46 protein-coding genes (1 of these 46 running past the window's edge) are annotated in these 57,671 nt (G+C 42.2%); 20 read left to right on the top strand and 26 right to left on the bottom strand.

Translation table 11 applies throughout. The annotated features are described in order from the left end of the window. Positions 1-386, bottom strand: partial view of a sulfatase-like hydrolase/transferase gene (locus U5K72_13420; protein ID MDZ7719810.1) — the 5' portion only. The gene continues 52 nt to the left of window position 1, outside the view; the window shows 386 of its 438 coding nt (coding positions 1-386); its start codon is at positions 384-386; the stop codon falls past the left edge of the window. A 21-nt stretch (positions 387-407) separates the two neighbouring features. After that, entirely contained in the window at positions 408-1,934 is a 1,527-nt protein-coding gene (locus U5K72_13415; GenBank protein ID MDZ7719809.1) for a sulfatase, read from the bottom strand. 711 nt (positions 1,935-2,645) lie between these two features. On the opposite strand from U5K72_13415, the gene U5K72_13410 reads away from it, so the two are divergent. Continuing rightward, entirely contained in the window at positions 2,646-3,365 is a 720-nt protein-coding gene (locus U5K72_13410) for an SDR family NAD(P)-dependent oxidoreductase (GenBank protein MDZ7719808.1), read from the top strand. Between the two features lie 196 nt (positions 3,366-3,561). Here the strand turns inward: U5K72_13410 and U5K72_13405 are convergent, their stop codons facing one another. Together U5K72_13405 and U5K72_13400 are read right to left on the bottom strand one after the other, a co-directional pair. Further along, complete coding sequence (locus tag U5K72_13405; protein MDZ7719807.1) at positions 3,562-3,930, bottom strand: four helix bundle protein; 369 nt, start codon at positions 3,928-3,930, stop codon at positions 3,562-3,564. 85 nt (positions 3,931-4,015) lie between these two features. After that, positions 4,016-5,557, bottom strand: coding sequence for a YifB family Mg chelatase-like AAA ATPase (locus U5K72_13400; GenBank protein MDZ7719806.1), 1,542 nt, complete (start codon positions 5,555-5,557; stop codon positions 4,016-4,018). A gap of 93 nt (positions 5,558-5,650) precedes the next feature. Between U5K72_13400 and U5K72_13395 the strand changes: the two genes are divergently transcribed. After that, positions 5,651-6,052, top strand: coding sequence for a DUF4342 domain-containing protein (locus tag U5K72_13395; protein ID MDZ7719805.1), 402 nt, complete (start codon positions 5,651-5,653; stop codon positions 6,050-6,052). Positions 6,053-6,430: 378 nt separating this feature from the next. Here U5K72_13395 and trxB read toward each other — a convergent pair whose 3' ends face one another. Then, the gene (trxB, locus tag U5K72_13390; protein ID MDZ7719804.1) at positions 6,431-7,411 is read right to left on the bottom strand and encodes a thioredoxin-disulfide reductase; all 981 of its coding nucleotides are present in this window, start codon (positions 7,409-7,411) and stop codon (positions 6,431-6,433) included. A 197-nt stretch (positions 7,412-7,608) separates the two neighbouring features. Between trxB and U5K72_13385 the strand changes: the two genes are divergently transcribed. From U5K72_13385 to U5K72_13375, 3 genes are read left to right on the top strand one after another with little or no spacing between them, the layout of a single operon-like run. Beyond that, positions 7,609-8,736 (top strand): Re/Si-specific NAD(P)(+) transhydrogenase subunit alpha, encoded by a 1,128-nt coding sequence (locus tag U5K72_13385; GenBank protein MDZ7719803.1) that lies wholly within the window; start codon positions 7,609-7,611, stop codon positions 8,734-8,736. 57 nt (positions 8,737-8,793) lie between these two features. Beyond that, entirely contained in the window at positions 8,794-9,084 is a 291-nt protein-coding gene (locus tag U5K72_13380) for an NAD(P) transhydrogenase subunit alpha (GenBank protein ID MDZ7719802.1), read from the top strand. Next, positions 9,081-10,499, top strand: coding sequence for an NAD(P)(+) transhydrogenase (Re/Si-specific) subunit beta (locus U5K72_13375; GenBank protein ID MDZ7719801.1), 1,419 nt, complete (start codon positions 9,081-9,083; stop codon positions 10,497-10,499). Before U5K72_13380 ends, U5K72_13375 begins: the two co-directional genes overlap by 4 nt. A 167-nt stretch (positions 10,500-10,666) precedes the next feature. Here the strand turns inward: U5K72_13375 and U5K72_13370 are convergent, their stop codons facing one another. Then, a complete protein-coding gene (locus U5K72_13370) occupies positions 10,667-11,893 on the bottom strand; it encodes a PQQ-dependent sugar dehydrogenase (GenBank protein MDZ7719800.1) in 1,227 nt (408 codons plus the stop codon). A gap of 56 nt (positions 11,894-11,949) precedes the next feature. Here U5K72_13370 and U5K72_13365 point away from each other — a divergent pair, with 56 nt between their 5' ends. After that, positions 11,950-13,641: an FAD-dependent oxidoreductase gene (locus tag U5K72_13365; GenBank protein ID MDZ7719799.1), complete on the top strand. Its 1,692-nt coding sequence runs from the start codon at positions 11,950-11,952 to the stop codon at positions 13,639-13,641. A 7-nt stretch (positions 13,642-13,648) separates the two neighbouring features. Then, entirely contained in the window at positions 13,649-14,014 is a 366-nt protein-coding gene (locus U5K72_13360; GenBank protein ID MDZ7719798.1) for a hypothetical protein, read from the top strand. Positions 14,015-14,017: 3 nt separating this feature from the next. On the opposite strand, the gene U5K72_13355 is transcribed toward U5K72_13360, so the two are convergent. After that, on the bottom strand, positions 14,018-17,203 hold the full coding sequence (locus U5K72_13355; protein ID MDZ7719797.1) for a two-component regulator propeller domain-containing protein: 3,186 nt from the start codon (positions 17,201-17,203) through the stop codon (positions 14,018-14,020). A 275-nt stretch (positions 17,204-17,478) separates the two neighbouring features. Then, complete coding sequence (locus tag U5K72_13350) at positions 17,479-18,327, bottom strand: LEA type 2 family protein (protein MDZ7719796.1); 849 nt, start codon at positions 18,325-18,327, stop codon at positions 17,479-17,481. A gap of 157 nt (positions 18,328-18,484) precedes the next feature. On the opposite strand from U5K72_13350, the gene U5K72_13345 reads away from it, so the two are divergent. The 4 genes from U5K72_13345 to U5K72_13330 all read left to right on the top strand — a co-directional run bounded on the left by U5K72_13345 (position 18,485) and on the right by U5K72_13330 (position 26,400). After that, positions 18,485-19,066, top strand: a complete 582-nt coding sequence (locus U5K72_13345) for an RNA polymerase sigma-70 factor (GenBank protein MDZ7719795.1) — start codon at positions 18,485-18,487, stop codon at positions 19,064-19,066. A gap of 78 nt (positions 19,067-19,144) precedes the next feature. Then, positions 19,145-22,681: a DUF5666 domain-containing protein gene (locus U5K72_13340; protein MDZ7719794.1), complete on the top strand. Its 3,537-nt coding sequence runs from the start codon at positions 19,145-19,147 to the stop codon at positions 22,679-22,681. A gap of 69 nt (positions 22,682-22,750) precedes the next feature. After that, positions 22,751-23,740, top strand: a complete 990-nt coding sequence (locus U5K72_13335) for a FecR domain-containing protein (GenBank protein ID MDZ7719793.1) — start codon at positions 22,751-22,753, stop codon at positions 23,738-23,740. A gap of 74 nt (positions 23,741-23,814) precedes the next feature. Further along, on the top strand, positions 23,815-26,400 hold the full coding sequence (locus U5K72_13330) for a TonB-dependent receptor (protein MDZ7719792.1): 2,586 nt from the start codon (positions 23,815-23,817) through the stop codon (positions 26,398-26,400). Here the strand turns inward: U5K72_13330 and U5K72_13325 are convergent. From U5K72_13325 to recQ, 4 genes are all read right to left on the bottom strand, one after another. Next, positions 26,384-26,533 carry a hypothetical protein gene (locus U5K72_13325; protein MDZ7719791.1) on the bottom strand — a complete coding sequence of 50 codons (150 nt, stop codon included), beginning with the start codon at positions 26,531-26,533 and terminating at the stop codon, positions 26,384-26,386. The genes U5K72_13330 and U5K72_13325 overlap by 17 nt on opposite strands. Before the next feature lie 34 nt (positions 26,534-26,567). Beyond that, positions 26,568-27,053 carry a hypothetical protein gene (locus U5K72_13320; GenBank protein ID MDZ7719790.1) on the bottom strand — a complete coding sequence of 162 codons (486 nt, stop codon included), beginning with the start codon at positions 27,051-27,053 and terminating at the stop codon, positions 26,568-26,570. Between the two features lie 353 nt (positions 27,054-27,406). Next, positions 27,407-27,781, bottom strand: a complete 375-nt coding sequence (locus U5K72_13315; GenBank protein ID MDZ7719789.1) for a GxxExxY protein — start codon at positions 27,779-27,781, stop codon at positions 27,407-27,409. Positions 27,782-27,962: 181 nt separating this feature from the next. Then, positions 27,963-30,140, bottom strand: a complete 2,178-nt coding sequence (recQ, locus tag U5K72_13310) for a DNA helicase RecQ (protein ID MDZ7719788.1) — start codon at positions 30,138-30,140, stop codon at positions 27,963-27,965. A gap of 298 nt (positions 30,141-30,438) precedes the next feature. On the opposite strand from recQ, the gene U5K72_13305 reads away from it, so the two are divergent. Beyond that, positions 30,439-30,855, top strand: a complete 417-nt coding sequence (locus U5K72_13305) for a DUF1801 domain-containing protein (protein ID MDZ7719787.1) — start codon at positions 30,439-30,441, stop codon at positions 30,853-30,855. A gap of 11 nt (positions 30,856-30,866) precedes the next feature. On the opposite strand, the gene U5K72_13300 is transcribed toward U5K72_13305, so the two are convergent. Then, positions 30,867-31,028 carry a HepT-like ribonuclease domain-containing protein gene (locus tag U5K72_13300; protein MDZ7719786.1) on the bottom strand — a complete coding sequence of 54 codons (162 nt, stop codon included), beginning with the start codon at positions 31,026-31,028 and terminating at the stop codon, positions 30,867-30,869. A 457-nt stretch (positions 31,029-31,485) separates the two neighbouring features. Further along, on the bottom strand, positions 31,486-31,794 hold the full coding sequence (locus U5K72_13295; protein MDZ7719785.1) for a nucleotidyltransferase domain-containing protein: 309 nt from the start codon (positions 31,792-31,794) through the stop codon (positions 31,486-31,488). 76 nt (positions 31,795-31,870) lie between these two features. On the opposite strand from U5K72_13295, the gene U5K72_13290 reads away from it, so the two are divergent. The 5 genes from U5K72_13290 to U5K72_13270 all read left to right on the top strand — a co-directional run bounded on the left by U5K72_13290 (position 31,871) and on the right by U5K72_13270 (position 35,394). Next, positions 31,871-32,341 (top strand): hypothetical protein, encoded by a 471-nt coding sequence (locus U5K72_13290; protein MDZ7719784.1) that lies wholly within the window; start codon positions 31,871-31,873, stop codon positions 32,339-32,341. Positions 32,342-32,755: 414 nt separating this feature from the next. After that, a complete protein-coding gene (locus U5K72_13285) occupies positions 32,756-33,841 on the top strand; it encodes a branched-chain amino acid aminotransferase (protein ID MDZ7719783.1) in 1,086 nt (361 codons plus the stop codon). Between the two features lie 202 nt (positions 33,842-34,043). Next, positions 34,044-34,460 (top strand): TonB-dependent receptor plug domain-containing protein, encoded by a 417-nt coding sequence (locus tag U5K72_13280; protein ID MDZ7719782.1) that lies wholly within the window; start codon positions 34,044-34,046, stop codon positions 34,458-34,460. Positions 34,461-34,517: 57 nt separating this feature from the next. Next, a complete protein-coding gene (locus U5K72_13275; protein ID MDZ7719781.1) occupies positions 34,518-34,928 on the top strand; it encodes a TonB-dependent receptor plug domain-containing protein in 411 nt (136 codons plus the stop codon). Positions 34,929-34,980: 52 nt separating this feature from the next. After that, on the top strand, positions 34,981-35,394 hold the full coding sequence (locus U5K72_13270; GenBank protein MDZ7719780.1) for a TonB-dependent receptor plug domain-containing protein: 414 nt from the start codon (positions 34,981-34,983) through the stop codon (positions 35,392-35,394). A 54-nt stretch (positions 35,395-35,448) separates the two neighbouring features. Here U5K72_13270 and U5K72_13265 read toward each other — a convergent pair whose 3' ends face one another. The 9 genes from U5K72_13265 to U5K72_13225 form a co-directional block, all read right to left on the bottom strand. Continuing rightward, positions 35,449-36,378 carry a metallophosphatase gene (locus U5K72_13265; protein ID MDZ7719779.1) on the bottom strand — a complete coding sequence of 310 codons (930 nt, stop codon included), beginning with the start codon at positions 36,376-36,378 and terminating at the stop codon, positions 35,449-35,451. Beyond that, on the bottom strand, positions 36,375-37,097 hold the full coding sequence (locus U5K72_13260; protein MDZ7719778.1) for a 5'-nucleotidase: 723 nt from the start codon (positions 37,095-37,097) through the stop codon (positions 36,375-36,377). Before U5K72_13260 ends, U5K72_13265 begins: the two co-directional genes overlap by 4 nt. A 6-nt stretch (positions 37,098-37,103) precedes the next feature. Continuing rightward, complete coding sequence (locus U5K72_13255; GenBank protein ID MDZ7719777.1) at positions 37,104-37,856, bottom strand: hypothetical protein; 753 nt, start codon at positions 37,854-37,856, stop codon at positions 37,104-37,106. A 43-nt stretch (positions 37,857-37,899) separates the two neighbouring features. Beyond that, on the bottom strand, positions 37,900-39,036 hold the full coding sequence (gene mnmA / locus U5K72_13250) for a tRNA 2-thiouridine(34) synthase MnmA (protein ID MDZ7719776.1): 1,137 nt from the start codon (positions 39,034-39,036) through the stop codon (positions 37,900-37,902). A gap of 140 nt (positions 39,037-39,176) precedes the next feature. Beyond that, positions 39,177-40,544 (bottom strand): hypothetical protein, encoded by a 1,368-nt coding sequence (locus tag U5K72_13245; protein ID MDZ7719775.1) that lies wholly within the window; start codon positions 40,542-40,544, stop codon positions 39,177-39,179. Between the two features lie 105 nt (positions 40,545-40,649). Beyond that, entirely contained in the window at positions 40,650-41,141 is a 492-nt protein-coding gene (locus U5K72_13240) for a hypothetical protein (GenBank protein MDZ7719774.1), read from the bottom strand. Positions 41,142-41,154: 13 nt separating this feature from the next. Further along, complete coding sequence (locus U5K72_13235; protein ID MDZ7719773.1) at positions 41,155-42,744, bottom strand: hypothetical protein; 1,590 nt, start codon at positions 42,742-42,744, stop codon at positions 41,155-41,157. Between the two features lie 22 nt (positions 42,745-42,766). Then, complete coding sequence (locus U5K72_13230) at positions 42,767-48,691, bottom strand: carboxypeptidase regulatory-like domain-containing protein (protein MDZ7719772.1); 5,925 nt, start codon at positions 48,689-48,691, stop codon at positions 42,767-42,769. A gap of 51 nt (positions 48,692-48,742) precedes the next feature. After that, a complete protein-coding gene (locus U5K72_13225; GenBank protein MDZ7719771.1) occupies positions 48,743-50,446 on the bottom strand; it encodes a hypothetical protein in 1,704 nt (567 codons plus the stop codon). Positions 50,447-50,693: 247 nt separating this feature from the next. Here U5K72_13225 and U5K72_13220 point away from each other — a divergent pair, with 247 nt between their 5' ends. Both U5K72_13220 and U5K72_13215 read left to right on the top strand, forming a co-directional pair. Continuing rightward, complete coding sequence (locus tag U5K72_13220) at positions 50,694-51,266, top strand: sigma-70 family RNA polymerase sigma factor (protein ID MDZ7719770.1); 573 nt, start codon at positions 50,694-50,696, stop codon at positions 51,264-51,266. 240 nt (positions 51,267-51,506) lie between these two features. Beyond that, positions 51,507-54,134, top strand: coding sequence for a serine/threonine-protein kinase (locus U5K72_13215; GenBank protein MDZ7719769.1), 2,628 nt, complete (start codon positions 51,507-51,509; stop codon positions 54,132-54,134). Positions 54,135-54,167: 33 nt separating this feature from the next. Here the strand turns inward: U5K72_13215 and U5K72_13210 are convergent, their stop codons facing one another. Beyond that, positions 54,168-54,665 (bottom strand): HNH endonuclease, encoded by a 498-nt coding sequence (locus U5K72_13210; GenBank protein MDZ7719768.1) that lies wholly within the window; start codon positions 54,663-54,665, stop codon positions 54,168-54,170. A 1,025-nt stretch (positions 54,666-55,690) separates the two neighbouring features. On the opposite strand from U5K72_13210, the gene U5K72_13205 reads away from it, so the two are divergent. Then, positions 55,691-56,095, top strand: a complete 405-nt coding sequence (locus tag U5K72_13205) for an ATP-binding protein (protein MDZ7719767.1) — start codon at positions 55,691-55,693, stop codon at positions 56,093-56,095. An 18-nt stretch (positions 56,096-56,113) separates the two neighbouring features. Here the strand turns inward: U5K72_13205 and U5K72_13200 are convergent, their stop codons facing one another. After that, positions 56,114-57,445, bottom strand: a complete 1,332-nt coding sequence (locus U5K72_13200) for a TolC family protein (GenBank protein MDZ7719766.1) — start codon at positions 57,443-57,445, stop codon at positions 56,114-56,116. Beyond that, positions 57,442-57,671: efflux RND transporter permease subunit (locus U5K72_13195; GenBank protein ID MDZ7719765.1), on the bottom strand; the 230-nt coding region annotated here is incomplete at its 5' end. The genes U5K72_13195 and U5K72_13200, both read right to left, overlap by 4 nt.

Genomic DNA, 57,671 nt, shown 5'->3' with positions numbered 1-57,671 from the left:
GGCAGGTGCGACTTGCCAATCCAAGCAGTCTCATATCCTGAATTTTTCATCAATTCACCCAGAGTAGGAGCAGTCATTACAGTGTCAATAGCTCCATTGTAATTCATACCTACCTCACTGGGCATACGTCCGGTCATCATACTAACCCGGCCGGGCATACATACAGGATGTGTAGTATAGGCGTTGGTAAATAGAACGCCATCATTAGCAAGTCGATCAAGATGAGGTGTTTCAAAGTAATCAGCTTCGGCACAGCTCATGGCCCAGCCGGAATGCTGACACCCAAGTATGACCAGTATGTTGGGCGGTTGTGAATTCCCTGCTGTTTGCGCATGCGCTAAACTGTTTGTAATCAATATTAAAATAAATACAGTAATTTTGCTCATTGACACAGCAGGCAACTAAAATTAATTCTTATTCCGAATATGAATTGGGCCAGAATGATTGATATTCCAGGCTTCGGTTGACTGCCCGGGAACTTCACCACCTTCCGGTCTTCCACTGCCAATCCCTTCCTCCCAATTCTGACGATTTGCTCTATCAGGTGTCATATCATCGAACTCTGGTACTGTATCACCAGTTTGCTCGGTCCACATATCTAAAGCTTTGCGTAAGAATTCAAGTTGGTCAGCGTATTTCATATTCTCCGCCAAATTGTTTAGTTGATGCGGGTCTTTTGATACATCAAAAAGCATCTCCTCGGGTCTGGGCTTCATTACAACATCCTTTTGTGCATCGGTAGCCTTACCAGCCCGCCAATGATCTACCAATTCGGAATATGCAGCTATCTGTCCGTCTCTATACCTACCTGCTCTATCAAATGCATAATGCACGAGATTCATCCCCACAAGCTCTGGCAAATTATTGCGGATATATACAAAATTGCCGTAACGTACCATACGTTCATGATGGCGCTGCGCGTGCCAGTTACGTTCAGCGAAAACGAAGTCGCGAACATTTGAATCAGGATCTTCTATGAACGGCGTTAAACTGACACCCTGAAAGGAGGACGGTACCGAAACACCAGCAAGTTCCAGAATTGTTGGAGGTAAGTCGATCACACTGACTAACGACTTAGGTACGGCGGGTTCAACAATCTTATCTGGCCAGTACATCACCAACGGCGTCTTAATCCCACTATCGTACAGCCACCACTTGCTTCGCGGGAATGGGCGGCCGTTATCAGAAACCACAATAATGAGCGTATTTTCATAGACACCTTGTCTCTTGAGTTCATCCAAAACCAACCCAATGTTTTTATCAAACCGGTGGATTTCATTATAATAGTGAGCAAGATCTTTGCGTGTCATGGGGCCATCAACCATATATGGCGGAACACGAACATCTTCCACTCCGTGAGGGCCATCCGACAATGGTTGATCCCAATTTCTATGAGCATCATAAGAGGAAAACCACATAAAAAACGGTTTATCTTTGGGGCGCTCTTGTAATCTCGATACCCAATTTTCTGATCCACTATTACCACCACCTCCCATTACCTCAAAACTTTTACTTGCATCACCATTGAAGTGTTCTTTTCCCGCTTGAGCAGAATAGTACCCCGCTTTACGCAAAAGATGGGGAAACTGTGGCAGATTCTCTAAGTAAGGAGAATTGACCATATGCAACTCCGGTGCCCCCGTGTTATGCGGGTAGCGGCCAGTGATCAGACTCGTTCGGGAGGGACTACATGAACTGGTTGTTAGATATGCGTTTTCAAATCGCAGTCCATTAGCAGCAAGATTGTCAATATTGGGTGTCTGAATAGTTGGATGACCATATGAACCGAAATCCCCGGCAGACACATCATCACTCATAAACAATATGATATTAGGTCGATTATCTTGTGCTTGTGCCCCAATTACAAACAGTGTAAAAAAACAAAACACAGCAACGCATTTTATTCCAAAAAGAGCGTTTGATAATTTTTTCATAAATATATGAGCCTATAACTGAATTTATTTTTTGGCAAAAAATTAAATTTTAGAGCCATTATAAAGCTTACATGTCTTGAAGGACCTGCCAGATTTCAGACCAAAATGGTGTATATTGAAATATGAATGGTTTGTAATAGCTCATCAAATCTGTCAGGTCTGCAATTAGTCAAGACTGAAAGTACAGCATATTAGTTGTAGCCTGGATTTTGTTCAAGAGTAGTCTCTTTATTTGCCTCAATTGCAGAGAGAGAAATTGGCCACAAGTCTTGAATATCCTGAATTTGATCGGCATTTAAATTATTGAATTTCTTATTAATAGCCTCATTTTATTTCAATTGCTACCATTGCGTAATCGAACACCTAACCTATTTCCATCACATATTTATCCTCATGCATAAGAGAGCCATCAGAGTAAAATTATGAATAGGATTTCCTTTGCTGTTCATATAAATTTGAATATTTAACCAGTATATTCAAAAGACTGCTGATTCACGAATGAGTTGTGAAGTGGGACAAAAAAGATGTTCACCTATTCAAATGTATTTCAAATTAACTCGCTACAATGGATCAAAAATGATTTCAGGATAACTTTAGTTTTAACGGTTGAACAAAGTGTTTCAAAGTAAACTACATGATCCTGAACTCTCCTGAGTTTCAAATGATAAGAGATACAGGAATATTGAATTCAATCAGAAAGTTGATTCAAATATGAAGAAGATGATCATCATCGGCGCCACCTCCGGGATTGGAGAATCCCTCGTCCGGCATGCTATTGATAAAGGCTACAAAGTGGGTGGCACAGGGCGAAGAGTGGAAAGGCTTGAACAGATGAAGAACGAACTGGGTGAAAAATTCCATCATCGCGAGATGGATGTTGTTGAAAAAATGAAAGCCAGTTCTCAACTTCTCTCCCTGATTGAGGAGATGGGCGGAATGGATATCATTGTACTGAATGCGGGAATTTCCAACTATCCGGCTTCATCCATTATCTCTATGGAGCAGGAAATTATTGATGTGAATGTAAGCGGATTTGTACAGCTATTTGGCGAGGCTTTCCAGTATTTCAAAAAACAGGGACACGGACAGATTGTTGGGGTTTCTTCCATTGCCGGATTATTTGGATCGTCCAGAGCTGCTCCTTACAGTGCCTCAAAAGCGTTTATTTCTACTTATATGCAGGCGTATCGCCAACGAAGTAATAATGCTGAATATGATATTACCATTACAGATGTTAAACCCGGTTTTGTGAAAAGCGAGATGACGGAAGGCAAGAGGGGGATGTTCTGGGTGGCTGAAACGGACAAGGCGGTAAGGCAGATGCTGACCGATATCGAAAAGAAGAAATCGTATTCCTACATCACCCGGCGATGGCGGTTTGTTGCGTGGCTGATCAAACTCACACCCAACTGGGTCATTGACAGGCTTTAGTCTCTCTACATAAACAGGTAAAGCAAAAGCAGAATAAACGGCAGGGTAAAAACCCAGTTGCCTCTCCAATATGTTTGATATTCTCGTTCCATCGTTATGGGGTGTTGTTTATTGATTTCCATCATTGTTTCTTCGTACGAAATTAGGTCCAGTTTGTTCCCAGCAAGAATGTTGTTCAAGGTCTAAAGTCTAATGTCTAAGGTTGTTTATACTTTGAACCATCCAACTTACTATTCTTTAAATAAGCCATGAGTGATGATATCTTTCTACTTAATATTGTGCAACGATTTACTAAATCATCTAATTCTCCGTGGGTGATGTATTCATAGTCAAATGCTCTATAAGATTGAGATCTTGTTTCACCACAAGATCCTTTGGCTATGCTTAAGAATTGAATGAATTCCCCTTTTCCATTTCTTTCAAATCCCTCTGCAATATTATCCATTGTTGATCCAGAAGATCCCTTTATTTGATTTTTTAGTTTATAATCTTTTCTAAAAGCTTCTTCTTCAGTCAATTGAAATATAATTTTCGAAAGAATCCTTGCCTCCTGCCAGATTTCCAAATCTTCAAATTCTTATTGTCATATCAGATCATTAACTCTTAAATTTTTTCATAAACCTTGGACTTTAGACTTTATAACTTTAGACCTATCCAAGCCACCCTTCCCGATCCAAACTCCGATACTGAATCGCCTCGGCAATATGATGCGTTCGAATCTCTTCGGATCGTTCGAGGTCGGCGATGGTTCGGGAGACTTTTAGAATTCGGTCGTATGCGCGGGCGGAGAGCCCCAGTGTGTTCATCGCTTTTTTTAGCATATTTTCACCGGCTTTGTCAATCGGACAGATTTTTCGGGCCAGCTTGGTATTCATCTGAGCGTTGGAATGAACGTTTTCAATTCCCATAAACCGTCGGTTTTGAATTTCTCTTGCAGCCACAACACGTTGGCGAATCTGTTTGGAGCTCTCCCCTTTGGCTTTGGCTGAGAGTTCATCAAAACTCACTTTTTCCACATCGATGTGCAGATCAATTCGGTCCAACAGCGGGCCGCTGATTTTCCCCAAATATCGCTGCATCTGCATATTTGTGGCACCGTTTGTATCGGTTGGATCGTACCAATCACCTGTGGGAGATGGATTCATCGACGCTACCAACATAATTCGGCTGGGGTAACTGACACTCATTCGCGCTCTCGAAATATTCACGATTCCGTCTTCCAATGGCTGACGCATCACTTCCAGTGCACTCCGTTTGAACTCTGGTAGCTCATCCAAAAATAGGACGCCATTATGCGCCATCGAAATCTCACCCGGCATGGGGATGCTTCCTCCGCCAACAAGAGCCACATCCGAAACGGTGTGATGCGGACTTCTGAACGGACGGCGGGTCACCAGTGATTTTCCCGGCTGAACCAATCCGGCAACAGAATGAATTTTGGTGGTTTCAAGAGCTTCATCCAGGGAAAGCGGCGGTAAAATAGTGGGCAGCCGGCGGGCCATCATCGTTTTTCCCGAACCGGGCGGACCGACCATAATTACATTGTGAAGTCCGGCCGCTGCCACTTCCAATGCACGTTTCACATTTTCCTGACCACGGACATCTTCAAAATCGAGTATCTCGTGTTCTCCGTTTGTCTGAAACAGGGATTCAAGATCAATATCAATAATACTGTGTGAATTCTCATCCTCCAGCCATTCCATCACCTCGGTGATGTCGTTAAAGGCCACAACGTTGATTCCCTCCACTACGCCTGCTTCCGCCCCATTATCTTTTGGAACCAGAACATATTCCAGGCCCCGATCTCTCGCTTCCACCACCATCGGCAAAATTCCTTTGATCGGACGTAGCTGTCCGTCCAGTGCCAGTTCACCTGCAATCAGAGATTTTTCCAGTTTATCGGTTTCTATCTGCCCCGACACGGCAAGCAAGCTCACAGCTATCGGCAGATCAAACGCACTTCCCTCTTTGGGAAGATCGGCCGGAGCCAGGTTCACCGTAATCTTCCCTCTTGGAAAATTAGCACCTGCATTTTTAAGCGCGGCATCTATCCGGTCTTTGGATTCGCTCACAGCGCGGTCGGGCAATCCTACCAAAAAGTATTTCGGCACTCCGCCGCTCATATTTACTTCAACTTCGATTAAACGGGCATCCACGCCGATTGTAGATGCGCAATAGACTCTTGAAAGCATATCTGATTTTGTATCTTTATTAATGGTCTTCTCGTAGTATGAACTATGAAAAGCCAATCCCTTACAAAAAAATCTAAAAGAAACGGTAAAATCATGGAAACAACACAAAAAACCATTCTCGAAGAGATTCGCGGAACCGTTGACGAAATTGTTACTCAAATCAAGAAAATCATAAAGGAAGGTAATGCCCGGCGTGTTCTGATTAAGAACAGAAAGGGAAAAATCCTTTTCCAGAGCCAACTTACAATTGGAGCTGCCGGTTTAACACTCTTAGCAGTTTATGCCCCCCTGATTACTGCTGTTTCCACTATCCTCCTCTATGCAAATGATGCTAAAGTATTCATCGAACGAGAAGTGGATGAAGAGGAGGAGGAGAAAGATGAATATGAAGTGGAAGCGGAGGTGATTGAGATTAAGGATGATGAAGAGGAAGAAGAGGAAAGGAAGTCTGAAGCTAAGCGAAATGGTGAAGATTCAGAATCTGAGAAGAAATAGGAGATTTCAAAACGCGTAAACGCTTAACATTCAAATTTATAGATCGAGCGACTTTCTTTTCATCCCCCATTGCCCCCTTCAAAGGGGGACTCTCCTATCAAAGTTTGAATTAGATATTCAACGGATAAGTGAAACAAACAGAACCATTATTCTAAATAAATATACTCATCCGATGAATTGCTACTGTAGCAACTGGTAAATTAATATAGTATTAGGATCAATAAATCAATTTAATAGTCAACTTGAAAAGAGGGTACAAAAACACTAAAAATTTTGTGATTTCGTGTTTTTGTGGCTACCTGATTGACTATACTTTTTTAAAGATTGTAACACTACAAATCTAAGATTTTATCCCCGGCTCGGCGAGCCGGGTTACGTTTATTTCCAGTGTTCTTGGGCGAGCGCTTCCTCGTCAATTTCGTTTTCAGCCAAATATCGCTCAGCATCTAACGCAGCACGGCATCCGGTTCCGGCAGCAGTTACAGCCTGACGATAGATTGGGTCCATCGCATCGCCGCTGGCAAAAATTCCGGGCAGATCTGTTTCGGTAGATTGGCCTTTCGTTTGGATATATCCAACATCATCCATGGTAAGTACGCCTTTAAAGAGATCGGTATTCGGTTTGTGGCCAATTGCAATAAATACGCCGGTTACATCATCAAGAGTGGTAACCTCTTCCGTTTTATTATTGTAGATCTTTACACCTTCAACCACTTTTTCACCCAAAACTTCCTGGAGTTCGGAATCCCACATAAATTCAATTTTCTCGTTATTGAATGCGCGTGTTTGCATCGCTTTGGAAGCCCGGAGTTCATCTCTTCGGTGAATAACTGTTACTTTTGAGGCGAACTTTGTCAGGAATGTAGCTTCTTCCATTGCGGTATCTCCGCCCCCCACAATAATCACATGTTGATCCCGGAAAAAAGCCCCATCACAGGTTGCACAAGCACTCACTCCCTTCCCTCTCAGTCTCTGTTCACTTGGCAAATTTAACCACTTTGCGGAAGCACCTGTCGAGATAATAATTGATTTTGCATACAGTGTTGTTTCTTCATCAACTGTAAGTTTGTACGGCCGCTTCTCAAAGTTAATATCTGTTACATATCCGTATCGGCAATCGGCACCGAAGCGTGTGGCCTGTTCGCGAAAATCTTCCATCATTTTGGGACCCATCACTCCTTCCGGGTAGCCGGGATAGTTTTCAACATCAGTGGTTTGCATCAATTGACCACCGGGTTCAGGTCCTTCAAAAATCACAGGATTCAGATCGGCGCGGGCAGCATAGAGCGCGGCTGTTAGCCCTGCAGGTCCGCTTCCGATTATTACTACATCTAAAGTTTTATCTTGTATATCTTCCATTTTAGTACACTTTTTTATTTTTCTTTTTAAAGGTAAGAAAAATCATGCGTTGTTATAGTCAATAATATCTATCAATATGATAACTTTTAAACAAGATTTCTTACTTTAAAAAAGAATTATTTCTAATAACGACCACGTGTTGCAAATAGAATAAAAATCGCTAAGTTACCTGAAATCATGACAACGGAGGACTAACATTGATAGTTGGAGTTTGTAAGGAGACTCAGAAGAACGAAAAACGTGTAGCGTTAACACCGGAAGGTGCAGAGAAATTAATTTCACTCGGCCTGGATGTTTGGCTCGAAAAGGATGCAGGTGTTGCCTCAAGCTACACAGATGAACAGTATAAAGAGGCCGGTGCTACCATTGAATCAAAAAGAGAGGCTATTCTCGAAAAATGTGATCTCTATTTAGCTGTACAGGCACCGGAAGAGGAAACGGTAAAAAAACTTAAGGAAGGAACCGTTCTGATCTCGTTTATCTGGCCGCTTCAAAATGGAGATTATGTTGATCTGTTGAAAAAACAGGGAATAAGAGCCATGGCAATGGATACTATTCCAAGAATCAGCCGGGCTCAGTCGATGGATGCTCTCTCTTCGATGAGTAACATTGCAGGATATAAAGCTGCCCTGATTGGTGCCGATCATCTTGACAAATATATGCCGATGATGATGACCGCAGCTGGTACAATTCGTCCGGCGAAAGTTCTGGTATTAGGAGCTGGTGTTGCGGGATTACAGGCCATAGCCACCGCTAAACGATTAGGATCTGTGGTTGAATCGTTTGATATCCGCCCCGAGGTTAAAGAGCAAGTGGAAAGTTTAGGGGCAACATTTGTAGAAGTTCCTCTTGAGAAGGAGGAAACCGAATCCGATGGTGGATATGCCAAAGAGCTTTCAAAAAGCAACCAGGAGAGACAACGTGAAGTGATACACGAGCATGTTAAAAAATCGGATATCGTTATTACTACGGCGCTTATCCCGGGAAAACCTGCGCCGCTGCTGGTAACTAAAGCAATGGTTGAGGATATGAAACCCGGTTCTGTAGTTGTAGATATCGCTGCTGAGCAAGGTGGAAATTGCGAAGTCACTGAACCTGGAGAAACGATTAATCACAATGGAGTACTCATTGGAGGCCCACTGAATCTGCCAAGTTCCCTTGCTTTCCACGCCAGTAAACTCTACTCAAAAAATTTACTTTCACTGCTCGATCTGTTGATAGAAGACGGTAAACCAAATTTTAATTTTGAAGATGAGATTATACTGAATGCTACCATCACGAACGAAGGTGAAATTGTTTCACCATTTGTAAAAGAGAATAGTTAGCCTAACTACTTACAACACATTCTCACTACTCAATACTCATGACTCAATACTTTTAACATGGAAGATCTGATTTTTAATCTATTTATTTTTGTTCTGGCTTCTTTTGTAGGCTTTGAACTAATCTCAAAGGTACCTCCAACACTACATACACCCCTCATGTCGGGTGCAAATGCTATTTCGGGAATCACACTTATCGGTGCTTTAATTATTTCCGGAGCTTCCGGAAGTGCATTCTCGCACTGGATCGGTTTTGCCGCCATCATCTTTGCCACCATTAATGTGGTTGGGGGATTTATGGTTACCGACCGTATGCTCGAAATGTTTAAAAAAAAGGAGGATGATCAATGAGCCAGTTTTTACCTGAAGCCATTCAATCCTTTTTACCAAATGTTATTCAGTTAATCTACCTGGTCGCCACTGGATTTTTTATCATTGGGATCAAACGGCTGGGATCTCCTGCAACTGCGAGATCCGGAAATCAGCTTGCATCCTTAGGAATGTTTATTGGTGTTGCCGTCACACTTTTCGATCAGGAAATTGTAAGCTTTGAATTGATTATTGCCGGAGTTGTTATCGGATCCGTGATTGGTGCATTTGCAGCCAAAAAAGTGGAAATGACCGCGATGCCGGAGATGGTGGCTATCTTCAACGGTTTTGGCGGTGGTGCCTCAGCACTCGTAGCCTGGGGAGAACTGGCCCGGCTGGATGCCACACTTTTTGATATTCAGTCTCTTGTAACCACAGGTTTAAGTATCCTCATTGGTTCCATTACCTTCACTGGAAGTTATATCGCCTTCGGAAAATTGAAAGGATTTATCGGAGGAGGCCGAATTGCCCTTCCCGGTCAGAATATCATCAATCTACTTCTAACTGCCATTGCCCTGGTTCTTGTTGGATGGTTTACTGTTGATCCGACAAATCAGGTTATTTTTTGGTGCCTTTTTGGTTTGGCATTGTTGATTGGTGTGTTAACAGTACTCCCGATTGGCGGCGCCGATATGCCGGTAGTCATATCCCTGTTGAACTCCTACTCTGGAATTGCTGCCTCGATGGCCGGGTTTGTACTTGGAAACAATCTTCTGATTATCAGTGGTGCACTGGTAGGAGCAGCCGGTTTGATTCTTACCAACATCATGTGTAAAGCGATGAACCGTACTTTACCTAATGTTCTCTTTGGTGCTTTTGGCGGCAGCGATGAAGGCCCGGCTGCAACAGGTGATTCTGACAAAACCGTTCAACAGACCTTTGCCGATGATGTGGCTATTCAGTGTTCATATGCCAAAAAAGTAGTGATTGCTCCCGGTTATGGATTGGCTGTAGCACAGGCACAGCATGTATTGAAGGAAGTTGCCAACCTGCTCGAAGAAAAAGGAGTTGAAGTAAAATATGCTATTCACCCTGTTGCGGGACGAATGCCGGGCCATATGAATGTGTTATTGGCTGAAGCAGATGTACCGTACGATGAACTTTACGATTTGGAAGAGATTAATCCTGAATTCTCATCCACGGATGTAGTTCTGATTATCGGGGCTAATGATGTGGTAAATCCGGCTGCAAAAACATCCCCCGGAAGTCCTATTTATGGAATGCCGATTCTGAATGTTGATGAAGCCAAACGAACCATCATCTTTAAGCGAAGTTTAAGTCCTGGTTATGCCGGAATTGATAATGCACTTTTCTACGATGACAAAAATCAGATGTTCTTTGGCGATGCCAAGAAGTCGTTGCAGGAATTGGCTACTGCGATTAAAGAGTTGGATTAAAAACCCACCCCTTAGTCCCCTCCCTACGATGAAAAAAACATCGCAAGGAGGGGAATTCCTTGAAGCGTTGAAAACCTCCAAGGTTTTTCATACATAACGTTTAGGAATTTCTTCCTGCTTATCACTTTTTTAATAGTAAACCTTGGAGGTTTTTTACGTTCTAATTCTCACTCAACCGGTAAAATCCTGTTAATCGTCCCATTCGATTCGTTGGTGAAATAGATATATCCATCCGGAGCTTCTTCCACGTCTCTTATTCGTCCGATTCCTTCCAATATTCGTTCTTCTTTAACAAACTCTTCTCCATCAACAACAATCCTGGAGATTAACTGAAAAGCTAAGGCCCCATTCAGGATGTCGCCTTGCCAGCCTGGATAGTGATTACTTGTTACAAATGTCATCCCGGAAGGCGCTATCGAGGGATCCCAGTACCAAACCGGCTGTTCCATTCCTGCTCGTACAGTATCATCCGTAAATGATGTACCGTTGTAATTAATACCGTAGGAGATTTCCGGCCAGCCAAAATTTAAGCCGCCCTCATCGTGCACGTTAATTTCATCTCCTCCTCTTGGTCCATGTTCATTCGTCCAGATAATTCCCGTTTCAGGATGAACGTCCATTCCCTGAGGATTCCGAACTCCATACGTATATACAGCATCTATTCCATCTTCTCCTACAAATGGATTGTCTTGTGGAATACTCCCGTCATCATGCAGGCGATAGATCTTTCCACCGTCTCGGTTAATATCCTGTGGATTTTCATCTCTGTTGCCTCTGTCGCCAATTGAAAAGTAAAGATATCCATTTGAATCAAATGAGATTCGGCTGCCAAAATGCTGACCCCTGTCGGTAAAAGGAGTAGCCGAGTACAGTTCTTCATTATCCACTAAAGAATGGGATTCATCATCATAGCGTGCTCTCATTATCGCTGTGTTTGCACCTCCGGAACCTGGCTTCGAATAACTGAAGTAGAGCCAACCGTTTTCATCATATTGAGGGTGTGGCTGGATATCTAACAAACCACCCTGGCCTTCAGCCCATACTTCCGGTACTCCTGCAATCGGTTCTTCAACCAACACTCCATCTCGAATAAGATGCATATCTCCATCTCGTTTAGTAATAATCATATCTCCATTTGGTAAGAAAGCCATTCCCCAAACAATATCAACATTCTCAACCACTGTTTGAACGTGAAAATCAAACTCTTCGGATTCATATACCTCATTGATAGAAGAAGGTAACTGGAAGTACAAATCGGTTTCATAGACAACATTTACTTCACCGTCATCAACCTGTTTTGCAGTACCGCTGTTATTTTCGGAACAACCAATCAATTGAAAAACTGTTATAGTAAGTGCCAACAGAAGCATTAAAACTTTTTGAATATTTTTCATAGCCAATAATATTTCATTAATCTATTTATCTATTTATTTGTGAAAATATTAATTATTTGATCAATCAACACAATGAAAGCCAATATATCATCTATATGGGAATGAAAAGTCATTTTTTTACACTTTTTGTACTATTAACACTACCGATCAATTTTTTATTTACTGATTTTACCACTGCTCAGAATCGTTCTTACCATAAACAAGTTGAAACAGATCTGCTAATAGTTGGAGGAGGCGCCAGCGGGGTGAGTGCTGCTATCCAGGCTGCCCGATTGGGAATAAAAGTTATTGTTGTAGAACCGACACCCTGGCTTGGCGGAATGCTAACGGCCGCCGGAGTAAGTGCAACCGATGGCAACCACAATTTGCCCTCCGGAATATGGGGTGAGTTCCGCGAGAGGCTTCGCAATCATTACGGGGGAGCAGAAGCACTTGCCACCGGATGGGTCAGCCACACTCAGTTTGAGCCTCACGTTGGAAATGCCATTTTTAACAAAATGCTGGATGAATATCCCTCCATACAGCGGTTTCACGGATATTCCATTAAAGATGCTATTGTGAAAAATAAACGGGTTTTGGGAGCGACTTTTATTCATAAAGAGGGGCAAACATTAAACGTAGAAGCTACCATTAGCATTGATGCGTCTGAGTATGGAGATTTGATGGCAAAGTCGGGTGCTAACTATTTTATCGGGCTGGATCCGCAGGAACTTACTGGTGAAAAGATTGCACCAACGTATGGAAATTCAATGATCCAGGATCTTACATACACAGCTATTCTGAAAGATTATGGACCTGACGCAGATATGACAATCCCTCGTCCGCCTAACTATCAACCCTCCATTTTTGAAAATGCCTGCAAAGAGGTGAGTGAACATCCAGAGGAGTTTGAAGGCGTGGATTGCGAAACAATGCTCGACTATGCTAAACTCCCGAATGATAAATATCTCATCAACTGGCCGAATAATGGCAATGACTATTATCTGAATGTGATTGAAAACACTCCAGCCGAACGAAAAATTTTATTGGAGGAGGCAAAAAATCGTACACGGCAGTTCATCTATTTCATTCAAACGGAGCTTGGATTTAATAACCTGGGGATCGCTGATGATGAGTTTAAAACAGATGATGGATTTCCATACATCGCTTATCATCGGGAAACGCGTCGGTTGGACGGGATGACAATGCTGACGATGAACGAACTCATTGATCCCTATGAAGCCGGCTCAAATCTTTACAAAACAGCCATCGGTGTTGGAGATTATCCACTGGATCATCACCGAAGGCTAAATCCGTCTCCTCCTGACAGCCTGCTTGAGGATGGAGATCGCGAACCTTATGAATTTGAAACCCATTATGATGCGTTTCCACCCATTCCCTCATTTTCTGTGCCTTTAGGAAGTTTGATCCCAAAAGAGATTGATGGATTAATTGTAGCAGAAAAAAGTATCTCCGTAAGCAGTATCGCAAATGGCTCGAGCCGCTTACAACCGGTGGTAATGACCATCGGGCAGGCGGCCGGAACTGCGGCTGCACTCAGTATTCAACATAATATTCAACCGAGAGACCTTTCCGTCAGAGAGGTGCAGCAAAAACTTTTAGATGCCAATGCCTGGCTTTTGCCCTTTATGGACACCACGCCTAAAGATTGGTTTTTTGAACCACTTACAACGTCTTGGTGTCAGCGGTGTCTTGAAAGGCGAAGGAATTCCTTATGCCTGGGCCAATCAAACGAAAATTTATCCTGATAGTGTAATGACCCAATCTCAGGTTACAGAGGCGCTGGAGATTGCAACCGGTAATCAGGCTCTGTCACTTACCCGCCATAATAAAAAAATGGCAACACGAAATGATGTTATCTTCACAGTTTGGAAACTTGCCGGTTCCCCGCGTGTAGATCAGCAAATTGACCTGACGAATATCCAGCTAAATGATGACTCCTATCCGGCCTGGCAATATGCCGTTCAGCATGGCTGGACAGATGGGTGGATCACTGAAAATCGTCTCAACCCTAATAAACCAATTCTAAGAAAAGAGTTTGCAACACTGGTTGACAAGGCGCTTAATCCATTTGAAAACCTTCCGGTATCGATTGTGCCAGATGGGTACTCAAAAAATTGATAATTACTCTTCAGACTTATCAACCTGTTTTTCTTCGTGCTCGGTTGCTGTTTTCAAAGAAAATGAAAAAGTACTCCCTTTTTTAGGTGCGCTGGTTACCCAGATCTCTTCATTGTGCTTCTCGATAAACTCTTTGCATAGCATCAACCCCATACCGATTCCTTTTTCTCCCTGGGTTCCTACTTTCTGTTGCATTTTTTCTGCTGTAAATAATTTGTCTTGTTCTTCCTGCGGAATTCCCACACCGGAATCTTCAACAGAAACAATTACTTTATCATCTTTTTCTTCCAGCGAAATTTCCACAATAGAATCTCTCCCCGAAAATTTTATAGCGTTAGAAATCAAGTTCCGAATCACAGACAATATCATATTCCGGTCTGCCCGCACATAATGGGGTTTCTCAATTAAATTTCTAACAAAAATATTCTTGAATGTAGATTGGGCATCCGTCATTGAAATCGCTTGATCCACTAACTCCGTTATGTCAATCGATTCAAACTTTGGTTCCAGTCCACCCTCTTTTGAGTTGGACCATTGCAACAAATTCTCCAGCAGAGCCAATGTATTTCGCCCGGAGTCCAGAAGCATTTTCATCATGTCCACCTGCTCATGCTCCCCCTTCTGCTCGAACTCATTTTTAATCAACTCTATATATCCCAGAATAGCAGAAAACGGATTTTTGAGATCGTGTGCAAGAATGGATTGCAGCTTATTTTTCTCTTCAATATGCTTTTTGAGTTCCTCGTTCGACACTTTCAACTCCTCGGTCCTCTCATCAACCTTCCGCTCAAGCTGCCGATTATATATTTGAATGCTTCTCAACCGATACCGAAATGCCACAACAATAAGAATACCCGATAAAGCTACAATACCAAGGTAAAACCAAATGGTTTGCCAAAATGGCGGATCTACACTAAATGAAATGGTTGCTGCCTGAGTGCTCCAAACCCTGTCGTTATTTGATGCTCTGACTTTAAACGAATAGTCTCCCGCTGGAATCATGGAATAGATCGCTTCACCACTGTTTCTTGCACTTAACCAATCCTGATCGAAATCCTCCAACATATACTCGTAGCGGTTATATTCCGGATTTTTATAACTCAAGCCGCTAAATCGGAAAATAATTCGATGAGCACTGTGGGGTATCGATTCTAACTGCGTTTGGCTGTAGATTTGACCATCAATTTCTATTTCCTCAATAAACGTATTTGGCGGCTCCTCATTAAGTTCCATCCGCCGTGTATTGATCACATTAACACCCTGAACTGTTGGAATGAGCAGTTCGCCATTTTCTGTCAACTGGCTGGATGGCATAAATCCACCATTTGTTTCACGAATTGTCATGCCCTCGCTTACCCCAATCCGGGAAACACGCAACCGGTCGATCTCTCCATTCAGGAAACTTTTAACCTGGTCTTGTGGGATATAGAAAACTCCAAGATTTCCACCCAACCACAAATCTTGATCCTCATCAAAGGCAAGTTGGGAAATGGTGTTATCAAACAAACCATCTTGTGTAGAAAGTACTCTTGGTTCTTCCCCCGGCTCATAAACAACCAGTCCCCCGCCATAACTGCCAAACCAAAATCGCCCGGAAGCATCTTGTGTTATGGTTCGAAAATTGGATAGGCCAAGTTCAGATACAGCTTGAATATCATGAATTTCGTTTCCCTGTAATATTCCTACCCCCTCATCAGTAGCCACGAAAATGTCGCCGTTTTTACTCTCAAAGATCATCCGCACTGCTGCAAGCGTTTCACCTTCGCTGTCTTTTACAGGAACTATCTCAGAATTGGATTGCCTGTATAAACCATTAGAATAGGTACCAAACCAAATCGACCCATTACTATCTTCAAAAATGGATAGGAAAACACTTACATCCTGAAATTCACCTGGAGTGAATCTTTCAAATTGTTGTCCGGTGGTCCTGCGATAGTAAACTCCATCCCCCCATGTACCTACCCAAAGGGTGCCATTGCTTTGTTCCATTAGTGACCACACACATTCGTTTTGGATGCCGTCTTCCTCGCCAAATCGCTGAATATTTTCATCTGTAAAACGGTACACACCATCACAATTTGCTCCCACATATGTAGCCCCGTCACGGCCCGCCAATACCCCGGTAATTCCCTGTTGATCTAATGTAGCGAAATCATCTCCCTGGTAAACCGGTGTAGATATAAACTGCACGATTCCATTGGATAGTGATGCAGCCCATAAAGACTCTTCATGATCGATCATAAGATCTATTACGCTGAGCCGGCTGTAGTAAACTATTTCACGGCTGCCTGATAAACTCATGCTAAAAATACCATCTCTCCCATATACAAAAATGGTGTCTTCTTGAGGCAAGAATCCTTGCAGAGAAGATTGATTTACATCCTCACTGGTTAGTACAATTTCCGCTTCCTCATCATATCGCAATAAACCGGCCTCAGTCATCAGGTATAAATCGTTATTTACATAATGAAAGTCCATAAACTGAACAACATTCGACAATCGGTTCACCACAGAGTTTTCTATACGAACCGAATCATTATTGAGCCGGGCAATGGTATGCACGGCGGTGCCATCTGGATGTAACTGGATAAGGTGATTTGTAAATAATACATAGACGTGTCCGTTTCGAAATGCCAGGTGGTTTACATACTCATTGGGTAAATGATCCAGGTAGGTCATCTCTCCATCCTGCATAACAAAAACTCCTATACTTGTACCAATCCATGTTCTATTGTCGGACCCAAATTCAATGACCGTGGTTTTAACATTAGAACCATATTTCTCCGGATCAATCGAGTATGTTGTGGCAGAATCTGTTTTTGCATCAATTACTAAAAACCCTCCCAGTTCTAAACCTGCCCATATATTTCCATCTTGATCCTCGTTAACGGAGGTAAACCGATTGGACTCCAAATTTTCAAGATTGTTCATATTATACACCTTGAAATCCAGGCCGTTATATCGTACCAATCCATTGTATGTGGCCGCCCATATATAGCCCTTTTGATCCTGGTACATTCCATTTATGCCATTCGCGGGAAGGCCGTTTTCCGTGGTAAAATCTCTTGCAACTACAAAGTTATGGTCTCTGATGTTGTAGCTTTCCTGTGCATATCCAACATCGGCGATACACAGCGATGAGATGAAAACCGTAAATAAAAGAAATGCGTTAAACGTACGTGATGCCATATGCCCGGTTTTAATAGTCTTTATCAACTTTACAAAAAAATCTGACCAAATTATAGATTTTTATAATCCGTTCTCCGGCAACACTTTTCCTAAAAAATAACTCTTTTACATGCAATACAAGCAGTACTTTTCAATTACTTTCTGAAGGCTTTGCAAAACTATGACCGTCATCCTGAACTTGATTCAGGATCTCCTGATACTGGCTATAAAGACGAATGGAGAATCTGAATCGAGTTCAGATTGACGCATACCCACGGTTTTGCAAAGCCTTCTTTCTAATCCAATCTGTATATGCCGGATATGTTAAAAGGCAAGACTTCAAACCCATCGAAACCCGGAATATCTGCTGACACCCGGGCTGATCCCGTCAGAGTATAAGGGAACTCCTTTTCGCCCCTGAGCATATCAAATAAAACCGACCCCATTTGGGAAGAGTTTAACCGGATTGGGATTGTGATTAATTCACTTTCTGATTCACCCAACTCAATATCTCTTTCCAGAGTGGTATTTAGCCATTCATTCTCATTCACTGTAAGATTGTAGGAAGCATCAGCAAATGAAATTCCAAACGAATTGGGATTCTGAACCCGAAAAGAGGCTGCCATCTCCGCACCGGAAAATGAAAGTTCATTGATATTGAAATTGCTGAGCTCAATTTTAGGCAGTTTAGGGATGGGTAGTTGACCTTCTGCACTAACAGGAACCCGTTGTTTACTTACACCTGCAAGATCAAACTGCACCTCGCTGGATATCCGGTAGGCAATAGAATCTTGCCTCACAGCTGAATCAATTGTGTCGAAAACCTCGGAAAACGTAAGCGACACCGGAACCTGGATAATACTCTTTGATGCGCCGGCAATTCTCAAATTTTCAGTTTGAATACCCGTTACAAACTCCTTTCCATTGATAAAAAACTCATAGCGGTATTGATCGGCCGAAACTCCAAAATTGTTTGGGTTATTCACTTCAAAGTCAAAAAGAAGAGTTACATCACTGAAGGAGATATCATCAATAGACATGCTGCTATACCTTACAGATGGTTTTTGAACATTTGACAAGTCTCTGAGAGTATTGCAACCGGAAAGCAAAAAGAGGATAAAAACAGATAAAATTATTTTTTTCATAGGTACTCTAACTCAAAGAATTATAAAATGTTCGGATTTTTCTGTGTAAAGGTAACGTTTATTCCGGATATAGAATTTTGATTTTTCTGATATTGTTATCATTCGGCCAATGATTATCTTTCAGTATTAAAAATTATTAATATTTCGGCTTTTTGTTTTGGTTTTTATAGATCTTGTACTGTTCATTGCCTTTGCCGCAGACTATTCTGAAGACGAATCAGAATTGTATCGCGCTATTAAAATGGGCGATGAAAAAGCCTTTAAGAAATTTTTTGATGCACATTACGATGCTCTCTACGTCTTCCTGCGAAATAGAAATATGTCTCGGGAAGTTGCCGAAGATCTGATTCAGAAAGCGTTTCTGTATATTTGGGAACATCGAAAAAGAATCAAACCAGACCTTTCGTTAAAATCTTACCTCTACCGTATTGCTTATACAAGAATGCTGAATTATGTCAAGCAGAATCCCAATCACGCTGATCTGGAAAACCACGAAATTGATACAACAAAAACACCTCACGATACAGCAGAATATAATGATTTACATTCTGCTTTTATGAAAGCCGTTTCTAATATGCCTGAACGGCGACGGGCAGTGTTTGAAAGTTGTTTTATTGAAGACCTGACATATAAAGAGACGGCCAAATTACTTTCTATAAGTGTAAAAACCGTTGAAAACCATATGGCATTGGCTTTTAAAGATCTGCGGAAAGAATTAAAAATATTTAAGAAAATTTGAGAAATCCTTAGGGGTACCCCTAACCCAAAACTGTAGTAAGGGTAAATCAATCATAGAAATCATGGAATAATGGATCAAATGAATTTACTTAAGAATCTTTGCTTAACTACTGTAATGTTTATTGCAGTTCTCTTTTATGGCTGCGATATCAGTGATTCTAATAAATCAACTGTAAATGAAGAATTAACGGATGAAGAACTTGAGGTTGCGGGACAGATTATTGCCGAATCTCTATCCGATCAAAAAGATGGAATTTTTGCCAGTTTAAATGATGCCTTTTCACTCCCGTCCAGCAGCAATTTCACGGAGAATTCAACAGAAAAAGGGAAGTATGCATCTGCTGTGTTTGGTGCTGCAATGGCAAAAAATAGTGAGACCAATGCCAATAATTACTCCTATAGCTATGATCCGGACACCGGTATTCATCAAGTTAATTTCAGCCGCAGTATCAACGAGCAAAATTTCATCAAAGAGTCCACCGCCGAACTTGAATATATCTACTACGATGCAGAGGGCAACTATATCTACTCCCCGCGTTTAGATAGTGATTTAATTGAAATTATTGAGTACAACGGGTTTCGGTCGGGATCTATCACCACTCCGAATAAGAACTCTTCATACGAAAGAAATGATGAATTTTTGATTGAGGGCCTCTCAACCGGTGGTCCGCTAACCATTGAAGGATTACACGAAGGGAGCGGCCAATTTGAAGTAACGAGAGAGAATGGAAATGTTATTAAGCGGGATTATACACTAACCGTTGAGTTCCTGGATGTACAAATAAATTCACAGACACTATCAGACGGTTCCCTGCAAAAAAGTGTTGAAGGTGCTCTTGCCTACGAAATGATGATCAGCAAGAACCTGAACGGAGATGAGAGCATGAAAACCGTGAACGGTACCATTGAGTTTAATGGAGATGGCACAGCACTTCTTCGGTTCCAGAATATTTTGGATGATTTTAAAGTAACTCTTGAGAAAGGGAATCTTATTGCCGACAACGAATTTGAAGGCTATGTTGAATCTGTTGATACCGAATCAGATCCTCAACAATTCACATTATCGGATGGACATACTTTTCTGTTTGGAACCGACACAGAAATTGATTCAGAAGGAGATCTTTTAACACTAACCGATGTTAAAAGCATTTTAGATGCAGGAATTCGTGTTCGGGCAGAAGGTTCATTTGCTGAAAATGCAGATGGCGCAAAAATCTTACAGAATCTGAAATTTGAGTTTGAGGATGATGATCTTGAATTTGAAAGCACTGTTGAATCGGCCGATACAGAGGGAGGCACTTTTACCCTTAAAAACGGTGATACATATCATATAACGGATGAAACAAATTTTGATGAAGAAGGAGACCTTTTCTCACTGGAAGATCTGATGTGGGCAATCGATAATGATTACACCGTAAAAGCCGAAGGTGAATTCATTCCGGGCGAAGAGGGAGTAAAAAATGTTACCGAAGTAAAACTTGAGTATGATGAAGCAGATTTTGAGTTTGACGATGATGTTTTATCTGCAGATAGCGAAGGCGGTACTTTTGATCTTGAAGACGGAAACACCTACACCATTGTTGAAGGATCAACAGTATTTGATGAAGACAGCGATTACTCAACCCTGGAAGAAGTTGCTACTGCACTCTCGGAGGGAGTAGATATAGAAGCAGAAGGTGATTATGCTCCCCAATCTGATGGTTCACTTCTTGTAACCAATGTGAAGTTTGAATCCGATGAAGCGGACGATGACGGAGATGGCGACGATGAAGATCGCGAAGAAAAACCTTTTAATGGCATTGTTGAATCTGCCGATGCTTCAGAAAAAACCTTTTCACTGACGAACGGCTTACTGCTGCATGTAAATAACGACACCGAATTTGACGATGATATTCAATCGCTCGGCAATCTTGTAGGTGCCCTGCAAAGAGGGGATAAAGTAACTGTTGAAGGTGAATATTTTAAAGATTCGGAGGATAATAATATTGCGATTGAAGCAGAATTTGATGTTGAACGTCGAAATGGAGATGACGATGACGAAGATGAGGAAGATGAAGAAGAGCGGGATGAATTTGAATTTGACGGTGTTGTGCAGTCTGCAAACGCCGCAGCCAAAACATTCCGGATAGATGATCTGACGTTTCTTGTAACGAATGACACTGAATTTGACGGCGACCTCAACTCCATCGGAGACCTGGTTGGTGCCCTTCAAAGAGGTGACGAAGTAGAAGCAGAGGGTGAGTATTACACGGATAGTGACGGACGTAACATCGTAACCGAAGTGGAATTCGATGTTGAACGCCGGGACGAAGACGGCGACGATGACGATGACGGAGATGATGATGGAGATACCGGCTCGGCAGAATTCGAAGACCAGGTTACCTCGGTTAATATCTCCAACCGAACATTTCAACTGGAAGACGGACGTACATTTACCCTTAACGATGATACCAGCATCGAAAATGACGGGGACCTGTTCAGCCTCCAGGATGTAGCCGATGAAATATCCGACGGATTTACCGTTACTGCCGAAGGAGATTATCAGCCAGATGGCGATACCAACGTAGTGATCTCTGTAAAATTCGAAAGTAATCGTGAGGATGATGATGACAGTGATGACGAAAATGAATTCGGCGGGCGCGTAAAGTCTGTTGATACATCATCAAACTCTTTTACACTGATGAATGATCGAGTGTATGTTCTCAGTGATGATGTTGACTTTGATAATGACGGCGATCTGTTCAGTCTCCAGGAAGTTTCTAATGACCTGGCAGATGGATTTGTCGTAACAACCGAAGGAACCTATGATCCACAGGAAGATGGTACAAGACTTGTTGCATCCGTTAAATTCGAAAGCAACAGAGATGATGACGATGATGGAAACGACGACGGGGATGATGACTCCGATGACGATGGAGATGATGAAGACGACCGCGAAGAGTTCGACTTTGATGGATCCGTCACATCAGCCACTTCAAACTCATTCACTCTGAATAGTCAAACTTATTTCATTAATGATGATTCGGAGATTGAGGGCGAAGACGGCATCACTACACTTCAGGATGTGATAGACGCACTGGACAATGGCGACGAAGTGGAAGCTGAAGGTGAGTACTACATCGAAGAAGGCGATAGAATAGTCGTTGAAGTTGAATTTGAAGTCGAACGCAATGAAGACGGCGACAATGATTCTGACGGAGATGATGATTCCGATGATAACGGAGATGACAACGGTAATGATGATGCTGATGGAGATGACGGTAATGACGATGATGGAGATGATGATGATGGAAATACCGGCTCGGCAGAATTCGAAGACCAGGTTACCTCGGTTAATATCTCCAACCGAACATTTCAACTGGAAGACGGACGTACATTTACCCTCAACGATGATACCAGCATCGAAAATGACGGGGACCTGTTCAGCCTCCAGGATGTAGCCGATGAATTATCCGACGGATTTACCGTTACCGCCGAAGGAGATTATCAGCCAGATGGCGATACCAACGTAGTGATCTCTGTAAAATTCGAAAGTAATCGTGAGGATGACGATAACGGGGATGACAACGGTAATGATGATGGCGATGAGGATGATAAAGATGAAGATGACGATTAATAATATTTAGTCACCTAACCGTAGCAGGTATTACTTAAAAATAGGTAATGCCTGCTATTTCTAATGCATATGGCAGACAACAATCAAATACCGGAAACTGACAAAAAGCTTGCTGAACAGGTTGGGACTGCTCTCAAACAGGAGCGTTCCGTAAAGTCAATTGAAGATCCGCTCATTGATCTCATTGCCGATCACAAGAGAAACCTTTTCCTGAGATATGAGAATGAGCTGTCGAAAAGCAAATCACAATCCTGGAATAATATTTCCGAAGGCATCCAGAAGGGTAAAACAGATACCCCTGTTGAAAGTAGCGACAAAATTAATTTAAGACATTTACACAGCTACAAACCCTCGCTTTTGAAAGTTGCAGCTGCTCTTTTAATTGCTATCCTGCTGTCTGTTGCCTACCTGCAGCTTGATTCCGATCAGCCGGAGTTACTGGCCCGGGCGGAATCAAATCAAGTTACATACACCCTGGGCGATCAAACCAGAATACAACTGCGGCCACATTCCAGGCTATTTGTTGTTTCTCAAACTGATGAGGCAGAACGATACAGACTGGAAGGTGAAGCATTTTTTGATGTTACAAAACAGGAAAACCGACGATTTTTAGTTGATGCCGGCCCGGGGGTTATTGAGGTAACCGGAACATCATTTAATATTCGCGAGTGGACGGGAGAAACTGTTGTCTATCTCAAGGATGGTTCATTAACTCTCAACTCATCAGAAAAACCAGGAAAAGTAGTTTTAAAACCGGGAGAAGCTGCTACTGTAAACCCTGATTTTGAAATCTCCAGGCCTGTTCAAACCAATGGAAACGAATTTACATCCTGGCAACAAGATGAAATTGTATTTAACAATCGAACGGTTCAATCCATTATAAAAGAACTTGAATATCACTATTCTATTGATATACAAGTACCGGACCGGTTAAAAAACGAGATTTTAGGAGGAACACTATCATTAGAGAACAAAGAGGTCAGTCTTGAAAATTTAGGAATTGTATTAGGCGGTAATTTTTCTTCAATTGAAGGGGAAACGTATCAATTCGTTGAATAAAGCCAGGCATGACCCATTTTAAGAAGCTCCTTCAGAATATTTCATTTCTGATTTTATTTCTAATCTTTTTCAGTTTGCCCTTTACATCTTATGCCCAGGAGTTTCAATTTGAAAACATCTCTGCAATTGAAGTATTCAACCGAATTGAACAACAAACTGAATTTTCATTTCTATACAGGGAATCACTTGTATCGGACCTCGAGATCAGCCTGAATACTGATCAAAGCTTCCTGGTCCGTGATTTACAGAACTCTCTTCGGCCGCACGATCTTACAGTTCGGGTTGATTCAGTTGGGAGACAACTGATTGTTCTTCCAATGGATGAAGAATTCCACACGAACCAGAGCATTAGAATTTCAGGGCAGATTGTAGATTCTGAGTCCGGTGAGAGACTTCCTTTCAGTACCCTGTCCTGGAGAATAGATGATTCACTCCGGGGTTTGGTAACGGATCAATCAGCTCGATTTCAGATCAGGCTTCAGCCCGACCAACCAACAGTAACCCTTGAAGCATCATACGTTGGATACAAAAAATCGACCCTTTCGCTGGATCTCTCATCCAATGAGCAAATCCGGGATTTAACTATCCGGATGCACCCTGAGCCGATATCCGGATCGGAAATAATTGTTTTGGGAAATAATTACTATTCACCTCAGGATTCCTCTCTGAATGGATTAATTAAAACGGATCGCTTTAGCCCGCTTGGTGAAGATAATGCGGTTCGGGCCCTTCAAATTTTACCTTCAGTTGGAACCACTACAGCTATGAATGACGGCCTGAATGTTCGCGGAAGCACCCCTGATGGGTTTCATCTTGAACTGGATGGAATTACAATATTCAACCAAAGTCATCTTTTTGGCCTGTTAGACAGTTTCAACGAAGATGCCGTTTTAAACAGCGGCTTTTTCTATGATGTAGCACCGGCACATATCCATTCCCCTATTGGCGGAAAGCTCTCCTTAACAACCCGAAATGGTTCCCTTCAAAGCACCGATGTGGAAGCCGGAGTTAGTAATACAAGTATAAAAGTTACAGCAGATGGCCCTTTAAAAAAGGGAAAAAGCAGTTGGCTGGTCTCCGCACGATCATCATACATGAACCAGTTAGAATGGTTCAACAATAATCATCTCGTGCGCTGGGGACTGGATATTAACCGGCCGGGATCGGAGATCTCTTCTGCTCAAAATATCAACTCAGAACTGGTTACTCCCCGCAGTTCCGATGTTTATTATTTTGATATCCATGGCAAATTTAACTTTGAGCAGAAAGACGGGAGCCGAACAATGGCCAGTTTGTATTTTGGTGGAGACAGAACAAGTCAGTTAGCCGATCGGCTTAGCAGGAACAGGCCCTCTGAAGAGCAATTCCGGGCTACAGAGGTTGAAACTGAGAATCGCTGGAACAATTTTGCTCTCTCCACGCAACATCAAAGATCACTATCAACCTCTGTCTACAGTAATACAACAGTTGCCCTGAGTGCCTACGAAACATACTTCAGTAAAGATGATTTTTTGTACACAAATTTCACTCGAATTGGGGAGTCTTTACAAACAACTGTTTTTACCTACCCTTTATTGAATCGAAGCACAATGAACCGGGCTAAACTGGATCAAACCTTCGATCTTTCTTCAGAATTTATCACTCTTAAAACCGGGTTTACCGGCATCTATCATCGCGGGGAATACCAGGAAAATTCGTTTGACCGACAGCAATTTTACACTCAAACTTCAAGTTTTCAGGGAGATCTTTTTGCTCAAACAGAGGTGAACCCCTACAATTTTTTAGAACTGAAATCGGGCCTGAGAACTCATTTTTACACAGCCGGAAATTATTTCAGATTCTCTCCGAGGCTTAAAGCAAATCTGTTTGAAGATCAAAACGTCTCGCTGAGTGTTGGATACAGTAAAAATCACCAGTTCATCAATCGGGTTGGATTTAGCAATGCCGTAACCGCAGATGTTTGGATTCTTGCCAACGAAAACCAGCCGCCCTCCTCGGTTAATCAGCTTACAGCCGGTTTGTATCTAAAACCGTTTCGGCGTCTTTATTTCCAGGCAGAAGGATATCTGAAACATTACGAAAACCTCCGGTCTCATGAATTGAATGCCCAAACTCTTACAAATACATTTACCGATTCTCCATGGTTTTTTGACAATGAGGGCGAGGGAAAAGGAGTTGAGTTTCTCAGTCGTTTTCGATCTGATTTTTTCACTCTAACACAAACTTACACTCTCTCATCCATGAAGCTCAGAAATGAGTCAATTAATGATGGAGAAGAGTTTTTAGCACCTTGGGATCGTACGCATGCGGCTACAACAAATCTTGCAATCGAAATAACGCCAAACATCCAGCTATACGCTGCTTTTATAATCGCCAGCGGATCCGTAACCGGAACGTATGATCTTGCCCGAAACCAAAGTGAGAGACTTGGCCCTTATCAGCGATTGGATCTGTCAGCACTTTTCAGGAAAGAATTAGGCGGAAGTTCAGTCACCGCAAAATTCTCTGTCTTTAATGTTTTGGATGAGCAGAATCCCTGGTATAGAGAGTATCAGCCTGTGATTGTTACGAGAAATACTGTACCAGCAATCCGATCTGAAATTGTGAGTGTGTATGATCTTGGAATCCAACCCTCGTTTGAGATTAAAATAGATTTTTAACCTGTCTCCTGAATTTCGGTGCTCCACCATTTGCAGGATGCCGAACCGGGATATGATCCACCCCAAGTTGAGAAAGGCTGAATTCGCATTTTCGGCCCACTGCCACCATTTTTACATCTTTGAAGAGATTCATAAATGATGTAAGATGCTTCAGCCCTGCTTCCAATTCATCTGCCGCAGGCGTTCGATTGCTCAGTAAACCCTGATCCGGTTTGTACGGATGCCACGGTACCGCATTCCATAAGAACAACTTCATAGGGATTGATACCCAAATCGATCAACGCTCCCCACATGATGGTTGCGGTCGGCTCGCTCATCCCTTTTTCAATGACAGTTGGGCAACTTGTCCGTTGTGGTTCGATCGTTTGAAATACATGATCCGGACGAACACCATATTTCGGTTCCTGGTGACCCAGGAGAATTCGCTCGGAGGTCATGGCTATTCCCGTAAAATGCCCGCCCTGGTACCCAAGCGCTTCCGCAATGAACAGATATTTCGCACTTTCAACCCGCTCACTCAGATAGGTTTTGAGTTGATGACGGCGAATTTCAGGGGCATCTTCCGTTTCATCGTGTTCCTCATCCCGATGATACCAGGGATTGAAAAGGCCTTCGGGGTTGTGTTTTAGCGAAGAGATAAATTCGTCGATCATATTTTAGGGTCCATGTTTCAATCAGTTCGAGACAAAAATAGAAGATTGTTTATACGAAATCAGATGAAAATTTGATCCCCTTTGTGACCACCGTGAATTTATCGTGGCATTGTTGTTCTTAATCATTAATTATGACTATAGCCAACAATTAAATTTATCTTACTTTTAACCACAACGGCTCAAAGAAGTCACAGAGATCACGGCGAAAAGTCAACAATTATTCCACTTTCAGCGAAAAATTGAATTCTTAATACCTAACTCACTGTGTTCTTCGTGAATTCGCTGTGTCTTTGTGGTTTTCTACCTTCATTTACGATTCAAAGGTGGCACAAAGATCGCAACGGGTTAAGGAATTAAAGAATCACTCTTCTAATACCTTTTTTCATCAATGCAACATTGAAATTCAGCAAGAGACCCAATCGAACATTAGTCAATTTCAGATAGGTCAAAACTTGAGCTAAGTGTACATCATGCAGTGCTTCAACAGCTTTTAGTTCAATGATGAGGCGTTCATCCACTAAAAAATCTAATCGGTAAGCTGTAGAAATGGATCGTCCTTTGTATTCAAGGGGAACCTCTACTTGAGAAATGTAAGGAATCGAATTCTCAAATAATTCTGCCTCCATTGCCATTTGATAAGCTGATTCCAATAATCCAGGGCCAAGGTTTCTATGAACCGTAAACGCACAATCCAATACCCTTGATGCTAATTTATTTTCTCTCTCCATTCTCTTATGGTTTAGTTTATATTGAATTCATTTCCTCAATCACCGTAATTTTTTTACCACGGCGACACAGAGAATTCACGGCGAACACAAAGATATCCTCATTCTTTAAAAAGACTCGTTGTGTTCTTTATGCATTCTTTGAGTCTTTGTGGTTTATTCAAGCCCCATCATCAGCTACAAACTAATCTCCATTCCGCGCAAAATACGCCAGCTGTAAAATGCGAAGCTCAGTATAATCCACTGATTTATCGAGTGCATCATAGATTGGCCTGAGGAGTTTTGGCCCCACTTTTTCCATCACTTCGTTTACTTCATCGATTTTTCGTTCAGATAGGCTTGATGCAGCCAGCACTCCATCGGGATCGATCTGGTGACCATCATCTACAAACTTTTTAAGATTGCTGAGAATAGTTACCTCTTTCACGCCGAACTGCTCTGCCAGGTGCTCTATCGATTTGCCTTTATTGTACTCCTCTCCCACACGTTCATATTTTTTCTTTGACTTCGTTTTCTTCACTTTTTTTCGGAGTACTTTTGCTCGCTCCTCAACATCATTCTCTTCACAATATTCTTTGATAATCTCCAGAAAATCATCTCCGTATTTTTTCAATTTCAAGGAACCCACACCGTAAATTCCCATCAGACTCTCCTCATCCTGCGGATAGTAGTAGGACATCTCCATGAGCGTAGTATCGGGGAAAATGATGTAGGGAGGAATCTCCTGCTCGTCGGCCATCTCTTTTCTGTGTTTCCGAAGTTTTTCGAACAGAAATTCATCGTATTTATTTTCCACTTCGTTCTCTGTCCGGGGCATTGCATCTTCAGACGACGTTGTTTTTGTTCTGTCGAGAATACCCCGAACCTGCTCATCACCTTTCAGTACGGCTTTGGCTTCATCGGTCAATAGTAAACTTCCATGCTGGGGATCTTTTTTCAGATACCCTTTCCGAATCAGCATTCGGGAAAGCTGAATCCACTGGTTCTTGCTCCATTCCATCCCAATTCCATAAGTGGAGAGTTTATCGTGACCCTTGCTCAGAACTTTCTTCGCTTCTGATCCGCGTAAGATATCAGCAATATGATATGCACCATACATCTGTTCCGTTCGGGCCACACAACTCAAAAACTTCTGGGCCTGCTCGGTAAAATCCTGCTTCTCTCCTTTTTGCTGCAGGCAGTAATCACACATTCCGCAGTTATCTTTTTCATACTCCTCACCGAAATATTCCATCAGCGGTACTCTGCGGCAGCCGTCATACTCCATAAAATCGAGCAGAGCATCCAGGTGTTTTTTGGCAACCTCTTTCTCCTGCCCCTCTTTTTGATTGATGAAATACTGGATCTTCTGCTTATCCGAATAGCTGTACAGGAGCAGACAATCGGCCTGTATTCCATCACGACCCGCGCGGCCGATCTGCTGGTAGTACGACTCAATATTCTGCGGCATGTCATGATGAATCACAAACCGTACATCCGGCTTGTTGATGCCCATCCCAAACGCAATCGTCGCCACGATGATATCCACATCATCGCGAATAAACGCTTCCTGGTTTCGGGTTCGAGCCATCTCCGAAAGTCCGGCGTGATATGGACGGACGGAATGATCGTTTGCTTTAAGATCAGCGGTTAACTCATCCACCTGCCGCCGGGAAAAACAGTAGATAATCCCGGATTGATCGGGACGTGTGTAGAGAAAATCAAGAATCTGATCCAGCGGATTATCTTTATCCACTACTTTCAAAAGGAGGTTCTTCCGGTCGAAACTGGCCACAAATCGGGCAGAATCCTTCATCTCCAAAATTTGCTGAATATCATCCCGAACTCTTGGAGTGGCGGTAGCTGTTAATGCGAGGCAAACCGCATCAGGAAAATCTTTTCGAACGGTGGCAAGCTGACGATAATCAGGCCGAAAATCGTGTCCCCATTCAGAGATACAGTGCGCCTCATCAATCGTAAAACAGTCGATCTCGAATTCGGTGAGGAGTTTGCGCGTGGAATCCATCATCAATGTTTCCGGGGCCAGGTATAAAAGCTTGGTTTCTCCCCTTCTCAACCGCTCAATATTTTGTTGATACTCCTCCGGTGTGAGTGAACTGTTCAGGTATAAGGCGGGAACTCCAAACTCCTCAAGTTGTTCCACCTGGTCTTTCATTAACGAGATAAGTGGAGAAATGACGACTGTTAATCCGTCAAATATCATAGAGGGAATCTGGTAGCAGATCGACTTTCCGCCCCCTGTTGGCATTATGACCAGTGAATCTTTCTTCTGCAAAACGTTCTGAATAATATCTGCCTGCAGTGGCCTGAATTCATTGTATCCAAAAGTTTGCTGCAGAATTTCTCTTGCTTTTTCTATCATCTAAAAAAATTTGTTGTGATTAATTTCATGGTTTCCTGTATATAGTATGAGACAAAATCTCTGAATCCCTTACAGAATTCGCCCCCAAACATAAAAAAATCTTTAACGAACCTCAGTTATGGATGAAAATAAAGTAAGAACCTTCAAGCGTGCGTAGCTCCTTGAAGCGTTCGGAAATCAATTAATCCCGGGACGCTTGAAGGATCCCGACAAATTATCAAAAGTATATTAACATTCTCCTATCAGTAATATATCGGGAACGCTTCAAGGTCCATAACAACATTGCAATCCAAACATTATGGCTGAAAATAAAACTCAACCTACGGATCAACCTGTAAAATCATTTATCGATTCATTGGATGATCAACAAAAAATAGCCGATTCCTATTCCCTGCTTGAACTGATGAAGGAAGTGACCGGCTGCGAACCCAAAATGTGGGGCGCGAGTATCATTGGCTTTGATCAATATCACTACAAATATGAGAGTGGCCGCGAGGGCGATTTCCTGAAAGTTGGATTTTCACCGCGCAAACGTGAGATGTCTATATACCTGATGTGCAGTTTGGATAAGAATAAAGAACTGTTGAGTAAACTCGGCAAACATCGAACCGGAAAATCGTGTCTTTATGTGAAGAAACTGGATGATATTGATATGGATGTGTTGAGAAACTTGATCGAGGAATCTGTGAAGTTTGTGGATGAGAAGTATGGATAGCAGTTCGTTTCCTACCCTTTCATCTCCTTCAGAATTTCATTTAAATCTTTTCTGAGTTGAGGAAGTCTATCAATTGTCTTCCAAACCACATCTATATCTACTCCCATATAATTGTGAATAAGGATATCTCGCATTCCTAACATACTTTTCACTGATTCCTTAAAATTTTTCACTTCTAATTTTACCAAAAAAATCTGCCCTCCTTTCCTAAAGCTACGGAAGACAAACTCTACGTAGTATTAATGCAATTGGTAACAAAATTTCAGAGTTGACAGCTAATTAATTCGTTCTTCTAACCTATGACCATTGAATAAGCTTTTATATCCTTCGGCCTTGATGGATGGAGGGATTGCATAGTTTGCATCGCAGCACGGGAAAAATCGCTCTGCGCGCTCACTCTGTGAGCATTCGCAGAGTGTACGCGTGCGGGCAAACCATGCCCGGAAGCCATCACAGCCGAGAGGTTTTGGATACTTTTGACGGTTCAAAAGTATCAAGACAGAACTGAAAAAGGTCGTTTATACTGTTATAAGGCAGATTGTAGGAAATTTTCACTGGTAGAAGGACCCGACAATACTTTTTTTTATCAGGTTGAAGTCAAAAAAACTCATAGTAACAGGCAATGTTCGATCATTTTTCATTCTGAAGCTCCTCACTCTTATTCAAAATATAGTAAACCTCATTCTCCACCTCAGAACGAATATGTTTATTTAGTGATGCTTCAGTCACTAAATCCACTTTCATATCTAAGTGCATGCTTAAAGTAGACTCCAATTCTACTAAATCAAATAGATTTACATCTTCGAGTTGTACCAAAAGATCCAAATCACTCTCTGCTGAATGCTCATTGCGAACCCTCGAACCGAATACACCAATTTTTTGAGGGTTGTAAGGCTCAAGCACCTGAAGGATTATATTTTTTTCTTTTTTTGTAAGCATGACATAAATATAGAAAAATCATTTATCTCAAGATACCGACATAAACTGAAAGACTATCCTGCCGAAACTTTTTTGGATGACACTGCTATTAAAGGTAAAAAAGATACAATTTGCAGCCAGGAAAATATTCAGAGAACGAGTGGCAATGGCTTGTTTTATTGCTTTGCGATTGATTAACAATCAAAAGAGAACGTATAGATTTCCAATACGGCAAACTCTCAGGAATACCTATGCTTTTTACGGTGCTTATTCTGCGTTCTCAAATTGGGAGGAACAATTGGGGCAGATTGAACAGAGTATAGGCCAGGCGGATTATTCTATAGAAGGGGCACTGGTCTTTCTCGCTGCGGGCGGACCGGAATGGGATGAGAATTTTACATCTATTGACGACCTCGAATATTTCCTGGATGGAACCGCCTCAAATGTAGAAAATGGTCTGGGTTATGTCGTAGGGATCGATGGCAGATGGTTTCGGCAATCCACATGCGTAACTGCCGATAGCTCTGCATATGCTCCGTGTACTCCTCAAGACGGGCCTTATTGGTGAAATCTCTAAAATTCATTGGATGAGTGATTAAACTTCAACAAAAATTACCTGCAAATCTACTCATCCGTTGATTGGTCGGCTTCTTCGGCGTTTTCTATACAATAAATCACGCACAATAACTGTCCGCATGTTGGTTTCCTCAAATCTCATCAGTTCGGGATTGAGACTGCCAAGCCGGTAGTCGGTTCACTGGTCTGTCATCGCTGCACGGTTCGAACCGGGTAAATATCAGCCTGAATATCGTTGCTGGTTTAGCTGATTGCGGAATATTGGTGAAGTAACTGGATCTAACAAACCAGAATAAAAGTTTTCCTGTTTTTTTATTAAAATTTTTATGACAATAGAATTTCTTGCTAAGCAGTTTACAAAAAACCCATTATCTTAAAGGTGTTGAATTTCAAAAATCCGGCAGTCATGAATATTAAGATAACCCAAACAGATCAAAGCAGAATTTCTAACATCGATTTTGATAATCTCCAGTTCGGCAGTGTGTTTTCCGACCATATGTTCGAGATGGTCTACCGCGACGGAGAGTGGGTGGATGCGGAAATAAAACCGTACGGCCCCATCACATTCGATCCATCCATGATGGCACTTCACTATGGCCAGGCTATCTTTGAAGGAATGAAAGCGTACTATGCCGATGAGCAAACGATCAACCTGTTTCGTCCAACGGATCACCACAAACGCCTGAACAATTCTGCAAAAAGACTCTGTATGCCCGAAATTGAAGAGTCTGTTTTTATAGAAGCCCTCGAAAAACTGTTAGCACTTGATCATAAATGGGTTCCCAAAACTCATGGTCATGCCCTGTATGTACGGCCGCTGATGTTTGCTTCTGAAGAATATATAGCTGCCACGGTTTCCAAAGAGTATCGTTTTTTTATCATCACAAGTCCGGTAGCGGCTTACTACAAAGAAGGCTTCAATCCCGTTTCTTTAACTACTACTGACGATTATGTTCGTGCAGCCAAAGGCGGAACCGGAGAATCCAAAGCAGCCGGCAATTATGGCGGAAGTTTTCTGCCTGCCAAAAAAGCTCAGCAAGAGGGCTACACGCAAGTATTATGGCTGGATGCAAAAGAGCATAAATATGTGGAAGAAGTAGGAACGATGAACATTTTCTTCCTGATTGGAGATACACTTGTAACACCACAACTTGGCGGAACTGTTTTACCCGGAATTACAAGAAGATCTGTAATTGCCCTGGCTAAAGACTGGAATCTGGATGTTGATGAACGTAAAATTTCTATCGATGAAGTGTTTGAAGCTCACAAAAATGGAGAATTGAAGGAGATTTTTGGAGCAGGTACCGCAGCTGTCATCTCACCCGTCGGATTGATTCATCACAATGGGGAAACCATTACCCTGGATCAAGAAAAAATTGGGCCGTTTGCCAAGAAGATGTTCGATTCTATTACCGGCATTCAATACGGCAACCAGGCAGATCCTCATGGATGGACACACCCGGTAAAGATAAGCTCAGCGATATTGCAATAAAATTTTCAAAAATTGCAAGATTGGTATCTCTTAGTTAGTATATACCTAAGATCTGAAGGAGAAGGAGTAACCACACTTTGACTTTTAAACTATTGTTACTCGAAAATAGATTTTCATGAGAAGGCAGGGAGCTTCTTACCCAACTTTTATACAATAATGAGCTTTCGCACGTTCATCCTATATATATCGAATCGGAGGAACCATGAGAATTATTTTACTTGTCTTAACACTATCATTTTCACTGTTGTCTATGGGGTGTTCTTCAGTAAGCTCAACTGTAGCAGGCGATAATAAATCAAGACCTGAAGGCAGCATTTTTGATGACAAAGATTACTACACGAATCTTGCAGATTATCTACTCCAGGTGCCCGGTGTAAATATCTCGGGTTCCGGAGTTGTAACCATTCGGGGCGTAAACTCTTTCGATACTACGTATTCACCCATTACACCATTATTTGTTATCGACGGGAATGCCGTTGGATATTCATATAATGAAGCAAACAGAATGGTACACCCACAATATATTGACTATGTTCAGGTTCTGAAGGGGCCTGATGCAGCTATTTATGGATCACGGGGTGGCAATGGAGTGATTGAGATTGTTACTAAGAAAATGTAATTCTATAAATACAATGAAATATTTTTCTACTATATATAACTATTAATTTTCGATGCCATGAAATCAAAAATACTATTCTCAATTCTTACTCTATCACTATTATTTGCAGGTTGTTCTTCAACCGGAAATACCGCTACTAACAGTGGAGACGATGATGGAAGAATTTCAAATGAGAAAGATTATTACAGAAGTTTAGCCGATTATTTAACCAAAGTGCCCGGTGTAAATGTAAGAGGATCCGGTGATAACGCCTATGTTACTATTCGGGGGATTAGCTCTTTTCAGTCGGGCAATACCCCACTATATGTTGTAGATGGACAGGCTGTTGGAAATAGCTATTCCCAGGCGAATAACATGGTGAACCCTCAGGATATAGATTATGTTCGTGTTTTAAAGGGAACGGATGCAGCCATATATGGTGTGCGTGGTGCAAACGGTGTTATTGAAATTGTAACTAAAAAAACGTAATAACTATTAGATCAAGAAATAGTTAAATACTAAAATAAAAGCTCCTAAAATAATGAAAAATCTCGCAATTTTATCTCTTATCGCGATCTCCTTACTGTTTGCAGGATGTTCGTCAGTAGGATCTTCCGTTTCAAGTGAGTCCGGCAGACCCGCAGACAGTATTTCTGATGATATGAACTACTACAGAAGTCTTGCTGATTTTCTGGAAAATGTACCTGGTGTAAATGTGCAAGGCTCTGGAAATAACGCTTACATCACCATCCGCGGAATAAGTTCTTTCAATACAACAAATGAACCATTGTATGTGATTGATGGCCATTCAGTTGGAAATTCTTACAGCGAAGCCAACAATATTGTTACTCCTAACGATATTGATTATGTGCGTGTACTGAAGGGACCGGATGCATCCATTTATGGTGTTCGCGGTGCAAATGGCGTAATTGAGATCGTAACCCGGAAAGTATAACCTGGCAAGCGATTGACTATTTCCATATCTTTTGAAATAGATGGTAGCCAGATATCAACCATCTTTTCCTATGGTATAAAAACCACTTGAAATGACAGGCTGAGGTGCCTGGTTGGTGATGTTCAAGTCGATACGCCCTACCCTTACCCCGCCGTGGCCCATCTGCGTAATATGTGTTATTGATCCATTTGGATTCTCAACTACAACCGGCTCATCTAAAAACGTGTGCGTATGACCGCCAATAATTAAATCAATTTCGGGAATTTTTTGAGAGAGAGTTATATCATCGATACGGTCGTCTTCATAGCGAAATCCAAGATGACTCAAGCATATAATGTAATCACATTGATGATAATTGCGGAAGTTTTCCACAGACCGCCTTGCACTTAGAATTGGGTCACGATGGCGTACCCTTCCATGAAGTTTTGGATCTACCACACCATCAAGCTGGATTCCTAATCCAAATATACCAACTGTAAACCCTCCAAAATCTTTAATAACCTCTCTGTTCATAAAAGAGTTTATGGGTGTATTCCATGTAGAATAGTTTGCACACAAAAACGGAAAATCGGCATAAGCGGCCGCTTCCGCCAATCCCTCAAGCCCGAGATCAAACTCATGATTTCCTAACGCCATGGCGTCATACCCAATTTTGCTCATCATCTCGAAATCAACCTTTCCCCCATACATTTTAAACCAAGGCGTACCCTGGAATACATCTCCGGCATCTAACAACAAAACATGTTCTTCCTCCAGGCGAATTTTATCCACAAGAGATGACCGTTTTGCAATCCCTCCAAGTCCCGCAAACTCTCTTGCATTATCCGGAAACGGATCAATTCGTGAATGGGTATCATTTGTATAGAGAATGGTAATGGATGGGCCATCAAAATGATTCAACACTTTCGAACCAACATTTGCAATCCATGTTGATCCTGCAAGAGAATATGCGGTTTTTTTGAGAAAAGTCTTTCGCGTGATCATTTGCGAATTCTTCCATCGGTAGAAGCCGTCAACTCCACCTGGTTTCTAAAATAGTTTATGTATGCATCCTGAATAGAAAGATCGAGATCTGTTCGATCAGATACATTCCAAAGCACCGGGAATTTGTCACCTCCATTTACCGCCCAGCTGCTCGTTGCCACCAGATATTCTGCTTCGGAGTTTATTACTTCTGCATTAACCAAGATACTGTTTGGTTCTCCATTTTCATCTATTCGAAACCGTACCCCGCTGATGGGCGCTCCACCCAGCTCTGCAACCTGTTCAATAAGCCTCTTCAACTGTTCTCCATTCATCGACAAAACAACAAGATGATTATTGTAAGGCATAAACTCATACACATCACCAACGGTTAATTCGCCCGGAACAAAAAATAATTTAAAAGAGTCTTCACCGATAATTCCCACATGTACAAATTGCCTCAGAGTACTTGCAGCCTGGAATCGCAAAGCATCAGCTACAATATTATTCAATGCCGCTTCTGGTTTTCCAAATCGAAGGGTGTCTTGAACGGTAGCTACTTTTCGTCCCATTACGTCATTCAGGGAGTCGCGATATGTATCTAATTGTTGAACCATTTCTGGATCGGGGGCCGGATAGGCAGAGGTGGGTGGCACCGGTTCAGTAGTGGATCTGGAAAAATATGCGCAACCGGTTAGAAGAAAACAAAATCCAAGAATCCGGATGATTTTAAAGCTCATAAAAGATCAATTCTGCCTGAACATATTCATCATCAAATCAGTCAGCCCAATCAATTTTAAACCGGGTGAAAGGGTGGTTTTGTTCCTGTCAAACGTATCTTCATCAACAGAAACAGATTCCGCTCTGAATACAACCTGTTCGCCCTCAAATGATTCTACCAGCAAAGGAAAACTCTGGTTATTCATCACAATTTCGATAGGCACTTCCTGATCGAGTTGTTTAGAGCCAATAGCATACCAGGCATCAGAAAGCAATCCCCAGTCTACCACAATTTCATCCGTCAGCCAGACTGAGACATACTCCGATTCCCGCTCACCTTTCAAAATAAACTGATGAGTATTGTATCCGTGAATCACTCTCTCTTGACCTGTATCAACCAACCGTTCCTCCCACGGGAAGGGCGTGGCTGACGCATTTTGCTGTCTGCCCTGCATCTGGTTCATCAACTTGACTAAGCTATCCAGATCATTTTTTGCAACCTGAAGTCCTTCATTCTCATTTGTAAATACAACAAAATCCTGCATATCGTGCCGTACAAGAACACCTCTTGCTCTCAATCCGGCCATCACATCCATTGACACATTTGAATTCACAAAAATTCGGTTTTCTGTGAACGTCATATCCATCTGAACTTGTTGATCGGACTGCTGATTTGGATTTGTTACATGAAAAGAGATCTCACCTTCAAATTGTGCCAAAGCAGAACTCTGGAACAGCATAAGGATGGCGATTAAAGAAAACAGAGTACGTGAATGCATAATTATTTGATAAGAAACGATTCGAATTAGGAGAACGCAACTATCATGCTTCCAGTTCAAGCTGTTCTTCCATCTCCACATTTACCTTGTGGATCCAGCCGCCGGCTACAACATCATCACCTTCGTAACAAACAACAGCCTGACCCGGTGTAATGGCTTCGCGCCCTGCAGGAAATGTAACTTCAATTTCATCCGCAGACAACTGCTTGAGATTGCCGATTGCTCCATCATCATTATATCTGATTTTCCCGGTTATTTCCATCTCTCCACCCGGAATTTCATCATATTTTACCAGGTTAATCTCTTTGGCCCGGCATGTGGTACTGATGAGATCTTTCTTCTCACCAATGGTGATTACATTATTTTCAGCATCAATATCTGTAACGTATACCGGCTTGCCCATCGCGAGGTCTAAACCGCGTCTTTGGCCAATCGTATAGAAGGGAAATCCCTTGTGTTCGCCAACAATATTTCCTTTCTGATCTACAAAAACTCCACCGCTTACTCTCTCTTCGAGATCATCTACCTTGTCTTTCAGAAACCGGTGATAATTATTATCAGGAATGAAACAGATTTCGTACGAATCCGGTTTATTGGCCACATTAAGCAAACCGTACTCCTCAGCAATATCACGAATTTCTGTTTTACGGTATCTGCCAAGTGGAAAAATAGTTCTCTCCAGATGTTCCTGGCGAACACCCCAAAGAGCATAAGATTGATCTTTGTTGTGATCTTTTCCTTTTGATATGACATACCGGCCGTTTTCCTCGCGAACATTGGCGTAATGTCCCGTAGCGATGTAGTCACAACCAAGATTATCAGCCCGCCTCAAAAGTGCCGCCCATTTGATATGAGTGTTGCAAAGAACGCAGGGGTTGGGTGTTCGCCCACTGGTGTAATCTTCAATAAATCGGTCGATCACCCAATTACCAAATTCATCTCTGATATCAACAATAAAGTGTTTGAAACCATGCCGGACCGCAATTTGCCGGGCATCATTCATCGATTCTACGGTACAACAGCCCGTTTCTTTCCCGTCATTACCCCCACTCCGGTGATAATCCCAGGTTTTCATGGTGATACCGATCACCTCATATCCTTGTTTGTGAAGCATTACGGCTGCTACGGAGGAATCTACACCACCACTCATTGCAACCAGTACGCGTCCTTTTTTACTCATATCTCTTTACTTTTTGAATTAGCCTCTAAAGGTAAGGCTTTTAAGCATGGATTTCACGTTTGCAAGAACGGGTAAAATCTCACTTTCATATACAAAAGATCCGAACATATTTTTTGACGGAACCCACCAAATGGCTCTCTCTAATTTCTGAAAATCAAATACTCTTCTTGATTCTCTTTGCTATGAGCTCCCTCGCAATCTTCTGGTGAGTAATAATCCCATTCTTTCTCTTCCACAACTTTGGTTTCATAAAGTTGTGCTAAGTTCTGTCCCAAAAACCTAAGATCCAGACCTGAGCTCACGTTGTATCTCAAATTTACATTTTGACATACAGGACCCCACTTCAGATTTGCACCAATAAAAAATTCAGGCCTCAGGTATGGAACCAACGTATTTCCAAAGAGTTGCAGTTCCAGCTCGGGTGCTGTAAATCCCCACTGAACATCTACATTTAAACCTATCGCTGCCGCCAGATCACCACTGCCACCCGTTATTTGGGGATTCTCGATTTGTTGATCTTTATTTGGAATTAAATCCTTGCCGTCATACGTAATTCCCGCATTTCCGCTATAACTGAAGTTTGCCTCGGCCGTGGCTGACGCATTACTCACAACTTCAACTTTTGCAACCGTTCGTACTTTAACCGCTAAAATTACCGGAAGAGGTCCAATAGTAAAGGGAAATCGAATCATGGTATGCGGACCAAAACTTAAATCCGGCCCTACACCACCACCAGCCGCAGCCAAGCTCAATTTGGCCGTACCCTGCATATTTGGATTTCCAAACTCGAACTGTTTTGTCTCGTGATCCTCAATCTGAATATTTGTGTAATTGTCGATGGATTGAATGGTACTCTCCGCACGGAAAGCCACGCTTTCATTGCCAACCTGTTTGGACATGATTACAATCACCTCAGCATTAGAACCCTGACCGACAATTCTTCCTTTCAAAGTATATTCTCCAACTTCAAATTCCCATCCGATACAGCCGGCCTGAAGCCCCTCACACGCCTCATCATCTTTTCTTGGAGCGTACTCTTTTCCCTTATAAACCATTACTGAGTTTTCCAAAACCTCATCCGTAAATTCGAAGGTTTGATCCCACTCGATATCTGCTTCTTCAAAAGCTTCTGTAAGGGAAGCAAATTTAGTCTCCACAACAACTTCACCGTTCCCTTCGCTCACAGAGGTAATTCGGCCAAGTGCTACTTTGGAAATAAGCAATACCTCTCCAACCTCCAACTCTATTCCCGCATCGGCCAATGCACTTCGATTGAAGGTATATGTTTGATTTTCGTTGTCAGCGTCTGTCATAGCAGCTTCAACAGTACTATCATCAATAAACTCCGTTTCATCTCCCAGCTCGGCATCAACTCCCTGCTCGTTAATTGTTTGGTTTTGATTATTACCCTGATCTGACGGACCTGTAGAAGAGGAACAAGCAACAAACAGGAATAGCGAGAAAAATAAAATCAGGATTACATTCAGTCTCAAATGCAGATATTTCATAATTGGGCTTTGAAATGATTATTAACTACAAGCTTTATTTTTATATATGCGAAATAATCCAATCGCTTGTATCAAAAAAGGTTGGCATGATCACTGGTTGATCTGTTATTCATCAACCCGCACAGATTGCTCAGAACTTGTATTACTTTCAGTGCCGTCTCCAACAACTGAAATTGAATACCAGTACAATTCTCCCTCAGATACATTTTGATCCAAAAATATTGTTTCCGTCAGGTTATTCATTCCGATAGGAGTTGAACTATTCTCTCCTCTTGATCTTCGATAAACCCTGTAACCCGATGCGCCATCTTGCAGAGTTTCATTCCATCGTAATTCTACTCCATTTGAAACTGTGCGTACACTTACCTGCGATGGAGGCCTTAATGCCGGTGCGGATGGCGTAAATCGTGCCGTGTTTGACATCAAGCTCTCCACATCAAAAACATCTACAGAAGATAGCGAGTAGTAATAGGTTTGCCCTGATTCTACATTAATGTCATCAAACGAGGTTGTGGTGATCAGTGAATCGTTGACACGCTCAAAACCGGCCTGTTCTGCCTGGATGGAAGCGGCGGCACTATCTGGGGTGATCTCCATCGGCGACTCACTTCTATACAAGATTGTACCCTTGCACAGCCTGGTCTCTTTCGGTCTGATCGCTCCAGAAAAGCCGAACTCGTGACTGTTCTGCATAGCCTTCAATTCCAACCGGTGCCGGCGGACGAACAATTCTGTCCGGACGGATGGTAACTGTGTTAGACAGATCGCTTTCCAATTCATTATTACTGACCGCTTTAACTGCATAAACGTAATTCGTACGTCCGTGCAATTGTTCTGCATTGTCAAAAAATGTAGTCGTATCTTGAATAGCCGGGGAAACGACTGCAAGAGAATCATAGCGGCTGGTTCCCCTGTATACGTAATAGGCATAGAGATTGGGTTCTTCAACGGAATCCCAATTTAAACGAATGCCTTCATTTTCCTGAACGGCCGTTAATCCAGCAGGAGGCGAAGGCGGCAGTGTACTCTCATAAGAAGCAGTTGCCACGCCAGACGGCAATTCAGTCCGATCTCTCATGGTTACGACCCTGAACTCGTAATAGTAGGATTGATTCGGGACTAATCTTGTATCCAAATACTCGGTTGCTGATACCGCGAGTGTATCGAGAACTATAAAATCCTGTCGGGCATCCCTTGACCTTCTAATCTCAAGACCCGTAAGGTAGGGTTTTTGTGGTATAGGCTCCCAGGAAAGATGAATGCCCGAAGTAGTATCTGTTGCTGTTATTTCACCAAAAAGGGGCAGATTTTCAAAATCTACGGATAAAACTGTAAGTGTATCCGATGGTGGGCCGGGATTTCCTACTAAATCAACAGGTTTAATAAAAAATCTGTAGACTTGTTCAGGTTCAGCCTGTTCTTCATGTTGATAAACAATTAAACTGTCGCTTGTCCTCCTGGCCATAACAGGTTCATCTAAAAGTGTAAACGCATCTTCATCTGCTTTTTGTCTGTAAACTCGTGCAAAGTATGCATCTTCCGATCCACTAATGGGTGATGCCCAGTTAACCGCAACAAGACTGTCCCGTTCTAACCTATCTACACTTTGCGGGGGAAGGATATCCGGACTACTTCCGACTATATCCGAACCTTCGACAGATCCCTCTGATATTGAACCATCTATATTTAAATACCTAACCTTGTACCAAACTCTCTGTCCCTCCTCAAAGTTCAATGTTTCCGTGTCTGTATACGCTGTCCCCAGCATTCGCCACAAGTCAGGATTAAAACTTAAAAACCCATAATGGTCCAGCCTTGAATTTGAACGAATGTACTGTAATAACGCCTCTTCAGAGTTACTATTGGTTTCATCCATAAGTTGTTGGATAAAACGTTCACTGGAACGTTCTCTCAACTCCTCAACAGAAACGGGAGCTTGAACCCGTGTAATTTCCTGGTACTCCCCTTCTTCCGTCAGCTTTCTGTAAATAATTGCAGCCACTCGTTCCGATTGAGGGAATTCTTCGCTAAGTCCTGCATCACTTGCAAAGACAACCATTCCATCTTCTGACCAGTTTACAAGATCATCTACTTCCTGGTTGGCCTGGCCATTTACAACCTGTGTTTGCAATAATGCGAGCGAATAAACAATCAGCCCGATCTTCAATAATAATCGTTTCTGTTTTTTGTAAAACAACATAATCTATTTTATGTGAATGGCTTTAAAACTCTATGTCTACATTCATTCCTCTTGTGGACCGGTAATCAACTGTAATTGAGGCACTTGCACATACGCTTGCGCCTTTTGGCACCGGGCAGTGTATGGTTTTGCCAAATGCTTTACCACAAACCGGCCAACAAACTTTTGTTTGGCAACCCACATTACAATCACCGATATAAGCTTCAACACTGCCGTCCGCCGTTCCATTTGCCCACCATACATTTTCATTGCTTCTATATCCGCCTAATATTTCACCTGTGGCTTCGATATCCGCACCCGCAATATCTTCCTCGAGCAGCCTTACGCTGCCTCCCCCTTGCCAGTTGCTTCCTAAATACATTCCAAAATTGTTACTGGCAAAGTCTGCGTTTAGCTTACACCGTGTACTATTATAAAAGTATGCACAAGCACTACCCACTTCGAAATCACTCACTTCGAAATCAAGACAAACTTTATCTTTCTTTTTTATTCCAAATTCAGATGCTACATCTAAATGTAATCCGTTTATTTCTCCGCCGGTCATATATTCTGAGCTTACGAAATCGGTGTATTCGTTATACTCTGGATGAGAGTTAACATTCAGATTCCAAGCTGCAATGATATTTGCATTAGCCGTAAACAGATCTAATAGATTTGCATGATAATAAGCTGCAGCCATCCAGTATGTGTTATTCTCTTCACCGCTTAATACCAATCTGGCAGAACCATTAGCATCTAAATCAATATCCGGGAGTTTATTAAATCCCACATTTGCAATCATGTCGAAATATGGCTTTCCAAAATCTATAGTCAGTTGTGCATCTGCAATTTGTTGGGTCATAAGAGTAACGTCTGCACTCCCTTCAACAACCGGAGCACCATTTCCAGCTTTAACAATAACTTCTAAGGGATCTAAAGCCAGGGCATGTTCAGCTCCCGGTGCGAAGGAGAGAGTAGCACGAAGCCCTACTTCAATTCTGCTTTCACTTGTCGTGTATTCAAAGCCTCCGCCAATATTTGAAAGGGTAACTGTACCTATTTGGATGGGTGGAAAGCCAGTTTGTACATCAACCCCAAACATCAAACCACCGGTATTCACTTTCTCATAGAAAAAATCGATCGCCAGATCCAACGGGCTGTCACTGATTCCGATATTTCCTGCACCACTAAACCCTGTTTTCTGAGCGGTATCCACAAAACCAATACCAGCACCCACGCTGGCTACTCCAACTACATCAAAATCAAGATCAATTTCTTCGAACGAAACATTCCCTCCCGGTTCGTATGTTAATCCACCAGACTGAGCATTAATAAATGGAATTGCTCGCAAGCCAAACTGACCATCTACATAAATGTTGGGATTGCCCCCAAAGTTATTGAAATCAACCTCATTCACAGTTAAGTCTGCAAGCCCAAAGAAATCACTTTCGAAATTACTGGTAATGTTTGCTCTGAATTGGCCATCCGTTCGGATCAAAAATTCTTTAAATTCCAACGGTTCATTTACATACTTTGGTAATGCAATTTCACCTGCACCACTCACAAAATAAGTATTCTCATCTTGGACTTTACCGAATGTAATATCTACACCCGGCTTTGATTGCAGTGATGTAATTCCAAAAATATCCAATCCTCCGGTTGGAATAGTGAACTGTCCGCCAAATATCTGATCGGGAGAAATAGTAAGATCCGAAAAGTTTATTTCTGATACATCTGATCCAGGGATAGCAAGCTCAAATGCGCCACCTAAAGAAAATCCATTTTCACTAAGTGCACCTGATGCTACTTCAAGAGCCCAATTAGCAATTCCAATACTTGGCTTAGGATCTAAATCTAAATCCGCCTTCTTTACAGCCCCATTGATCCCTATCACCAACTCGCTCAGACTTATACCTACATTATCCAACAACGGAATATTATTAAGAGCTACTTCTCCCCCAAGATGAAAACCGTCACTCCTTACTCTGCTTTCGGCGAGTTCCAGATTCACATCAAAGCCATAAAGTTCAAACGACTCTTGTACAGAACTGATTCGTAGTTCGAAATCCGATTCTCCAATATCAGGTATTGGAAATGACCCATCACTTGTAAGTGTTACCAATTCTTCTTCGCCAACACCATCTGGTAAGTCATCTAAATTAGGAAGCACAAGCTGCTGTTTTGGAGCCCCGGGCCATTCCCAACCGGTTTCTGACGTAAAAGTGGATTCGTAGTCAATCTGAACTTTGCCGGCAAGATATCCAACTTGTGTTGGGAGCTCCCGTTCCCGGACAATAATTCCACTTGAATTACTCACGGTAACTTGCAAAAAACCAAATACTTCCGCGTTAAACTCACTCATGTCAGTCTGCACCGATCCGCCGACGGGCAGCAATTTGCCATTTTGCTCAAATACATTAATGTTTGTGAAAGGAATGCGGAAATCAGGCTCAACGCTTATTAATGGGTTATTGGGTACCGAAACAATTGCACCGGTAATAGTTGTATCGGATGGACTGACAGACAACTCCTCAACTTCAATATCAAACCCAAGAAGAGAGGCGATATTGAATTCTGAATCCTGCAGGCTGAAATCAACCGTTTGTTCTGTATCCTCAGAAAATGTTGTTGTCTGTGAATCACCCACAAAACCCGATTTCCCGGCTTTCAGTGTCCACTCGCCTGTGGGTATTCCCGGAAGTGTATATGAACCATTGCTGTCCGTGGTTGTTTGAATATCTTCTCTTCCCTCAAGCCGAATCGTTGCTCCCTCAACCGGGTTTCCTACTGCCGTAACGGTTCCTGTTGCACGTCCACCCAGATCCATGGAGATCGTAACATCGGTCACTTCTCCGTTATCCGTAATTGTTGTTTCGGTGATAACGGGTACATAATTGGTTGTGTTGGGGGCCTGCACCTGAATCGGAACGTTTCCTGCGGGAGTTTCATCAAAGTAGATAGAGCCTTGATCATCCGTCTGGTCGCTCGGTCCGGTTTTACCGACCTGAACGGTTGCATTTTCGATGGGTGAGCCGTCAGAGGCAGACTCTACGGTTACATCCAGCTTACCAACTGCACGGGTAATCACAAGCGTACCGATGTCCTGTGTATCCCCCGGAGTTCCATTTTCGCCCATTATGTCCATAAAATAGGCGGCTGCGGAACTGTAATCCGCCATCGACATATTCGTTTCATTTTGGGCAAAATTTTCACTGATACTGTAGGAACTCGAAGCGTTCCCGCTGTATCCGACTGAAGCAAATGAAAAACCCTCTTCTTCCTCCCCGTCATCGGTTTGAAACGATTCCGAATTTATGACTGAATTTGCCCATTGGTTCGTGGTAGTGGAAAAATTAGAAATGTCGGTATCAGACCAGTCTTGCCTGGTTTGATTTCTTTCAAAGTTAAAATCAAACTCCGGTTCTTCGGATACTTCAACCGTAATTGTTGTATCCATATCACGGTGCCCAATTTTCCGAACCTGAAGAGTGTGCGTACCCTGGGTATTTGCTGTGACAAATCGTCCTTGTTGATCGGTTTGAACAGGTGAACCGCCATCCTGCCATTTAACCGTCGCATTCGCAATATTTTCTGATCGATCATTCTGAATGCGTCCCACAACTGTAATCAGTGTTGGATCAAGCATAATCGGATCTCTTTGGATCACTACTCCCCGTTCATTCAGTAAAATCTCTTCCTCATATTTTTCACTTTTGGAACTCTGTACGACAAGCTTGTATGGTTCCGTATGCGTTTGAATACGGGTGATTGTAAATCGGCCGTCGCTGTCTGTAACTGTAACTCTGGGAGTCAGGTTGTTAACAGGGGGCGTAAGGGCAACAATTGCATTTTTGATGGGAGACTGATTATCCCGCCTTACCACTCGGCCCTCAACTACAGGGAGAGCTTTCTGTAATTTATAGACTTTTTCTACAGTGGCCGATTCAAACTCACTCAACTCCGGTGAAGCTGACAAATGGGTCACAACAGGTTTATAACCGGGAGCATCCACACGAACCATATAGCGGTCGTTTGAACCTTTCTTTCTTGGAAAAAGTCGGGTTATCTGTCTGGATGCGTTTGCCTCAGCTACTTTCTCCATCATACTGCTATTTAAAACCATCTGAGCATCCTCTTGGTCGGCTGGTAATGGCCAGCCCTCCGGTTGTAGTGCAGGAACCACATCATACCAGTCCGACGCCCTGAAAATCTCAATTTTAGCATCCGTTATTGGCTCATCGTCTTCTTGATCCCGGACGGTGGAATCCAGCCGATAGGTTAACGCCGTACCCGTGATAGCACCCGCGTTGTACGTTCTTGCATTCTTAGTACTGACAGCCACCGTATTATCTTCACTAAATGTAAAATAGGGTGAGTCAACTACAATTTTAACAGAAGCTAAAGCCAACTCTGTGTTCTGAAGTTGTGAAACAGGCGTATTTGCATCTTGTACGTTTATGGTTTGATTCTGATTCTGCTGATTTCCAATCACGGATGCACTACCACTTCCTGAATCGGAATCATCAGAATTATCTAAAAGACGATCGAGCTCGGATGGAGCAAAAGAGAGGGTATAGGCACCTTCCTCATTCGCCGTGGTGGTTGCAATTACATGATCGGTACCATTTACGGTAACCACTGCTTTTACACTTGCTCCCTCCAACGGATGATTAAGCAAATTATCGGATATTTCGGCTAACTGATTCTGAATATCTCCGGTTGTTTGTCCAAAATTTTGAATTTGTACATTGCCTGTTTCTCCGCCACCATATACCGGGACTTGTGCATCAATGGAAACCTGGTCAGATTCCTGGTTTTGATTACCGAAACCACTGTACAGATCTCCGCTGTAATTTGCATCCTCCATACTGTAATTGGGATCGTCGAGGGCCGTTTGAACTCCAGAATTATTTGTACCGGACAGGTTAAAAGTAGAGTTCGAGTTAACCGGTTCATTACTTTGGAAACCCTCCGTAGGCCTGAACTTGTATTGAACTGTACCGGAGATAGTAGTGGACGGGATCTGTACCGGAATCGGTGCTAATGTCATTTCCGGTTCAACCACAGTCAACTGTTCTTGTTCTTCTTCATCTTCAGAACCATATGTAAAGACTCTCACTTCACTTCGCCCTTCATTATTGATCGGAATCTCGCCATTTACATCACGGGCGGTTACCTGCCATGCGTACGTTTGTCCCTCTTCCAGAGGAAGATACGAACCCGTGTAGGGCAGCATAGTAGTTCCAATACTCACTGCCGAAGCATGTTTCCGATTACTCACAATCGCTTCGGATGGATTTTGTCCGTCGAATAGCTCAACCAGCAGGAATTCATACTCAACCATCATTCCCGGAGGGCCCATTACTGGCGACCATGAAAAAACAGGAGTCGATAACGTTGGTGCAATCGATTCACCATTGGAAGGAGAAACCAGGGTTGGCGGTTGCGGTAATCGAACCATGAAGTTTGCGATCCCTTCAATACCGGGTATATTTGAACCTACAATCTCCGGTTCAATGGTAATTTGATAATTTCCTTCCGGAAACCTTCCGGTTTGCCAGGCCTGGCGGAACCTGGTGCCGGGAAGTGATTCCAGAATTTGCTGGGTGGTGGCTTCAAACAGAACAAATTCGGAAAATGGACTCAGCAGATGCATACCCGAATCGAAGGTGGAGGGAAGCGAGGTTTCATCCACCAAAACCTGGCTGTTTTGAGTAATTCTTACACGAAAACGGACATCGACCGGTCCCGGCCCCGTAATATTTAACTGAACCTGGTAATTGCCCGCAAAAACTTGTTGTTCAAAATCACTGATATAGGGACTTGGCAAAATTTGAGGGATACCCACAATGGTCGCCCGCGCCTGGGTTTGGGCTGTTGCCTGTTCCGGGCTCCACGCTGCAAAAAGCAGAGAAAGGAGTATCAGTTTTATAAAAATCGAAAATTTATTCTTTACTCGTTGCTGCATACCTGTTTATCTGATTAAAATCGTTGTTGAAATCGAAATCTGGCTTCCATTTCAGAAAAAGCTCCGTCCTTCACCTTCCATTACCGTATTGTTTTGAGAACGAATATTGAGTTGCAGATTCGTGGAAGATGTGACCGAATAGCTGGCAACAAAATTACCATTTATCTGTAAATTCTTGTTTACCATATTTTGCTCGCCAAATGTTTGCTCAAATTTATTTTGAGATACATTCACTGTCAGGTTCAAATTCAGTTTCCTTTCAAATAGAGCATAACCTGCACCCGCTGACCCGGTAAGAGTTGTAAATGTATTGTCTGGTGCCTCGCCTAAAACCACATTCACAGAACTGTTAACCGAAAGACCGGACGGCAGAGCCAGGGAGTAGCTTGCCGCTCCTGTTTTTGTGTTTGATTCATCCGTGGCCATTCCGCCATTCTGCACCGGGTATTCCACAACCATATCCTGATAAATACCGGTAACCGAAAAATTATGAGTTGTACTTCCGCTTATTATTGAGAAGCTGGGAAAAAATTGAAATACCTGTGATAACTGGCTGTGCTGGCCTTCACTTTGGGAATTATTCGAGGATGTCTTGGACTCAAACCGCGTGTAACCACCGCCAAGATTTATACTTTCCGACACCTGCACATTCGTATTCAGATTAATATTCTGCTGCGTTTGTTTAGAGATACGGTTACCAAGCAGGTTGTCTTCACTAAGCGAAAATTCGCCATCTAAGGTCCACTTCTGATCAAAAAACTGGAATGCCGGAGTTAGAGTTATCGTATGTTGATCATCCCTCATATCCCTGATGCCCAAACTTTTATAGCCCGGCATAATTCTTTCGTATTGGGCTCTCATCTGGAATTCATCAAAAGAAAAGTCTGTGTGAGCCATTCCTGCATACGATAGACGCGTGCTGCTTCGGGGAGAAAAAAGATCTGTTAGAAATGAGGGAATGTCAGACTCATCAGCAGATAATTCCGGACTACGCTGATCTCTTGTAAAAGCCGAGACCGTGGTTTCTGCCCCCACTTTAAAAGCCTCTTCAAAAACAGAAACCTGAAATTTCGGTGTAACAGCCAGGTTCTCTGCGGGTGGGGATAGTAATCCCGGCCGGTAGTTTGTGATATTTGAAGTATCGGGAATAGACCCTCGGTTGTCTTTCGAATAAAACGCAGAAAGACTAAAATTGCTTTGTTCAGAACTACCCACACCGGCCTGGAATGCGTATAACCATCGCTCAAATGTAGGTCTGCGGGACCGGTCTGCACTAAAATCAAATACAGCTCTGTTTACCCGGCCGGCTGCCAGATCAATAAAAACAATACCGGGTGATAAATTAAGCTCACCGCCCCGAATTGTAGTTCCACTGAGTGCATAATTTCCATAGCCCGGATTTACATCACCGGCAGAAAGGGTTACCCATTTCCAGCTTCCGTAAAAATTAAATCTATTTAGAGATTGCCGGAACTGATTATCATCGGTACTGTAGCGAATATCGGCACCGGATTCGAAACCAAGAATGGAAAAATCAACATTTGCGGTTAGTAGCGCACCCAGAGGCTGCTTCCTGTTAACATCCTGTGTGGTTGTATATGCATGAGACTGTAATCCAATGGATCCGCTGTAGGTATAGGTTTCAATATCTGTTTCTCCGATGGTGTCCTGTGCATATAATGGAGAGGTTGAAACAAAAATGATACATAGACTAAAAATTACTATATCTACTTCAAGTAATCTTTTTAAGCGCATCCTAAGGATCTCTTTGTCGTTTATAAATAGTGCAACTTAATTCTGCTTTAAGCCACCTTAGACTTGTTATTCAGATACTTTGTGAGCATCTTGGTTTAATTTATTTTCCCAAATCCCGGCTGCAGAATTCAATATTTTAGACCAGGGCAGTTTAATAAATATTTGTGAATACCCTAAATGCTGTTCTTCTACTTATATATGCGAAGATCGAAATAAAAAAGGGTCAAAATAATTACTTTTTTAATTCATGAGTGATAAAAGCAATATAACCCAGCTTTTACGTACCGTTAATAAAGGAGATCAAGATGCATACAAAAAACTTTTTGAACTTGTCTATGATGAGCTTCGGCGTATTGCCAATATTCAACTGAATCAAGAATATTCTGATCATACATTCAGTAAAACCGAATTGGTTCACGAGGCCTACATTAAACTGATCGATCAATCGAAAGTAGATTTTAACGATCGAACCCATTTTTATGCTATTGCTGCCCGTTCTATGAGGCAACTTCTTGTTGATTATGCACGCAAGAAAAAAGCAGAGAAACGGGGCGGCGGGAAAAAACCACTGCCGCTTGATGAAAATGTCTTTCACATCAAAAAGCATGCAGAAAATATCATTGAACTTGATGAGCATCTTGATCAGCTTTCTGAACTGGATGAACGACTCGGACAGATTGTTGAGCTTCGTTTCTTTGCCGGCATGAGTATTGAAGAGACAGCCAAAATGCTGGATCTCTCTGCAAGCACTGTAAATCGCGATTGGGCGAAAGCAAGAGGTTGGCTCTATCAGCGGTTAAAGTCAGAACATGGATCTTAACCCGATCTATTCACACAAACGTATAAAATAGAAGTTAAGTAAATGATATTGTTTCATATATCGACAATCGAATATAGCTCAAATTTGAGTGTTGCAGCAAAAGGCTGCGAATTTTTTCGTGTGCTGTGTTCACAACCAAATTTCTTGGTGAAAAATCTGTGTTAAATGAAGTGCTAAGATATCAATGAGACCGAATGTAGATCTTTTACGCATAGTATGATGTAGAAAAGCTCAATAACTATGAATAAAGACCGCTGGAAACTGATTACCAATATTGTGGATGAGGTTTTAAAAACGAACAACCCTTCTGCAAAAAAGAAAATTTTAGAAGATCGATGCGGAAACGATCCGGACCTTAAATCAGAAGTACGCAAATTCCTCGATTCCATTGAGAACTCCTCCGATTACTGGGACTCTCTTTTCCAATCTAACCGTTTATTTATTGGAGAGATAACAGATAATTACAAGATGTCTACAGACGATAGTTTATTAGATAAAACTGCAACTCTTCCCGAAATTGATGATACCATTCCCGATCAAATAGGCCTCTATAAAATAAAAAAACGTGTTGGATATGGCGGCATGGGCGAGGTTTTCCTGGCCGGCAGATGTGATGAAAAATTCAACCAGAATGTTGCGCTTAAGCTGATGCGCCACGGAGTAACATCCAAAAATCAAGCCCGCAGATTTGAGCAGGAACGTACTATTCTCTCATCGTTAAATCATCCAAACATAGCCCGCTTGCTGGATGGCGGAATTTCGGTGGACGGGCGCTCCTACTATGTAATGGAATATGTGGACGGTATTCCAATTACAGAATATTGCAAAAAAAACAATTGTGATCTTGATGAAAGACTCAACCTTTTTAAACAGGTTTGCAGGGCCGTGCAGTACGCCCACTCCAACTTTATTGTGCATCGGGATTTAAAGCCGGAGAATCTTCTGGTGAATAAACAAGGTGTTGTTAAAATTTTAGATTTTGGTATTGCTAAAATGATCGACGACAGCCTTGATGAGCAAGCCATTCTGCAAACCAGCTCCGGATTCAGAATGCTCAGCCTGAAGTACGCCGCGCCTGAACAGATCACACTCGACCCTATAACAACAGCTACAGATGTATATTCGCTGGGTATACTTCTGTTTGAACTGCTTACCGGATTCCATCCGTTCGATTTGAAAAATAAATCATTGCACGAAACGGAATACATTATTCGGCATCGAGAGCCTTCCAAACCAAGTTCGGTATCAAACCGCTGGAGTACACAGTTAAAGGGTGATCTTGACGCGATTATTTTGAAAGCACTTCGAAAAGAATCCACAGAAAGATACGATTCTGCCCAAAATATGCTGGATGATATTGAACGGTTTGAGAAATCACTGCCTGTATCTGCCCGTCACGATTCTCTCATCTACCGATCAAAAAAGTTTATCAAGAGGCATTCTCTGTCGCTGATGTTTATTGGATTTATCCTGCTGATGGTTACTGCATTTACCCTTTTCTACACCCAGAGGATATCTGAAGAAAAACAATTTGCTGAACTACAGGCCCAAAAAGCCGAACAGGTAACACTGTTTTTAATGGATCTGTTTGAGGCGAATAATCCTTTACATTCGGAGGGAGAAGTTCTTACGGCAAGAGACATGCTGGAACGTGGTGAAGCGGATGCTGAAAAATTGGAGGGATATCCCGAACTGAAAGCACAGATGTTTGAGGTGATGGGTGAAATTTACAGGAGGCTGGGGCAGTATGATAAATCAGAATCTCTGTTGCGGCAATCACTTACGATCAGGCAGGATGTTTATGGAAATTACCATTCCGAAACGGTAGGTACGTTCGATAAACTGGGTTTACTGCTTATCAATAAAGGAGAATTTTTTGCAGCCGATTCACTCCTGAGTCTTGCCCTGAGTATTCGGGAAAATCACCTCAAGTCTGCCGGACCCGATTTGGCTGAAACTCTCAGTAACCTTGCATATGCCCGCCGCAGAGTTGGAAATAATACAAATGCAGAACAGCTTTACAGAAGGAGTCTTGAGATTCGGGACAAGCATCTTGGCAGAGATCATCCGTTGACCATTGAAAATATGAACAGCCTTGGTGTGGTACTTCATTACAAAGCAAAATATCGGGAAACAGAAGCATTGTTTCGGGAAATACTCCAGCGCAGAGAAAATCTACTCGCTCCTGTTCATCCTGATATAGCCATAAGCCAAAACAGTTTGGGAGCTCTGCTAATGAATCTCGGAGACTTCCGGGAAGCAGACAGCCTGCTTAACCGGGCGTTGACTGTTCGGCGTAAATTGTATGGAGATAATCACCCCTTTGTAGCTCTCACACTCAATAATCTTGCGATTTCTCATATGGACCAGGGCAGATTGTCTGAAGCTGAAAAATATGTAAATGAAGCCTACCGCATCCGAAAGGAACAGCTTGGACACAACCATACAAACACGGCCCTAACTAAGTTTACAATTGCAAAGTTAATGCTCGAAACCAATCGGCCCGATTCTGCATTAAAATTGTATAAAGAGGCCTATAATACATTCCACGACAATCTCTCCCCCGGTCATTCACTTACAGCCCGAACAATGGTTGGCATTGGAAGTGCTTACCTGGCAAAAAACGATCTTGAGAACGCCCGGTTTTATTTTGAAGAGGGATACCAGAAAGTAGAAGCTGTTCACTCCGAAGAATCTTTGGAACATGCTCTGGCAAGTATTCAATACGGAGCTTATCTCATGAAAACAGGAGAAGAAGAACGGGCTAATGAGATCTTGAATACCGCTCATAAAACTCTTCAGGAAATTGAACATCAGGAGAGTTTGCGGCAGGAAAATATCATGACCCTTCTTAATCAGAACAACTGAAATTACCTGATTGCAGAGTTTTCATCTCACTTTCTACATATATAGATATGGCTTCCAGTGCTCTTGCACTCCGCCCAGTAGATTTTGAAAAAACGTAATATGAACAGGCCGGTATGGTTCAACATCCAGCGGCATGCTTGCTTCGTCCGGTGTACGGTTGCCTTTCTTCACATTGCATTGATTACAGGCTGTAACGAGGTTTTCCCAGCTATCTTCACCACCCCTGCTGCGCGGCATAACATGATCGAGTGTCAAATCAGATTTTGTACCACAGTACTGGCACGTATGCCGGTCTCTTTTCATAATGTTGCGCCGGGAAAGTACAATGTTAGCATAAGGAAGATTGATATACCGCCGCAGCCTTATCACGGAAGGATAGGAAAATTCATCATCTACTGTTCTAATCACTCTGTCGGGGTCATCATGCAGTAACTCAGCTTTCTCGAGAAACAGTAACTTAACAGAGCGTTGTACGGAACAGATACTTAATGGCTGATAGTCCTGGTTTAGTACAAGTACGTCGGTATCCATGGGTTAAAATTTAGCAATTCATGTAGAGATATTGTCTATAAATGAATCTAAAGCCTAAATAGTATGACTTATTTTGATTTAAATTTCAACTAAAAAATTTAACGATTGTTTGTTGATGCTCAAACAACGAAATATTAAAGGAATAATTTTCTGATCATGCTATCTTAAAAGTAAATCGGCCCTGTTAAGATATTGCCCCGCCCGACATGAAAACAGATCATAAAGGGCTTTGCAGAACCAACAATTTGTTTTCGACTTCATTCGTCGTACCTCCTCATTGCGCTCAAACTGACGTCCCATTGAGCGCAGCGGAGCGAAGTCGAAATATGGCCGGTATTTCAAAGCCCTCTCATAAAATATGACAAGGATAATAAATCCCTTATTCATACATATGCAGAGAACGGAAACAGAGATCCTATCGGTAAACCTCTTATCATTTGTGATTCACAGACAGGAAAAAACGGCACTGGCTACGAAGTTGGAACTATAACCTTTTCCAGTCCTGAATCCATTCAATCAAATTAGTGTTATGTCAATTATCATTTGTCGGATATAGACCTGACAGCATTCCCGGTGCTTTTCCGGGTTTCTGTCAGCGTCAAAAATCAACGCTGTCAGATCCAGTGGGTGCTGACAGGTTGCTTCCGACATTTCATATTTAACTTAACACTAGCATCGGGAACATTTGGAAAAAAGTTATATCAGAAGGTGCAAATACCAAATATTATTGCAAACGCAAATGCAATCTTAAAGATAATTGTATATTGGTAATTCCTGATTTTTTAGTGAATGCAGGTAGTGTAACCGTTTCTTATTTTAAACGGGTTCAAAAAAGGCAAGGTTTTTTGGACCAAAGCACGAGTTATCAAATGATTTAATCGCATGATGCAAAATGCTTATGGCGTAAATGAAGAATTTAAAATAACTTAACGTCAGGTGATTCTTGTCAATGCCATTGACAGGGTTGCAACTACATTAAATATAGATAACATCTACGCTTAATTAACTTTGAAATACGGCACAATATGTCGAAACAAACTTTTCGGCTCTCATTGAATTCGACTTATCAAGAGTCGGAAAAGATTCCTGATTTTGTTTCAGAGATTCAGGAAAAGAGCCAACTGGAAGATGATATAACCGGCAACCTTATGCTTCTGCTCAGCGAGGCTGTGACCAATGCAATTGTGCATGGCAATAAGCTGGATGAGGAAAAAATGGTAGAGATTGAAGTACAAATAAATTCTAAAAAGGTCGTTTCTACCGTGAAAGATCATGGCGATGGATTTAATCCTGAGGCTGCCAATAATCCGCTTAAAGAAGAAAATCTGTTAAAAGACAGCGGACGAGGTATTTTCCTGATCAAAGAGATCTCCGATTCGATGGACTATCTTGAAAACGGCACAAAAATCCGGTTCTCCCTCAGCCGATAGTTGTTGAATAGTAATTCTTTATTGAACGACCAAAGCGTCAATATTACCACTTAATTGCAGTAGTTCTGTTTCTGCAATCTTAGCTTCATACTTTGCGTTGATCAACCTGTTTTCGGCCTGAAGAAATGTGGTTTGAGCTTCCCTGAACTCAAGCGAACTGATGCTGCCCAGGCGAAATCTCTCCAGTGCTATATCCAGTGTTTTCTCTGCATTTTGATAATTTTCCTCTTCTAAATCCACCAGTTCAATAGCATTCGAGTATGCACGGTACGCACTCTCAAAATTGGATTCAATTCGTAATCTTTCTTGCTGGCGGTTAATTTCAGCATTCTTTTGGTCAATCTTTGCGTTCTGAATTCTGCGATTTAGATTAAAACCATTAAAGATCGGTACACGGGCCGTCAGCCCGTATGAAAAACCGACAGTTTCGTTAAAGCTAAAAAATCCGCCGCCGCTTTCATTTCTATTAAAGCTATAACCGGACGAAAATAATATTTCGGGATATCGTTCACCCTGGATTTCGCGAAGCTCGAGCTCTGATATTCCTTCCTCCGCTCTGGCAATAGCCAGTTCAGTATTCTCTTCGATTAAATTTTGATAGAGTTCTTGCTTCACCAGGGATCGATTTACGGCGATCTCACTAACTACATTAAAATCCTCGCCGGGTTGTCTGCCGAGAAGTTCGTTTAACCTAATTTTAGCTTCTGTGAGAGCATTGGTTTCCCGAATGTACGCGGCACGGTCTTCGCTTAAATCAGAGCGAGCCTGTAGAAGATCATATTCAGAACCGGACCCTAAATCTACTTTTGTTTCCTCGATCTCGATTCGTTCTTCGGTTACCTCAATATTGTTCTGCAAAATGTTTAACTGCTCACTGATACGTATGATATTGAAATAGGTAAGCGAAATATTTGTCACCAGGAATTCCTGGTTCAGGTTCAATTGCATCTCGCTTAGATCGCGAAGTTCTCCCAGCCGGTCATACGATGAAAACATTCGAAGGCCGTCAAAAAGAGTCCAGTCCAGATTGATGGCTGCATTAGTATTATTACTTTCGGCTCCCTCAGATGTTCGCGATTCTCCCCCGGCTTGAAATTCGCTATCTTCAATACTCTCCGTTCTGGAAGCTGTAACTTCTATAACAGGCAGAAAACCGGCATTCCCTATTGTTTGATTATTATCAGCCTGTTCAACCGAATTTCTTGAGATCTTAATTCCGTAGTTATTCTCGAGGCCAATTGATACAGCTTCATCAAGACTCAATACCTGTTGAGCTTTGATTTGGCCGGGGTTCAAGCAGAACAGTAATAGAAAAATTGTTGTGATTCCCACAATCATTTTTTGACTCATACAGACGCTGGCTCCATTTTTTCAGCTTTTTTGGCTTGTTCAAGAATCTCGCTTTCTGCATCTTTTTCGGATGCAAAATAGCTGTAGATGGCAGGAATAACATATAACGTCAAGAAACTTCCAATCAACAGGCCGCCAATAACTGCAATACCCATTGAGGTTCTACTTTCTGCGCCGGCACCCAGTGCAAGCGCAATCGGCAAAATTCCGAGAATGGTGGAAATTG

It is taken from the genome of Balneolaceae bacterium (genome assembly GCA_034521495.1).
Lineage (GTDB): Bacteria > Bacteroidota > Rhodothermia > Balneolales > Balneolaceae > Rhodohalobacter.
Note: the sequence above shows the minus strand (reverse complement) of the source record. Positions and strands in the feature narration are given on the sequence as shown.

Coding starts and splice junctions, on each gene's coding strand:
- trxB (MDZ7719804.1), bottom strand. CDS start 7,411: ATGGAAGATATACAAGATAAAACTTTAGATGTAGTAATAATCGGAAGC.
- U5K72_13270 (MDZ7719780.1), top strand. CDS start 34,981: ATGAAAAATCTCGCAATTTTATCTCTTATCGCGATCTCCTTACTGTTT.
- U5K72_13320 (MDZ7719790.1), bottom strand. CDS start 27,053: ATGATCGACGAATTTATCTCTTCGCTAAAACACAACCCCGAAGGCCTT.
- U5K72_13230 (MDZ7719772.1), bottom strand. CDS start 48,691: ATGCAGCAACGAGTAAAGAATAAATTTTCGATTTTTATAAAACTGATA.
- U5K72_13290 (MDZ7719784.1), top strand. CDS start 31,871: ATGACACTGCTATTAAAGGTAAAAAAGATACAATTTGCAGCCAGGAAA.
- U5K72_13400 (MDZ7719806.1), bottom strand. CDS start 5,557: ATGCTTTCAAGAGTCTATTGCGCATCTACAATCGGCGTGGATGCCCGT.
- U5K72_13370 (MDZ7719800.1), bottom strand. CDS start 11,893: ATGAAAAATATTCAAAAAGTTTTAATGCTTCTGTTGGCACTTACTATA.
- U5K72_13395 (MDZ7719805.1), top strand. CDS start 5,651: ATGGAAACAACACAAAAAACCATTCTCGAAGAGATTCGCGGAACCGTT.
- recQ (MDZ7719788.1), bottom strand. CDS start 30,140: ATGATAGAAAAAGCAAGAGAAATTCTGCAGCAAACTTTTGGATACAAT.
- U5K72_13335 (MDZ7719793.1), top strand. CDS start 22,751: ATGGCAGACAACAATCAAATACCGGAAACTGACAAAAAGCTTGCTGAA.
- U5K72_13235 (MDZ7719773.1), bottom strand. CDS start 42,744: ATGTTGTTTTACAAAAAACAGAAACGATTATTATTGAAGATCGGGCTG.
- U5K72_13225 (MDZ7719771.1), bottom strand. CDS start 50,446: ATGCGCTTAAAAAGATTACTTGAAGTAGATATAGTAATTTTTAGTCTA.
- U5K72_13410 (MDZ7719808.1), top strand. CDS start 2,646: ATGAAGAAGATGATCATCATCGGCGCCACCTCCGGGATTGGAGAATCC.
- U5K72_13205 (MDZ7719767.1), top strand. CDS start 55,691: ATGTCGAAACAAACTTTTCGGCTCTCATTGAATTCGACTTATCAAGAG.
- U5K72_13200 (MDZ7719766.1), bottom strand. CDS start 57,445: ATGAGTCAAAAAATGATTGTGGGAATCACAACAATTTTTCTATTACTG.
- U5K72_13340 (MDZ7719794.1), top strand. CDS start 19,145: ATGAATTTACTTAAGAATCTTTGCTTAACTACTGTAATGTTTATTGCA.
- U5K72_13295 (MDZ7719785.1), bottom strand. CDS start 31,794: ATGCTTACAAAAAAAGAAAAAAATATAATCCTTCAGGTGCTTGAGCCT.
- U5K72_13355 (MDZ7719797.1), bottom strand. CDS start 17,203: ATGGCATCACGTACGTTTAACGCATTTCTTTTATTTACGGTTTTCATC.
- U5K72_13215 (MDZ7719769.1), top strand. CDS start 51,507: ATGAATAAAGACCGCTGGAAACTGATTACCAATATTGTGGATGAGGTT.
- U5K72_13265 (MDZ7719779.1), bottom strand. CDS start 36,378: ATGATCACGCGAAAGACTTTTCTCAAAAAAACCGCATATTCTCTTGCA.
- U5K72_13245 (MDZ7719775.1), bottom strand. CDS start 40,544: ATGAAATATCTGCATTTGAGACTGAATGTAATCCTGATTTTATTTTTC.
- U5K72_13350 (MDZ7719796.1), bottom strand. CDS start 18,327: ATGAAAAAAATAATTTTATCTGTTTTTATCCTCTTTTTGCTTTCCGGT.
- U5K72_13260 (MDZ7719778.1), bottom strand. CDS start 37,097: ATGAGCTTTAAAATCATCCGGATTCTTGGATTTTGTTTTCTTCTAACC.
- U5K72_13255 (MDZ7719777.1), bottom strand. CDS start 37,856: ATGCATTCACGTACTCTGTTTTCTTTAATCGCCATCCTTATGCTGTTC.
- U5K72_13285 (MDZ7719783.1), top strand. CDS start 32,756: ATGAATATTAAGATAACCCAAACAGATCAAAGCAGAATTTCTAACATC.
- U5K72_13380 (MDZ7719802.1), top strand. CDS start 8,794: ATGGAAGATCTGATTTTTAATCTATTTATTTTTGTTCTGGCTTCTTTT.
- U5K72_13375 (MDZ7719801.1), top strand. CDS start 9,081: ATGAGCCAGTTTTTACCTGAAGCCATTCAATCCTTTTTACCAAATGTT.
- U5K72_13280 (MDZ7719782.1), top strand. CDS start 34,044: ATGAGAATTATTTTACTTGTCTTAACACTATCATTTTCACTGTTGTCT.
- U5K72_13325 (MDZ7719791.1), bottom strand. CDS start 26,533: ATGAATCTCTTCAAAGATGTAAAAATGGTGGCAGTGGGCCGAAAATGC.
- U5K72_13210 (MDZ7719768.1), bottom strand. CDS start 54,665: ATGGATACCGACGTACTTGTACTAAACCAGGACTATCAGCCATTAAGT.
- U5K72_13240 (MDZ7719774.1), bottom strand. CDS start 41,141: ATGGAGATCACCCCAGATAGTGCCGCCGCTTCCATCCAGGCAGAACAG.
- U5K72_13360 (MDZ7719798.1), top strand. CDS start 13,649: ATGACCCAATCTCAGGTTACAGAGGCGCTGGAGATTGCAACCGGTAAT.
- U5K72_13220 (MDZ7719770.1), top strand. CDS start 50,694: ATGAGTGATAAAAGCAATATAACCCAGCTTTTACGTACCGTTAATAAA.
- U5K72_13275 (MDZ7719781.1), top strand. CDS start 34,518: ATGAAATCAAAAATACTATTCTCAATTCTTACTCTATCACTATTATTT.
- U5K72_13305 (MDZ7719787.1), top strand. CDS start 30,439: ATGGCTGAAAATAAAACTCAACCTACGGATCAACCTGTAAAATCATTT.
- U5K72_13415 (MDZ7719809.1), bottom strand. CDS start 1,934: ATGAAAAAATTATCAAACGCTCTTTTTGGAATAAAATGCGTTGCTGTG.
- mnmA (MDZ7719776.1), bottom strand. CDS start 39,036: ATGAGTAAAAAAGGACGCGTACTGGTTGCAATGAGTGGTGGTGTAGAT.
- U5K72_13315 (MDZ7719789.1), bottom strand. CDS start 27,781: ATGGAGAGAGAAAATAAATTAGCATCAAGGGTATTGGATTGTGCGTTT.